The sequence below is a fragment of the Vibrio sp. J2-3(2022) genome, from assembly GCF_021725735.1.
Lineage (GTDB): Bacteria > Pseudomonadota > Gammaproteobacteria > Enterobacterales > Vibrionaceae > Vibrio > Vibrio diabolicus.
In genome coordinates this window covers 922,745-980,415 of the sequence record NZ_JAKKCK010000001.1, presented here as the reverse complement: position 1 = coordinate 980,415, position 57,671 = coordinate 922,745, and the positions used below count along the sequence as shown (strand labels likewise).

47 protein-coding genes and 6 tRNA genes (1 of these 53 cut by a window edge) are annotated in these 57,671 nt (G+C 43.4%); 31 read left to right on the top strand and 22 right to left on the bottom strand.

The genetic code is table 11. The features are described 5' to 3' along the window. Window positions 1-22 precede the first annotated feature (22 nt). The 6 genes from L3V27_RS04225 to L3V27_RS04200 all read left to right on the top strand — a co-directional run bounded on the left by L3V27_RS04225 (window position 23) and on the right by L3V27_RS04200 (window position 8,052). Window positions 23-502: a type VI secretion system tube protein Hcp gene (locus tag L3V27_RS04225; protein WP_005375967.1), complete on the top strand. Its 480-nt coding sequence runs from the start codon at window positions 23-25 to the stop codon at window positions 500-502. Between the two features lie 48 nt (window positions 503-550). Further along, entirely contained in the window at window positions 551-2,386 is a 1,836-nt protein-coding gene (tssI, locus tag L3V27_RS04220) for a type VI secretion system tip protein TssI/VgrG (protein WP_237311094.1), read from the top strand. 11 nt (window positions 2,387-2,397) lie between these two features. Then, window positions 2,398-2,688, top strand: a complete 291-nt coding sequence (locus L3V27_RS04215; protein WP_005375969.1) for a PAAR domain-containing protein — start codon at window positions 2,398-2,400, stop codon at window positions 2,686-2,688. After that, window positions 2,689-3,528, top strand: coding sequence for an NAD/NADP transhydrogenase subunit beta (locus L3V27_RS04210; protein WP_167427554.1), 840 nt, complete (start codon window positions 2,689-2,691; stop codon window positions 3,526-3,528). Between the two features lie 324 nt (window positions 3,529-3,852). Continuing rightward, entirely contained in the window at window positions 3,853-4,986 is a 1,134-nt protein-coding gene (locus tag L3V27_RS04205; RefSeq protein ID WP_237311093.1) for an exonuclease SbcCD subunit D, read from the top strand. A 9-nt stretch (window positions 4,987-4,995) separates the two neighbouring features. Then, entirely contained in the window at window positions 4,996-8,052 is a 3,057-nt protein-coding gene (locus tag L3V27_RS04200; RefSeq protein WP_237311091.1) for an SMC family ATPase, read from the top strand. A gap of 56 nt (window positions 8,053-8,108) precedes the next feature. Here the strand turns inward: L3V27_RS04200 and L3V27_RS04195 are convergent, their stop codons facing one another. Continuing rightward, window positions 8,109-8,489 carry a cystatin domain-containing protein gene (locus L3V27_RS04195; RefSeq protein ID WP_005396397.1) on the bottom strand — a complete coding sequence of 127 codons (381 nt, stop codon included), beginning with the start codon at window positions 8,487-8,489 and terminating at the stop codon, window positions 8,109-8,111. A 314-nt stretch (window positions 8,490-8,803) separates the two neighbouring features. Here L3V27_RS04195 and L3V27_RS04190 point away from each other — a divergent pair, with 314 nt between their 5' ends. After that, a complete protein-coding gene (locus L3V27_RS04190; RefSeq protein WP_104970757.1) occupies window positions 8,804-9,337 on the top strand; it encodes a lipocalin family protein in 534 nt (177 codons plus the stop codon). Between the two features lie 198 nt (window positions 9,338-9,535). Here L3V27_RS04190 and L3V27_RS04185 read toward each other — a convergent pair whose 3' ends face one another. The 5 genes from L3V27_RS04185 to L3V27_RS04165 form a co-directional block, all read right to left on the bottom strand. Then, complete coding sequence (locus tag L3V27_RS04185) at window positions 9,536-10,531, bottom strand: succinylglutamate desuccinylase/aspartoacylase family protein (RefSeq protein WP_046875374.1); 996 nt, start codon at window positions 10,529-10,531, stop codon at window positions 9,536-9,538. Window positions 10,532-10,639: 108 nt separating this feature from the next. Next, entirely contained in the window at window positions 10,640-12,172 is a 1,533-nt protein-coding gene (gene yfcC, locus L3V27_RS04180) for a putative basic amino acid antiporter YfcC (protein ID WP_080936787.1), read from the bottom strand. 203 nt (window positions 12,173-12,375) lie between these two features. Then, a complete protein-coding gene (locus tag L3V27_RS04175) occupies window positions 12,376-12,696 on the bottom strand; it encodes a cytochrome c (RefSeq protein ID WP_005396401.1) in 321 nt (106 codons plus the stop codon). Window positions 12,697-12,775: 79 nt separating this feature from the next. After that, window positions 12,776-13,780 carry a low-specificity L-threonine aldolase gene (gene ltaE / locus L3V27_RS04170; protein ID WP_237311089.1) on the bottom strand — a complete coding sequence of 335 codons (1,005 nt, stop codon included), beginning with the start codon at window positions 13,778-13,780 and terminating at the stop codon, window positions 12,776-12,778. Between the two features lie 22 nt (window positions 13,781-13,802). Next, window positions 13,803-14,318: an NUDIX hydrolase gene (locus tag L3V27_RS04165; RefSeq protein ID WP_237311088.1), complete on the bottom strand. Its 516-nt coding sequence runs from the start codon at window positions 14,316-14,318 to the stop codon at window positions 13,803-13,805. Between the two features lie 268 nt (window positions 14,319-14,586). Between L3V27_RS04165 and L3V27_RS04160 the strand changes: the two genes are divergently transcribed. From L3V27_RS04160 to dld, 6 genes are all read left to right on the top strand, one after another. Beyond that, entirely contained in the window at window positions 14,587-16,248 is a 1,662-nt protein-coding gene (locus L3V27_RS04160; RefSeq protein ID WP_005396405.1) for an ATPase RavA domain-containing protein, read from the top strand. A 9-nt stretch (window positions 16,249-16,257) separates the two neighbouring features. Beyond that, the gene (viaA, locus tag L3V27_RS04155; RefSeq protein WP_237311087.1) at window positions 16,258-17,712 is read left to right on the top strand and encodes an ATPase RavA stimulator ViaA; all 1,455 of its coding nucleotides are present in this window, start codon (window positions 16,258-16,260) and stop codon (window positions 17,710-17,712) included. Window positions 17,713-17,918: 206 nt separating this feature from the next. Further along, window positions 17,919-17,992 (top strand) — tRNA-Cys (locus L3V27_RS04150). 37 nt (window positions 17,993-18,029) lie between these two features. Next, window positions 18,030-18,105, top strand: a tRNA-Gly gene (locus L3V27_RS04145). Between the two features lie 236 nt (window positions 18,106-18,341). Further along, entirely contained in the window at window positions 18,342-19,244 is a 903-nt protein-coding gene (locus L3V27_RS04140; RefSeq protein WP_237311086.1) for a LysR family transcriptional regulator, read from the top strand. A gap of 384 nt (window positions 19,245-19,628) precedes the next feature. Beyond that, a complete protein-coding gene (gene dld / locus L3V27_RS04135; protein ID WP_237311085.1) occupies window positions 19,629-21,335 on the top strand; it encodes a D-lactate dehydrogenase in 1,707 nt (568 codons plus the stop codon). Window positions 21,336-21,475: 140 nt separating this feature from the next. On the opposite strand, the gene L3V27_RS04130 is transcribed toward dld, so the two are convergent. From L3V27_RS04130 to L3V27_RS04115, 4 genes are all read right to left on the bottom strand, one after another. Further along, window positions 21,476-21,784, bottom strand: coding sequence for an AzlD domain-containing protein (locus L3V27_RS04130; RefSeq protein ID WP_124007969.1), 309 nt, complete (start codon window positions 21,782-21,784; stop codon window positions 21,476-21,478). Continuing rightward, on the bottom strand, window positions 21,781-22,512 hold the full coding sequence (locus L3V27_RS04125; RefSeq protein ID WP_012842210.1) for an AzlC family ABC transporter permease: 732 nt from the start codon (window positions 22,510-22,512) through the stop codon (window positions 21,781-21,783). The genes L3V27_RS04130 and L3V27_RS04125 overlap by 4 nt, the downstream gene beginning before the upstream one ends. A gap of 316 nt (window positions 22,513-22,828) precedes the next feature. Then, on the bottom strand, window positions 22,829-24,058 hold the full coding sequence (gene alr / locus L3V27_RS04120) for an alanine racemase (protein ID WP_237311084.1): 1,230 nt from the start codon (window positions 24,056-24,058) through the stop codon (window positions 22,829-22,831). Between the two features lie 189 nt (window positions 24,059-24,247). Further along, window positions 24,248-25,879 carry a methyl-accepting chemotaxis protein gene (locus tag L3V27_RS04115; RefSeq protein WP_012842212.1) on the bottom strand — a complete coding sequence of 544 codons (1,632 nt, stop codon included), beginning with the start codon at window positions 25,877-25,879 and terminating at the stop codon, window positions 24,248-24,250. Window positions 25,880-26,431: 552 nt separating this feature from the next. Here L3V27_RS04115 and L3V27_RS04110 point away from each other — a divergent pair. The 4 genes from L3V27_RS04110 to L3V27_RS04095 all read left to right on the top strand — a co-directional run bounded on the left by L3V27_RS04110 (window position 26,432) and on the right by L3V27_RS04095 (window position 28,845). After that, window positions 26,432-26,518 (top strand) — tRNA-Leu (locus tag L3V27_RS04110). Window positions 26,519-26,555: 37 nt separating this feature from the next. After that, a tRNA-Cys gene (locus L3V27_RS04105) sits at window positions 26,556-26,629 on the top strand. 307 nt (window positions 26,630-26,936) lie between these two features. Next, window positions 26,937-28,460, top strand: a complete 1,524-nt coding sequence (gene amyS / locus L3V27_RS04100) for an alpha-amylase (RefSeq protein ID WP_237311083.1) — start codon at window positions 26,937-26,939, stop codon at window positions 28,458-28,460. Window positions 28,461-28,590: 130 nt separating this feature from the next. Continuing rightward, window positions 28,591-28,845, top strand: coding sequence for a hypothetical protein (locus L3V27_RS04095; RefSeq protein ID WP_012842214.1), 255 nt, complete (start codon window positions 28,591-28,593; stop codon window positions 28,843-28,845). Window positions 28,846-28,919: 74 nt separating this feature from the next. Here L3V27_RS04095 and L3V27_RS04090 read toward each other — a convergent pair whose 3' ends face one another. Next, complete coding sequence (locus L3V27_RS04090) at window positions 28,920-29,708, bottom strand: lipase (RefSeq protein ID WP_237311082.1); 789 nt, start codon at window positions 29,706-29,708, stop codon at window positions 28,920-28,922. Between the two features lie 68 nt (window positions 29,709-29,776). After that, window positions 29,777-30,706, bottom strand: a complete 930-nt coding sequence (locus L3V27_RS04085) for a CHAD domain-containing protein (RefSeq protein ID WP_237311081.1) — start codon at window positions 30,704-30,706, stop codon at window positions 29,777-29,779. A 301-nt stretch (window positions 30,707-31,007) separates the two neighbouring features. Here L3V27_RS04085 and L3V27_RS04080 point away from each other — a divergent pair. The 3 genes from L3V27_RS04080 (at window position 31,008) to L3V27_RS04070 (ending at window position 33,869) form a co-directional block, all read left to right on the top strand. Next, window positions 31,008-31,094: transfer RNA gene (locus L3V27_RS04080), tRNA-Leu, on the top strand. Window positions 31,095-31,130: 36 nt separating this feature from the next. Beyond that, window positions 31,131-31,204: transfer RNA gene (locus tag L3V27_RS04075), tRNA-Cys, on the top strand. Window positions 31,205-32,186: 982 nt separating this feature from the next. Beyond that, entirely contained in the window at window positions 32,187-33,869 is a 1,683-nt protein-coding gene (locus tag L3V27_RS04070) for an Ig-like domain-containing protein (RefSeq protein ID WP_170902689.1), read from the top strand. Window positions 33,870-33,941: 72 nt separating this feature from the next. Here L3V27_RS04070 and L3V27_RS04065 read toward each other — a convergent pair whose 3' ends face one another. Further along, on the bottom strand, window positions 33,942-35,228 hold the full coding sequence (locus L3V27_RS04065; protein WP_237311080.1) for a DUF11 domain-containing protein: 1,287 nt from the start codon (window positions 35,226-35,228) through the stop codon (window positions 33,942-33,944). A gap of 680 nt (window positions 35,229-35,908) precedes the next feature. On the opposite strand from L3V27_RS04065, the gene L3V27_RS04060 reads away from it, so the two are divergent. Further along, on the top strand, window positions 35,909-37,504 hold the full coding sequence (locus L3V27_RS04060; RefSeq protein ID WP_237311078.1) for a DUF11 domain-containing protein: 1,596 nt from the start codon (window positions 35,909-35,911) through the stop codon (window positions 37,502-37,504). Between the two features lie 63 nt (window positions 37,505-37,567). Here the strand turns inward: L3V27_RS04060 and L3V27_RS04055 are convergent, their stop codons facing one another. From L3V27_RS04055 to rnk, 3 genes are all read right to left on the bottom strand, one after another. Then, window positions 37,568-39,352, bottom strand: a complete 1,785-nt coding sequence (locus L3V27_RS04055; protein WP_237311076.1) for an Ig-like domain-containing protein — start codon at window positions 39,350-39,352, stop codon at window positions 37,568-37,570. A 479-nt stretch (window positions 39,353-39,831) separates the two neighbouring features. After that, window positions 39,832-40,785: a sensor domain-containing diguanylate cyclase gene (locus L3V27_RS04050; RefSeq protein ID WP_237311557.1), complete on the bottom strand. Its 954-nt coding sequence runs from the start codon at window positions 40,783-40,785 to the stop codon at window positions 39,832-39,834. 238 nt (window positions 40,786-41,023) lie between these two features. After that, entirely contained in the window at window positions 41,024-41,431 is a 408-nt protein-coding gene (gene rnk, locus L3V27_RS04045; RefSeq protein WP_005394604.1) for a nucleoside diphosphate kinase regulator, read from the bottom strand. A 529-nt stretch (window positions 41,432-41,960) separates the two neighbouring features. Here rnk and nirB point away from each other — a divergent pair. From nirB to cobA, 4 genes are all read left to right on the top strand, one after another. Further along, complete coding sequence (nirB, locus tag L3V27_RS04040) at window positions 41,961-44,525, top strand: nitrite reductase large subunit NirB (RefSeq protein WP_237308620.1); 2,565 nt, start codon at window positions 41,961-41,963, stop codon at window positions 44,523-44,525. 13 nt (window positions 44,526-44,538) lie between these two features. Further along, on the top strand, window positions 44,539-44,862 hold the full coding sequence (gene nirD, locus L3V27_RS04035; protein WP_046875391.1) for a nitrite reductase small subunit NirD: 324 nt from the start codon (window positions 44,539-44,541) through the stop codon (window positions 44,860-44,862). A 196-nt stretch (window positions 44,863-45,058) separates the two neighbouring features. Next, the gene (locus L3V27_RS04030) at window positions 45,059-45,910 is read left to right on the top strand and encodes a formate/nitrite transporter family protein (RefSeq protein WP_065646042.1); all 852 of its coding nucleotides are present in this window, start codon (window positions 45,059-45,061) and stop codon (window positions 45,908-45,910) included. A 172-nt stretch (window positions 45,911-46,082) separates the two neighbouring features. Continuing rightward, the gene (gene cobA / locus L3V27_RS04025) at window positions 46,083-46,841 is read left to right on the top strand and encodes a uroporphyrinogen-III C-methyltransferase (RefSeq protein WP_237311074.1); all 759 of its coding nucleotides are present in this window, start codon (window positions 46,083-46,085) and stop codon (window positions 46,839-46,841) included. Window positions 46,842-46,854: 13 nt separating this feature from the next. Here the strand turns inward: cobA and L3V27_RS04020 are convergent, their stop codons facing one another. Beyond that, window positions 46,855-47,295 (bottom strand): DUF4174 domain-containing protein, encoded by a 441-nt coding sequence (locus tag L3V27_RS04020; RefSeq protein WP_012842228.1) that lies wholly within the window; start codon window positions 47,293-47,295, stop codon window positions 46,855-46,857. 117 nt (window positions 47,296-47,412) lie between these two features. Here L3V27_RS04020 and L3V27_RS04015 point away from each other — a divergent pair, with 117 nt between their 5' ends. After that, the gene (locus L3V27_RS04015; protein ID WP_005394594.1) at window positions 47,413-47,901 is read left to right on the top strand and encodes an NYN domain-containing protein; all 489 of its coding nucleotides are present in this window, start codon (window positions 47,413-47,415) and stop codon (window positions 47,899-47,901) included. Between the two features lie 88 nt (window positions 47,902-47,989). Here the strand turns inward: L3V27_RS04015 and L3V27_RS04010 are convergent, their stop codons facing one another. Further along, window positions 47,990-49,321, bottom strand: coding sequence for an anaerobic C4-dicarboxylate transporter (locus L3V27_RS04010; RefSeq protein WP_005394592.1), 1,332 nt, complete (start codon window positions 49,319-49,321; stop codon window positions 47,990-47,992). Window positions 49,322-49,741: 420 nt separating this feature from the next. Here L3V27_RS04010 and L3V27_RS04005 point away from each other — a divergent pair, with 420 nt between their 5' ends. Both L3V27_RS04005 and L3V27_RS04000 read left to right on the top strand, forming a co-directional pair. Further along, window positions 49,742-50,479, top strand: a complete 738-nt coding sequence (locus L3V27_RS04005) for a siderophore ferric iron reductase (protein ID WP_203347404.1) — start codon at window positions 49,742-49,744, stop codon at window positions 50,477-50,479. An 89-nt stretch (window positions 50,480-50,568) separates the two neighbouring features. Beyond that, a complete protein-coding gene (locus L3V27_RS04000; protein WP_237311072.1) occupies window positions 50,569-52,740 on the top strand; it encodes a TonB-dependent receptor in 2,172 nt (723 codons plus the stop codon). Between the two features lie 53 nt (window positions 52,741-52,793). Here the strand turns inward: L3V27_RS04000 and L3V27_RS03995 are convergent, their stop codons facing one another. Continuing rightward, window positions 52,794-52,985 carry a DUF2986 domain-containing protein gene (locus L3V27_RS03995; protein ID WP_012842232.1) on the bottom strand — a complete coding sequence of 64 codons (192 nt, stop codon included), beginning with the start codon at window positions 52,983-52,985 and terminating at the stop codon, window positions 52,794-52,796. A 136-nt stretch (window positions 52,986-53,121) separates the two neighbouring features. Here L3V27_RS03995 and L3V27_RS03990 point away from each other — a divergent pair, with 136 nt between their 5' ends. Together L3V27_RS03990 and L3V27_RS03985 are read left to right on the top strand one after the other, a co-directional pair. Beyond that, window positions 53,122-53,631, top strand: a complete 510-nt coding sequence (locus L3V27_RS03990; RefSeq protein ID WP_237311070.1) for a GNAT family N-acetyltransferase — start codon at window positions 53,122-53,124, stop codon at window positions 53,629-53,631. Window positions 53,632-53,644: 13 nt separating this feature from the next. Continuing rightward, a complete protein-coding gene (locus tag L3V27_RS03985; RefSeq protein ID WP_005394584.1) occupies window positions 53,645-54,034 on the top strand; it encodes a nitrous oxide-stimulated promoter family protein in 390 nt (129 codons plus the stop codon). A 48-nt stretch (window positions 54,035-54,082) separates the two neighbouring features. Here L3V27_RS03985 and L3V27_RS03980 read toward each other — a convergent pair whose 3' ends face one another. Together L3V27_RS03980 and trxC are read right to left on the bottom strand one after the other, a co-directional pair. Then, the gene (locus L3V27_RS03980) at window positions 54,083-55,243 is read right to left on the bottom strand and encodes an MFS transporter (protein ID WP_012842235.1); all 1,161 of its coding nucleotides are present in this window, start codon (window positions 55,241-55,243) and stop codon (window positions 54,083-54,085) included. A 176-nt stretch (window positions 55,244-55,419) separates the two neighbouring features. Beyond that, on the bottom strand, window positions 55,420-55,854 hold the full coding sequence (gene trxC / locus L3V27_RS03975) for a thioredoxin TrxC (RefSeq protein WP_005394579.1): 435 nt from the start codon (window positions 55,852-55,854) through the stop codon (window positions 55,420-55,422). 162 nt (window positions 55,855-56,016) lie between these two features. Here trxC and L3V27_RS03970 point away from each other — a divergent pair, with 162 nt between their 5' ends. After that, window positions 56,017-57,111: a ketoacyl-ACP synthase III gene (locus L3V27_RS03970; protein WP_005394577.1), complete on the top strand. Its 1,095-nt coding sequence runs from the start codon at window positions 56,017-56,019 to the stop codon at window positions 57,109-57,111. Window positions 57,112-57,197: 86 nt separating this feature from the next. Here L3V27_RS03970 and L3V27_RS03965 read toward each other — a convergent pair whose 3' ends face one another. Then, a protein-coding gene (locus tag L3V27_RS03965; RefSeq protein WP_237311068.1) for a DUF1501 domain-containing protein crosses the window boundary here: on the bottom strand, window positions 57,198-57,671 show its 3' end. Its footprint extends 852 nt past the window's final position; 474 of the gene's 1,326 nt are visible here — the last part of the coding sequence; its start codon lies beyond the right edge, outside the window; it ends in the stop codon at window positions 57,198-57,200.

Sequence of the window (57,671 nt, the reverse complement as noted above, 5' to 3'; positions counted from 1 at the left end):
AATAATGCTATAGGAGATTAGCATGCAGTCTAATACGTATCTTAAATACGCAGATATTAAGGGTGAGGCAACTGCCGAGCAATATAAGGATTTGATTACACTACTATCTGTAGATTGGAGTGTAGGTCGTGAGATCTCATCATACACTGGTACAGCGATGGACCGTGAAGCGAGCGCTACTCGTCTATATGATTTGACTATCACTAAACTTCAAGACCGTTCTTCTCCTGACTTATTTAAAGAAGCGACAATTGGTAAAGGTAAACCTGCGGTTTTCCATATTACTAAGCAAGGTGAGAAAGTTGAAGAAATCATGAAGATCGAACTGACTGATGCGATGATTTCTAACTACTCAGTTTCTATCCAGGATGATCGTCCAGTTGAAACCATCACTATTTCTTACACTGAAATGATGATGACAGTGACTCCTACTGACGATAAAAACAACACTTCTGCGCCATTGGTATACGGCTACAGCGGTGTTAAAGGTCAACAAATGTAATTTTTATGCGGGGGAATATTCCCCCGCATTTTTTGAAAGAAGTATTTAATGAAAAGAGCAACTCAAGATAACAATTTCATCCGAATTTCCTCTCCATTCGGAAAAGATGCCATCATACTAAACTCATTTGAGTATAGAGAAGAGATCTCAGAACTTTTTTCATTGCGTGCTAAAGCTTACTTTAATGATCAACGAAGTGAGTTAAACGAAATAATTGGTAAAGAAGTAACAATTACCCTTGAAAATAGTGAGGATGTTTCTTCAAAACCTCGTTATATACATGGTTATGTATCTGCTGCAAGATTAGAAGGGCAACGAGTTTCTAATACTCATAATGGTGAGAATTATAAAAATATAGAGTTATTAATAGAGCCTAAATTACGTTTCGCCGATTATAGAAAAAATTGCAGAATATTTCAGCATAAAGATATAAAAGAAATTATCTCCGAAGTACTCTCGGAGCATAGTGTCGCCTTTAGTTTTGAGTTAACTAAGTCGTACCCTAAATACACATACAAAGTGCAATATGAAGAGTCAGACCTTGAATTTGTCCGACGCTTATTGTCAGAAGAAGGGCTATCGTTCTGTTTCACACACACTAAGTCTGTCCACACGCTTAAGATTTTTGATGACATCAGTTTCTATAAGCCGGGTACAGAGTTTTTAGTCGATTTTGATACAGGTACGGCTAAGTCTAGCCATATTTCTTCTTGGCATGAAACCCAAGTTTTGACGACTAAAGCAAGCCAAAAGTCTGGCTATAACATGCTTAAGCCTTCGTCTAATCCTAAAAATACTGCCAAGGGTGAAAGTGATTTTTTTACCGTGCCTGAAAGCGAGTATTTTGAATACATGGGTGAAACGGAAAGTGATGATCAATACGCACTTAGAAACACGCACGCTATAGAAGCACTACAGCAAAACGCATATCTGTGTCGTGGCGAGGCAACGTGTCGAACGTTCAGTGTGGGAAAGTGCTTTAAGTTTAAAAAGCATGAAGATAAGTCTCGAGTCGGCAAAGAATACGTACTGTCCGCCGTTTTTTTATCTGCGGCTGTTTATAATCAGACTGGTCAAGGTGGCACTGCTGCGCAAGGTGTTAAAGTATCATTTAGTTGTGTTGACTCAAAAACAATCCTTCGCCCTTCTGTGAACTATCCGAAACCTCAGATGAAAGGTTTGCAAACCGCAGTGGTAACGGGAAACAAAGATGGCGAAATTTACATAGACAAACACGGTCGTATTAAAGTTCAGTTTCACTGGGATCGTGCTGGCAAATACGATGTAAACAGTTCATGTTGGATTCGTGTTGCGCAAAATATCGCGGGTAACGGATGGGGCTCGGTGTTTCATCCTAGAGTAGGACATGAGGTCATCGTCGAGTTTGTCAATGGCGATCCTGACCAGCCAATTGTTACGGGGTCACTGTACAATGGTAGTCAACTCCCTCCCTACACGTTACCAGAGCAAAGCTCTCAAAGTGGTTATAAATCGCGTTCTGTACAAAAAGGCACATCTAATTTTAATGAGTTGCGCTTTGATGACAAACCCGGTGAAGAACACATCTATCTTCATGCCGAAAAACTTTTCCAAATGCTAGTTGAAGACTGTGTTGATATTGCCGTTGAAAACAGTAAAACCGAAAAAGTGACGAATGATGTCAATCAAGAGGTTGGCAAGAATGCGACCTTGAAAGTAGGTAAAAACTTTTCTAATGAAACGGGTGAAGTGTTGTCTTTTAATGCAGGAAAGAGTATCGAGATCAAAGTCGGTGGCGCTTCGATTCAGATGTCTAGTTCCGGAGAAATCAACATCAAAGGCAATAAAATATCTATTAACGGCTCTGCTATCGCTCTTAAAGCTGGGCAAATTTCATTGAACTAAGGTGATTTAAAGTGGGTAAACCAGCCGCAATATTGGGCAGCTTTCATCTTTGTCCTAAAAAAACAGGAAAAATTCCTCATGTAGGTGGCCCGGTCGTAGTTGGCTCGCCAAACGTGACAATTGGCGGCATTCCAGCGGCTAGGCAGGGAGATAAGCTTATCTGTATAGGTCCTCCGGATAGCATCTCAGCAGGCTCTTCTAGCGTTACAATCAACGGTAAGCCAGCGGCAAGGGTCGGGGATTCAACGTCTCATGGTGGTAAAATTCTGTCTGGCATGCCTACGGTTTTAATCGGAGGCTAGATGCCACTCGCATTTCAAACTCATCTTCTTGCCATTAATGGCAGGCCATACACTGTTCGTGATATAGCTAACGAATGTTTTAGATTGCCCGCAGAAACACCAAGATCCTATCCTGATCAATCACTGTATGAGCAGATATTAAATCTTGTGCGCTCTAAGCGCGAGATACTGGAGCAAAGTGATATCAAAGGGAATATCTGTGTTCTTTTACCGTCTTCGGTAGATAAAAGCTTGCTTAAGGCATTGATAAACGAGTTTTCTCTTATCCTTGGTAACTCTGCCAATAGAGAAATTTATTTTTATCCTTATGGTCAAGCGGCGTTCTTGATGGCGCTAAATCGGATAAACCGTGAAGTTAACGAAACACAAGCAACTTGGATACTGGCTATAGAAATTGCTCGCGATGCAGAAGAGCATGCCAAATCTCAAAACTCGATCATTTTGACGAAGTGCTTTTTTCAACAGTCCGGCCTTGTTACTGATGATGTTCGAATTGATTTAGATACCAAACAACAAAGCATTGCTGTCGATAAAGTGTTCAAACAACTTGGAGTAGGGTGTGATCACTCACTTAGTGAGTTGCATTTATCCATTGATGGAGATGAGCCTCGATGGTTAAATGCTATGCAACTCTTGTCTCCCTGGGTGACCGATCAAACTCAGTATCAATTTATTGATGTTAAACTAGGAGGGCTGGGCGCATGCGGAGGTGTTTTAAAAGTGTTAATGATTGAGGAGCATCAAAGAAGTAGCCTCAACTCAGACTTCCACGTTTTACAAGCTGATATCGAGCCAGATGGTTATACGGTGGGAGTTCTATACAATTGGCATAACGAGTAGTTCTGGATCTAGTTTGTCCCTTCTAAACGTTGGCTTTTAATGGTTTAAATGTGACGGTTATGTTTACTCGAGACCATCACTTAATGTTGCTTAAAAGGTGTTTATACAACGTTCTTCTCGCTTTCCGGTGAAATAGTGAACCATAGAACATAAACTACATGAAAAGCTGTTCGACTCAAGATATCCTAACCCAAATTAAATAAATTGAGCTTTGGTTTGTGCCAGATTCAGCCAGTCACGTAATACTCTGATGTTTACACGGCTGAAATTCGGATTCTTGCAGGAGCAAACCTTGCTTAAAGATTTGGCGGAAAGTGAATTCGAATGAAGTTTATCCACACCTCAGATTGGCATCTTGGTCGACAATTCCACAATGTATCACTACTCGAAGATCAACAAGCAGTACTCGAACAACTGATTAACTATATTGAACACAACCCCGTCGATGCCGTTGTAGTGGCGGGAGATATTTATGACCGTTCGGTGCCACCAACGGTTGCAATAGAACTGCTAAATCGAGTCGTGAAGCGTATTTGTACTGAACTGAAAACACCGATGATATTGATATCTGGCAACCATGATGGTGCAGAACGATTAGGTTTTGGCTCAGAGCAAATGAAAAATGCAGGCCTTCATATTGTTAGTAACTTTGAAGATATGCTAACTCCCATCATCATAAAAACGGACTCTGCGGGTGAGGTAGCGTTTTATGGCATGCCTTATAACGACCCTGAACAGGTCAGATTTGCCTACAAAACCTCGGTATCAACTCATGATGAGGCACATCAACTGCTTGTAGAGCAAATAAGAGAGCATTTCATTTCAGAGCAAAGGCGTGTTCTCGTTAGCCACTGTTTTGTTGATGGTGCTATTGAGTCTGACTCTGAACGACCACTATCTATTGGTGGCTCTGATCGCGTAAGTCATGAGCATTTCTTAGATTTCGACTACGTCGCACTTGGTCATTTACATCAGCCTCAGAAGAAAGGCGCAGAGCATATCCGTTATTCTGGTTCACTTATGAAGTATAGTTTTGGTGAACAGAACCAGAAGAAAGGCTTCACGTTAGTCGAACTAGACAAGAAAGGATTTGTCTCTGCTAAACATATTGAGCTAATTGCCCCTCATGAAATGCGCATTGTTGAGGGAGAGCTAGATAAAGTCATAGAGCAGGGCAAGACTGACCCTAAAAATGAAGATTATTTGTTCGTTCGTTTGATGGATAAACATGCGATTTTAAATCCAATGGAAAAGCTTCGTTCGGTGTATCCAAACGTTTTACATCTTGAGAAACCGGGTATGTTAATTGGGGTAGAGCAGGAAATGGCGCAAGCAAAGTTGGCCCGAAGCGAAATTGATATGTTCCGAGACTTTTTTATTGAGGCACAAGATAGTCAATTATCCCAAGAGCAAGAACAAGCCGTTACTGACATTATTAAGCAATTATCACAGCAATAGGGACCAAAGATGAAACCAATTAAACTTACCATGCAAGCCTTTGGTCCGTTTGCAAAAACCGAAGTCATTGACTTTGAAAAGCTTGGCCGTAACCCTCTGTTTTTGATTAATGGTCCTACAGGCTCAGGTAAAACGTCGATCTTAGATGCCATTTGCTTTGCCCTTTACGGTGAAACTACCGGTAATGAGCGGCAAGGCATCCAGATGCGATGTGACTTATCGGCGCAAGACTTACCAACCGAAGTCGTTCTAGAATTTTCGTTACATGGCAAACAATACCGAGTTGTGCGATCTCCAGAGCAGGAAGCGCCCAAAGCGCGTGGTGAAGGGATGACGGTAAAAAAGCACACTGCGGCTCTTTATGAACTCGGCGAGACCGAAAAGCTCATCACTAGCAAGACGACTCAAGTTAAAACAGAAGTGAGCAATATTATTGGTTTGAATGAAACGCAATTTCGCCAAGTAATGGTATTGCCTCAAGGAAAATTCCGGGAGCTGTTGCTTGCTAGTTCTAAAGAGCGCGAAGAAATTTTTGGTCAGCTCTTTCAAACGGACATATATAAAAAAATTGAGTACGCGCTCAAAGATAAAGCGAGCGCAATCAGTAAAGCGAAAGATGAATTTGATAATCAAATTCGAGGCGCTTTACAAGTTGCAGGAGTGAGTTCAGAGCAGGAATTATTACACCAGCTCGAACAAGCAACTGAGCAGCTAGAGGTCGATAGAAAGAAAGAACAAGCTTCGTTAGATAAGCTAAATATTGCTAAATCTGAATTGCAAAAAGCGGAAACTATTAATGGAGAGTTTTCGAAACGAGAGCAAGCAGAAAACGCACTCAAGCTGCATCTAGAACACTCAGACTCGATAAAAGTTCGTCAACAGCAATTAGAAAATGCTAAAAATGCCAATAAGATAGAATTACCCTACGTCTCATTACAAAATGCAAAAACTCAAACTCAAGAGCTCAGACAAAAAATCGTAGCTTTGAAAGAGAGCCTTGATAAAGCCAATGCTGTTACGAAAGAAAAAGAAAACTTGCAGCAAAGTGCAAAAGAAGCCGCGGCAAAAGTCCCACAGTTAACGCAACTGCAGTATCAACTTGAAAGCATGAAAGACAAGTTGCTTGAAAAAGCCAACTTGGAAAGAAAAATAACGGCAGGTCATCAACAAAAGCAACAATTTGAAGCAACGTTAAAACAGTACATAGAGCTGAAAGACAAGTTGGCGTTTCAGGCGCAACAGGGCCAGAAAGATCTAGAGCAAGCCCGAGTAGATGTTGCGCTTGTTGGCAGCATCGATGCGGAAATAAAACAAAAACAACGACTACTACAGGATCTACAAAAGCTGCATGGTCTTACTTTGGAGCTCTCTAAACTCACGGCGTTAACCGTAAGCAAGCAGCAGTCATTACAGGAGGCCAGTCAGCGCTATATGCAGTGTCAACAAGCCGCTGATACGATAGAGCTTAAGTGGCACAACGCTCAAGCGGCAGTATTAGCGCAGCGACTAAAGGCAGGTGAAGCATGTCCGGTATGTGGCAGCCAAGCGCATCCTAACCCTGCGACGTTTGTTGAAGAAGTCGTTACAAAAGAGCAAGTTCAGGCTGCCAGAGTGAAAGAAAGAGAAGCTCAAACCTCACTGAACCAGCTAAGTAATCAGCAAGAACAACATAACGTTGTCATTATTCAGCATCAGAATCAAATCGACCAGTTGAAAGAAGAGCTTGGTGAGCATGCAGCATCTGAGATCTCGACGGTTCAAACTGAGTTGCAGGCGCTTAATGATCAACTTCTACGTCTACAATCTATTGATATTGAAAAGCTAGAAAAGAACGTTGAACAGCTTAATCAACGCTGCTTAGTGGGTGAAAATAAAATTCATGAGTTGCAGAATCAAATGGCGGCAAATGAATCAACCGTTCAAGCAAACCAAGAACAATTGACTCAATTACAAGCTTCCATTGATCCGAAATACAGTTCCGTTGATGCACTTGAGCGTGACATTTTGCTCACAAAAGAGCAAATTCTGACCTTGAATACAGGTTTAGAAAAGGCGCAAAACGCTTTGCAGCAAGCGGTATTAGCGCAATCGAATGCTGAAAGTCAGTTAGTGACGAACAAGCAGTGGCTATCTGAGTCAGAACAAAAGCTTAGCCAAGCAGAATTAGCGTGGAATGAGGCATTACAGGCGAGTAAATTTGAGGATGAAAGCAGTTATCTAAATAGCAGAGTGACAGATGATGAGCTTCAAGCGTGGCAGAAAGAAATAGACAACTTCAAACAGACACAAACCAAGCTTGAACAAACACTACATGATTTAAACCATGCATTGAAAGCGCTTGAAAGACCGGACTTGGATTCGCTTAACGACAGCTTAACCACTCTGCAGGCGCAGTATATTGAAGTAAGGAATCAGCTCGATACCACGCGCTCAACCTTTGAGCGAATTGAAAAAGTTCGTAAAGATATTGATACGCTGCATGAGAAAAATAGTAAGTTAGAAGAAGAGTACAAAGTGTTTGGTACGTTATACGACGTTGCCAGCGGTAAAACAGGCAGCAGGGTTAGCCTGCATCGCTTTGTTCTTGGTGTACTGTTGGATGATGTGTTGATTCAGGCCTCTCAACGTTTAAGCCTCATGAGTAAAGGGCGCTATATTCTTGCTCGAAAAACAGAGGGCTTCAAAGGCGCTGCGGGTCGCGGCTTAGATTTAATGGTTGAAGATGGTTACACAGGAAAAACACGTGATGTTGCGACACTTTCCGGTGGTGAATCGTTTATGGCAGCGCTTGCTTTGGCGCTTGGCTTGTCGGATGTTGTGCAATCCTATAGTGGTGGTATCCGTTTAGACACTTTATTCATTGATGAGGGGTTCGGTAGTTTAGACCCAGAATCTTTGGATCTCGCGATTCAAACGCTAGTGGATTTACAACAGACTGGACGCATGATCGGTGTTATTTCTCACGTTTCTGAGTTAAAAGAACAAATGGCGCAGAGGATTGATGTTGAACCATCAAGAGTCGGTTCGACAGTATCGGTCAAATCTCAATGTAGCTTCGCTGTCTAATTCAGTTGCTATCACAAAACCCAAAGCCCCTATCTAGGGGCTTTCTTACTTAATCGCTACTGTTCGCAAAAGTGGCCTTCTTTTGGCGATTGGGTAATCGCATACTCACCATCTAGGTTGCGATAAACAACTGTATTCCAAATAGAGCCATCATCCAATTCAAACTCAATGGCATAGTTGACGCCGCTAACGATTTGCGCGTGAACGTTCAGTATTTGTTTGAACGACGCTATTGTGTCCATTCTTTTCAAAACAAAAGCCATTGCCTTTTGTGCATCAGGGGTAGCATTAAACTCATTCCACCCACCTGGCATGTTTCCTTGTGTATTACATACATCTGCCGAGGTTGTTAATTGTGTCGCTTGGCTTGGGTTTTCCTGCTGGCAACCTGCAAGCAATACCAAAAGTGCACAAACTGACACTGTTTTTAATTTCATAACAATAACCTCTGTCTATATCGCGACGTATTATAGGAGGGTGATATGACAGCGTATGTCTATATTGTGCAAAGTTTCTATATGCATACGGTTAAATGCTGACAAAATATACAAGTATGACCAACTTGTAAGTCAAACATAGAACAATATTGTTAGGGAATTGCTGACATAACGAGGTTTTGGTGTTCAGCATGCTATTGATAATGAAGAACTGTGATGTGTAGCTACGTACCTTTGGGACAGTGGTGCGACTTAGTGATCGATTTGCTACCTTCTACAGTAAAATCAATCACTAAATCAAATTTAGGTGTTGTATGAAATCGCTAAAAACATTATTACTTTTATCACTTGTTACTTTATTTGGCTGTACCTCTAAACCTGATGGGGTGGAGCCAGTTAACAATTTTGATTTAGAGCCTTATCTAGGCAAGTGGTATGAAATCGCACGGCTCGATCATTCGTTTGAGCGTGGTCTATCCAACGTTACGGCCGATTATCGGCTTCGCGAGGATGGTGGGGTTAAGGTGACAAACCGCGGATATTCAGAAGAAGATCAACAGTGGTCCGAAGCTGAAGGTAAAGCTTATTTTGTTGAAGACGAAACGGTTGCGCACTTAAAAGTCTCCTTTTTTGGGCCAATCTATTCTTCTTACATTGTGTTTGAGCTAGGTGAAAACTATGACTATGCGTTTGTCTCTGGTTACAACCACGATTACTTGTGGCTATTGTCTAGAACACCCAACGTTGATGAGAAAATCCTGGAGCGTTTTAAGCAGGTTGCTAAAGAGAAAGGTTTCGCGTTAGATGAGCTAATTCTCGTTGATCAAGAGAGTGGACGACAGTTTTAAGTTCATCAATGTGACTTCTAAAATCAACAGAAGCGAAGTTTCTGTCTCGCGGTTTTGAGTTTTGCTTGGAATATTTTTGTTACCTTGTAACCTCATGTGGTCAAAAATATAGCCCCATCATTTGTGATTACTCGTGATGGGGCTTATATAAATTTGAGTGAGCGTCGAAAGGTAGATCTATCGACAAACGGTTATGGTTTACTTAATCAAACGAACGATCAGAGAGCCAGGCGCCCGAATAGATTCCACATTGTGGCTGAGCACTGTACCACTTGTAGGGGCGGTGTAGCGCTCAACTTCAGTGCCAAAGCTGTCGTATTGAATCGCAACCAGTTGGCCTTGCTCGACAAAATCCATCAAACCGACATGAGGTAGTACAAAGCCGCCATGTGTCGCTTTCACACTGACGATCTCGTTTCCTTCCAAGCATGAAGTGATAGGCTCTATCTCACCTTCTACGACGTTATGCTGCTTCAACACATTAAAAATGCCTGATACGGTTCGACTAATGAGTTTTTGCTCTGTGTAGCGCCCCATACCCACTTCAACCGTAATGCTTGGGACACCATGGTTATTCCAAACTGTTTCAAGGACGCCTGCATCTCCGGGATCATTTAAAATCGCATCAGGATTAATGAGACGAGCCATTTCTAATGATTGCTCAATTCGGAAGTCTGCAAACACGTATAGTGGATAGGCCGCACCACTGGTTTGAGTGTGAAGGTCAATGGCTAAATCAGCATTTGGTTTGAGCAGATCATTCCACAATGCATATAAGTAGCGTTGTGCCTCATTGCCGTTTTGGTCACCAGGGAAAAAGCGGTTTAAGTTTGCAGGAGACGCATCCGGGTCTGCGGAATAGAAATCGCGGCTGTGGTTTAGCATACCTGGCATGTTAATGGTTGGAATAATAGTGACAGTACCAGCGACTTCAGTGCCAATGAGTTCTCTAGCGGTCTTCTGCGCTGCTAACACACCATTATATTCATCACCATGAACCCCTGCGGTGATCATGATTTTCTTGCCAGGTTTTTCACCTTTGAATACCAAAACAGGAAGATGTTGCCACTGAGAGATCGCGTTGGTCGCGATGCGGAACCAAAACTTATGCTCACCCGGACCTAGGTCTGCTACATTGAGAGATTGAATCACTTGATGACCTTGAATCATGTCATCGAGAAGTTGTGTTGCCATTAAAGTTACCACTCCAAAACCATAAGCCAATCTAAAACCTTAACGTCGCCATACGAAGAGTATTAATAAGGCGAGAACGTGTCTCGCCTTGTGCCAATTGATTTCGTTTTACGCAAACCCCATTATGTGAGCTGCGATAACGACGACACTCGACAGGGTAAAGAGTAATAGGATAAATCGCCAGCAGAATTTTGCCCAGTCACCCCAGTCGATGCGGCAGACACCAAGTGTTGCCATCAAGGATGCTGAAGTAGGGACGATAACGTTGGTAAAACCATCTCCAAGTTGGAATGACAAAACGGCAACTTGGCGCGTGACACCTGCAATATCCGCCAATGGCGCTAATAAAGGCATCGTCAGTGCCGCTTGTCCAGATCCGGAAGTAACGAAGAAGTTGAAGATAGATTGGAATACATACATTAACCATGCCGCAGCTACGTCAGGAAGCCCACTGATCACGCCGCCAGCACTGTTCAGAATAGAATTCAGTACACTCGCTTCATCGGTCGTACCGCCACCTAGGATAAGTAACACACCTTTCGCACAACCAACCAATAGAGCAGGAGCAAGCATAATAGCCGCCCCCTCTTTAAACGCATCGGCTGCGCAGTTGAGCGTCATACCGTTTAAGCGAAAAATCGTACCGATGATCGCGACAACAAAGCCCATAGTGAAGAATTGAGAAGCGATTTCTGGGATGTACCATGCGTTAGCCACTACGCCCCAAACAACCCATACTGTGGTAGCGATGACCGTAAGAATGACGAGTGTATCTCCGATATTCCAACGAGAATCTTGATTGCCAAGCTCTTGCTGACGGAAGTATTTGTCTGTGCGGTGACTGTAAGAAAGTTCTGGGTTTGACTTCACGCGAGCGGCGTAGATCATGGTGAAGGCGATACCGATTAACGTAAAGCCAGCCCATAACCCCATGCGCACTGTCATGCCGGATAAAACAGGTACTCCCGCAATACCTTGTGCAATAGCAACAGAGAAAGGGTTCATCCAAGATGTTGCGAAACCAATTTGAGTCGCCACGTAGGTCACCATTACCGTAGTGATACCATCGTAACCAAGGCGAACCATAAGCGGCGCGATAATAATCGCAAATGCTACGGCTTCTTCACCCATACCAAATACCGCACCGCCTAGCGAGAACAGCAAAAATAGCACTGGAATGAATAGTGCTTCGTTACCTTTGGTCTTATCGATAAGGCGCAGGATACCGTTGTCGATTGTGCCTGTGCGCATTACAACGCCGAAAGCACCGCCGATAACCAACATGAACATAATCACGCCGATCGCGCTGCCCCATTTAGAGCCAGAAACTAGCCCTTCGAAAGGGAAGTTCATCAGGCCAATGCCACCACCAGAAGCAAACAGGCCAACCTTGTTGTAAACCAATTCACCGTTTTCATCGGTTGCATAAGAGAATGAAGATGGATCAATAACCGTGCGTGTTTTTTCCGCACCATCGACCATATAAGTCACTTGCTGACTGTCAAAATGGCCAGCAGGAATTAAGTAGGTAAGAATCGCAGCGAGAATACCAACAATGAAGATCAAAATGAGGGTATCTGGCATCTGCCATGATTTGGGTGTAGCAACCGAGTCTGCTGGTTGCGCATGTGTGTGAGACATAACTTACTTCACGTTAAATTCAATGAAGCATGAAATATCAATAAACCAGAATAAAAAGTCAATATTAATGGAAATATTGAACTATAAATTCATCAAATATTTGAAGTGAAGTCATTATGATTATTTTACAAGCAAAGCTTGGTTAAATGTTTTGGCTCGGTTCGGGGGCTCACAAGCTCTTGTTGTGAGCCGAGATAAACAAATCATTTGTCTTGCGTCTGTTCTGCATAAAATGCAGCGACATCACGAAGATCCTCATCATTTAACATTCTTAACTGTGCGCCCATCATTTCGGCAAGCGGCCCTTTACGTTCGCCTGCTTGGTAAGACTTCATCGCATCGTATAGATACTGGGCATTTTGACCTGCAAGATTTGGATAGGCATCATTACCTGCGACGCCTGTTGCACCATGACAATAGACGCAGCTAGGGGATTTGATTTTACCTTTATCAGCATCACCAAAAGGCGCGGCATGGCTAGCGGAAGAGAAAATAAGAGAGGTTAGAAGTACAAATCTGAACATGAAGATTGTCTATTCGCTAAAAAGTCATATCGATACAATAAAGCTTCCCCTTAGGGGAAGCTCAATGATCAAAATCAAACTAAAGCAGAGATTTAATGCTTGATAAGAAATTGTCGATATCTTGCGCTGAAATGTCTTTATGAGTCACGAAACGAATGGGGTTTCCAGGTGTTATCGTGATATTTTGTTCCTTTAGTTTCGCAGCGATATTTACTATGTCCACTTGAGGATCAAGCTTCGCGAATACGATATTCGTTTGAACAAATTCAGGGTTGACTGAAAAACCAGGCAGTTCAGCTAAACCTTCCGCTAAGGTTTTTGCGTTGATATGATCTTGTTTTAGCTGTTCCACTTGTTCGGTAAGGGCAAGTTTGCCTGCTGCGGCAAGAATACCCGCTTGACGCATACCACCGCCGACCATCTTTCTTAAGCGACGTGCTTTTGCGATGTACTCTTTGCTACCAAGCAGTAACGAACCAACAGGGGCAGCCAAACCTTTCGACAGACAAATCGTCATTGAATCAAAATACTGACCGATTTCTTTTACCGAAACATCTAAAGCAACCGCTGCATTGAATACTCTTGCGCCGTCGAGATGCATCTTCAAATTGTTCTTATTCACGAAGTCACGAGCTTCTGCTAAGTAAGACAGAGGTAGCACTTTGCCATTAATCGTGTTTTCTAAGCTGAGCAGCTTGGTACGAGCAAAGTGACAATCATCTGGCTTAATCGCCGCTGCCAGTTTATCAAATGGGAGTGTGCCATCTGGGTTATTTTCGACTGGTTGAGGTTGAATTGACCCAAGTACTGCTGCGCCGCCAGCTTCGTACTTGTAGTTATGTGCTTGCTGCCCACACAGATATTCATCTCCGCGTTCACAATGCGCCATTAGGCCGAGCAGATTGGCTTGCGTGCCTGAAGTGGTAAACAAAGCCGCTTCGAATCCTGCAAGCTCTGCGGCAAACTCCTCAAGCTCATTGACCGTAGGGTCATCACCATAAACATCATCCCCAACGGGGGCCTTAAACATGGCCTCTCGCATGGCTTGGGTAGGCTGTGTAACGGTATCTGATCGAAAATCCATGAATGTCTCCTTGGTCAAAGTCCTAAATATATCCGCAAAGGCGCGCTTTGCTTAAACAAGCGATCGTTTTGGCATCGGTAATTGTGCCATCAACAATCTTGTCTTCGAGTTGTTGGAGTGACAAGGTAACAACCTCAATCACTTCATCTTCATCACATTCGTAACGGTTGGTTTGGCTGAGCTTCTCAGCAACAAATAGGTACTGTATCTCATCACAAAATCCGGCAAGGGGAGTGACTTGGCCGAGAGAGGTGAATTTTTCTGCACTATAGCCCGTTTCTTCTTCTAGCTCTCTTTTCGCGCAGCAGAGAGGGTCTTCATTGCCTTCTCTTGTACCAGCAGGAAGCTCCAAAAGCCATTTATTAAGTGAAGGGCGAAATTGATGGACAAGGACTATCTCTCCTTCCGTTGTAATCGGGAGAATCACCGCAGCGCCCGGGTGATGGATTGTGGTGTGCGTAATTGCCTGTCCTGTAGGAAGCATAACCTCTTCTTCAATCAGAGAAATTTGCTTCCATTTATGAATTATTTTGCTCATGCAGTTATTAACCCTAGCTGTTACCGCATTTTGACGTTTTTCGACATTAACCACAAATGGTGGGAAACAAAAGCAAAAAATGTTGCAACACGACGAAAGCGTTTGCACTTTCAGTGAGCTGTATCTCATAAATGGAAACTTTGATTGCTTGCTAAAGAAGGGGGTAAGCATCTGCTATAAGGGGAATTCAACAAAATACATTTGTAACAAAGTTATAACAAGTGTATAAAAATGTTAACGCAATACCAGTTCAGCAGCCGGAGAACGTATGACACAAACCTTATTTGCCTCAAATGCCGAAAAAGCGCTTCTCTCAGAACGCATCAACAAGTTGGCTAAAGCGTTAACGGATGGCGTTTATGAACGCGAACATACCATCAAGCTCTGCCTCCTTGCGGCACTTGCTGGTGAAAGTGTTTTTCTTTTAGGCCCACCTGGCATTGCAAAAAGCTTAATTGCCAAGCGACTTATCCAAGCGTTCGATAATAGCAGTTACTTTGAATACCTGATGACTCGATTCTCAACACCTGAAGAAGTTTTTGGGCCACTGAGTATTCAAGAACTCAAAGATAACGGTCGTTATGTTCGCTTAACTAAAGGGTATTTGCCAACCGCACAAGTCGTATTTTTAGATGAAATCTGGAAGGCGGGCCCCGCCATTCTGAATACATTGCTGACAGTGGTCAATGAGAAAACGTTCAAAAATGGCAGCGATATTGAGCGTGTGCCAATGCGTTTGTTGGTATCGGCTTCCAATGAACTGCCAGATGAAGACAGCGGTTTGGATGCACTCTATGACCGCATGTTGGTGCGCGTGTTTGTGAATCGAATTCAGAATAAACAAAACTTTAAGTCGATGTTGACGGTAGGCACGTCACAAGAGGCACAAGTGCCAGAAGGGCTAGCAATAACAGATGAAGAATATCATCAATGGCAACAGCAGCTCGACAAGCTGACGTTAACCGATAATGCATTCGAGAAGCTTTTCCAGCTTAAAACGATGTTAGAAAGCAAAGTCGAAGCTCAGTTTGGCGATGTCGCTAATACCGACATGTATGTGTCTGACCGCCGCTGGAAGAAAGCCGTGAAATTGCTAAAAGCGAGCGCGTTTTTTAATGGCCGCGATGAAATCAACCCACTTGATCTACTGTTGCTGCAAGATTGTTTATGGAACAGCCCTGAATCGCGAGACGTGGTACGCGAAGTGGTCCAAGAGTTCGCCCTAAAACATGCATTTGACCAACAAGACGCCGAACAGGAAATTGAATACTGTCGCGAGTCTTTGGTCGATGTTCAGCATGAGCTTGAAGATGCCTACCGCATGACGTTAACGTCTGAAGCGGCAACGGGTATTCTGCGCAAAGAAACCATGCGTTTTGATACCTCTAAAGCTAAGACCTACAAAGTTGGCGCAGCCGTTAACTTAGTTAAACTGGTTATTTTGCAAAGCAACATGTCGGTTTCAGAATCAGAGAAAGGCGATAGCCGCTGGGTTTACGTGCCAAAAGATGAACTAGACCGAGTCATCAAAGAAGGACACGGTGATGTGTATGGCTACGTCAATCAAAACACCAACATGTGTCGTTTACGATTTGATGTTGATGCCGCAAATAACCTAGTTATTCGTGATATCGCAAACCGAGGCATCCTGGTGAGCTTAGTGACTCAAGAGGGCTTGGATGTAGAGCTTTACCAAAAGTGGTTAACGCAGAGTGAAAAAGCCGTAAATCAACTCAGTGAAGCAGAGCACCATATGCGCAAGGTAAAAGCGAATTTTCATGATGCGCTTCCGCATAGCTTTGTTGATCCTGAATTACCACGCCTAATGGAGTCGAGTCTGCAGCAGGTCAGTCAGAGACTTGAGTCTATCCAAGCTGAAAGCGAGAAAGTTATCCAACGCTTTAAAAACTTACATCAGTTTTTCTCATAAGGAGACGACATGCTAGGTGCAGACGGACTTAACCTCGCGCTGATGGTAGCCGACTCTGGCATCATCGATAGTGCAGTTAATGATTTAATGGCGCGTTCACAAGTCATGATGATGGCAGAAAACCGAGGCGTTAAATCTTCAGTCAAAGGCCACTTATTAAAGTGGCGAGGCAGTGTTAAAAAACGGATTACCAAGGTATGTGAGACAGAGCGTTTCCAACAAGAGCTGTCTTTATATCAAGAGGTCATTCACTGGGATGAAGAGGCGTTTTTCGAAAACATCGAAGATGTGATTAAAAAGCTTGAGTGGCACTCCGCTTTTTATATGCAGGCTCGCCGAATGATGGAGAAGAACAAGGGGATGAATAATCCCATGTTCCCACATTACTTCTGTGATCAATGGTACCAAAGTCTAGCCGATGCGATTAAGCAAGCGCAAGTAAGCGAGCTTGAGGCCAATAAAGAGAAAGTGCTGAATGACCTGTATCAGCGTATGGAGACCATGCGTAATATGGATAAGGTCACGGAGTCGGGTGATGCTGAAAGTGTAGGGCGCTTATGGGATATGGCATCTGCCAAGTTGAGCAAAACTGACTTAACAGTGATGAAACGCCATGCGGAGTTTCTGAAGAAACATCAAGGCTTGCAAGAAATAGCCGAGCAACTTGGCCGTATGGCGGGGCAAGTGAATGATCCCGAACTTAACCGCGCGCCTACTGAAGAGCTACAAATGATCGAAGAGAAGAGTGATGAAGCGACAGATGATATTGTCGGCATTCACGAAAGCGATGATTTAAATAAGCTACTTCCCAACGAAACGATGTTTTTGGCGTATCCTGAACTCGAAGTCGTGTTCTATAAACACTTAGTCGATAAACGACTTATGAACTACCGTACACAAGGCAAATCGCGCACGTTACGTAAAGTTAAAGCTCACCGACCTGACAACAAAGCGGTAGATATCGAAAAAGGACCGTTTATTGTGTGTGTGGACGCGTCCGGCTCCATGAGCGGGTTTCCTGAGCAATGCGCGAAGGCTATGGCTTATGCTCTGATGCAAATTGCATTAGCGGAGCAACGTGATTGCTATGTCATTATCTTTTCGACGGAACACATTACGTACGAGCTAACCAAACAAGATGGTCTGCGCGAGGCGGCGGACTTTTTAACTTATAGCTTCCATGGTGGTACAGACTTAGAGCCAACTTTGATCAAATCTATCGACTTGATGAGCGGTGATAAGTACAAAAATGCCGATATGGTGGTCATTTCCGACTTTATCGCGCCAAAACAACAAGACGAGTTGCTTGCCAAAGTGGGTGCGCTTAAAGCGAAGAAAAACCGTTTTCACGCGATCAGCCTATCTAAATACGGAAACCCAGCATTAATGTCGATGTTTGATCACACGTGGTCTTATCATCCTAATGTTGTGGGCAGGTTGCTTAAACGGGTCGGTAATTACTAAGTGGCATTGAAATTCTATTGAGTAAAACGTACAGAAAGCTAGATTTATATTGCTTCGTTTTAAGCCGATAAGATCGAACTTTGGTCTAATTGGCTTAAAAGAAATCAAACAAACAGAAAATGAAAGATTTTTGTTTGACTATCTTCTCTCAATCCGTAAAGTAGCCACCAACGCAACGGGGAAGAGCCCTGAAGCGAAGTAAAAAAGGCGCCTTGGCAGAGTGGCTATGCAGCGGATTGCAAATCCGTGGACCTCGGTTCGACTCCGGGAGGCGCCTCCATTATTCTTTTGAGAGTGAATGGCTTTCGAGAATCAATGCGACACTAGCTCAGTTGGTAGAGCGCAACCTTGCCAAGGTTGAGGTCACGAGTTCGAACCTCGTGTGTCGCTCCAAATTATTAAGATATAGCAATTGCGGTATCTCGATGCCAAATGCATCAACTTAAAACCAGCGAAAGCTGGTTTTTTTGTATCTGAATATCGATAAATTTACGCCATCTCAATTTCTTGAACTGTGCGTATAACCCTTGTTTCTGTCGCGAGTTATGCTGTTAAGTATGATCCGATATTTCGCAGATTGACCAATATCCGTTTACAATATCGGTCTACAAAGGATTTGACGAAGAAGCATGAGAAATACCGACGATTACATCATTTTCTATCATCTGATCGAGCAAGGCTCATTCAGTGCTGCTGCAAGACACATGTCATTGACCAAATCGGTTGTCAGTAAACGCATCGCGAAGCTTGAGCAAGAGCTTGGTGTACAGCTTCTTTACCGAACAACGCGAACGTTAACGTTGACGGAGGCAGGGCGAGCGTTCTTTACTCATGCAAAAGCCGTTTATCAAGCGGTGGCAACGGCAGAAGAATCCATTGTGGGGTTGGGTAAGAATTTATCTGGAAACATTAAAGTTTCTGTACCCACTATCTCTGGTGAGTTAATTCTTCCTCAAGTGATCAATGAGTTTAATCAGAAATATCCTGACATCAATATCGACATGGATCTAGATAATCGTTTTGTCGATATCGTGAATGAACGCTTTGATTTGGCCATTCGAACGGGAGTGTTGCCAGATTCTAGCCTGATCGCAAGAAAGCTGGTGGATGCCAATTGGATTGTTTGTGCGTCACCTCAATACCTTGCTAAACATGGCATTCCTAAGCAACCTCAAGCCTTGGATAAGCACAATTGTTTGGTTTATTCCTACCAAGAAAACGGGGCGTGTGAGTGGTCGTTTAAAGAGGGAGACGAGGTGTATCAAATTACAGTCGACGGTAACCTCTGTACCAACAACTCTTCGGTATTGAGAAACGTCGCACTGTTGGGGCAGGGAATCATCTATGTGCCACGTGTCTTGGTTTATGAAGACTTAAAGCAAGGCCGCCTGATTCAACTGTTCAAAGACGAAACCGCCAAATGTTTGGGTATTTATGCAGTGTATCCTTACACTCGTCAACAACCAGAAAAAATCAAGATCTTCATTGATCATCTATACACCAGCTTTCAAAGTCAAAATCATCGATTTTAAGACAATAACTCAACACCAATCGTTATGTTGGTGTTGAGTTATTGTTTCCATCTTCATTTCTAATAATTCTTATAAATTTAGAAGCTTAAGCTTTCTCCTTGTTTTATCACTGATATTGATAACAAGATGCTGCGCACAACTGTTAACAAATGGTTTTGCTATTGTTTCTTTTAAGAAACGGTCTGTTTCTTGCGTTAAATTTTCCGAATGTGAAAGATAAGTGACAGAAAAATAAAAGAATTATTTTGTTTGTTGTCTATTGGTTAAGTGTTGCTCGCCTGCCTGACATAGACTCCGAGAAATGGACTGCTTATAGTGGCTCAAACGCCCATTACCGTCACTAAACGGTGATGTGAGCGAAGTACAATAACTAGAGATACGGATATGGAACAAAAGCAGCTGATTGACGAATTTAAAACTATCGTTGGGGAAGAAAATGTCCTAACCGACGAGGTTAAAACAAAATACTACCGTTCGGGTTTTCGCTCAGGTAGTGGCACTGCGCTTGCTATCGTGTTTCCTAATACTCTTGTAGAACAATGGAAGATCATTAAACAGTGCGTTGAAGCAAACTGCATTATTATTATGCAGGCTGCCAAAACAGGTTTAACAGAAGGCTCAGCTCCAAGTGGTAATGATTATGACCGTGATGTGGTCGTGATCAATATTACCAAAATCAAGAAGATTCACTTATTAGATGGCGGTAAGCAGGCAGTATGCTTGCCTGGTGCAAGTTTGCACTCATTGGAAAAAGAATTGAAGGCGGTGAACCGAGCGCCGCACTCTATCATCGGTTCTTCATCATTAGGTGCCACTGTGGTTGGGGGTATCGCCAATAACTCAGGCGGTGCGTTAGTCAAGCGTGGTCCTGCTTACACGGAGTTGGCGATTTATGCGCAGGTCGATAAGCAAGGCCAGTTACACCTGGTTAATCACCTTGGTATTGAAGGTTTAGGTGAAACGCCAGAAGAAATTCTGACAAACCTGCAAGAAGGAAACTTTGACCCAGCGAAGATCATTCATGACGAGCGAATGGCATCAGACAAAGAATACGATGAACGTGTTCGAGACGTGACTTCTGACATTCCTTCTCGCTTTAATGCCGATGAACGTCGTTTATTTGAAGCCAGTGGCTGCGCTGGTAAATTGGGTGTTTTCGCCGTTCGAGTTGATAGCTACCCAGTACCCGAAAAAGAGCAGGTTTTTTACCTTGGCACCAATGATCCTGCGAAACTGACGAAGCTGCGAAAAGATTTCTTATCTACGTTTGAGAACTTGCCTGAGATGGGAGAATACTTGCATCGAGATATCTTCAACATGGCAGAGAAGTACGGCAAAGACGTCTTTTTATCCATCGACTTGCTAGGCACAGATAAGCTGCCAAAAATGTTTGCACTTAAAGCTAAAGTAGAAAATGTCTTAGAGCGCGTCCCGTTTGTTAGTAAATACCTGCCAGACACCATTTTGTACTACGCGAGTAAGTTGTTCCCACAACATTTACCAGAACGAATGCTGGATTTCCGCGACAAGTATGAGCATCACCTGGTATTAAAAATGAGTGATAGTGGTATTGCTGAGGCGCAAAAATACCTCAATGAAGTTTGGGCTGTTGAAGATGACTGTGATTTCTTCGAGTGTACGCCGGAAGAGGGTAAAAAAGCTTATTTACATCGCTTTGCAGCAGCAGGTGCAGCAATTCGTTACGAGACGATTCACCGAAAAGACGTAGAAGACATCGTTGCACTTGATATCGCTTTGCGACGTAATGATGAAGAGTGGCTAGAAACTTTACCGGAAGAGGTGAGTAAGAACCTTGTTCAAGCGCTCTATTATGGTCACTTTATGTGTTATGTATTCCATCAAGATTACATTTTCAAAAAAGGGACCGACACGAAGTTGATGAAAAAGCTGATGCTAGAACACCTCAATAACCGTGGTGCTAAATACCCAGCAGAACATAATGTGGGTCACTTGTACGAAGCTGAAAATTCGCTGCAGAAGTTTTACCACGAGCTAGATCCAACCAACACCTTTAACCCTGGTATTGGCAAAATGGACAAATATAAGCGCAATTGTAACTGCTGTGCGTAATGTGCTATCTCACCGTGATTAATATCGTTGATCATCGTTAAAATAATGAGCATAAGACAAGCCCTGATGACACTCGTGACATCAGGGCTTCGTGTTTTGGGGCTTTTTATTGATGACTGGTATCGGCGTTGAAACAACGGTTAAAGAGCGCGTACCGCGGCGGCTGCGATGATGCCAGCTGCAATTGCGGGCAGAGGCTTTTTCACGATGAACATGACGACAGCAGTAGAAAAAAGTGCTGCTCTAGCACCGTAATCACCCTCAACCGCTAGTGGGGCTAAAAGGGCAACCAATACGGAACCTGACATCGCAGTGATGAAACGTTGAACCCGCTCGCTAATTGGAATAAATGACATAACATACACTCCGCCCCAGCGGGTTATGAGCGTGACTAACGCCATAGCGATGATGATAAGCAGTGTGCCACCTACGCTCGTTTCGATGTTCATGCTTTTTTCTCCTTCCAACAAGCACCTAAGACTCCACCAGTAATGGCGCCAACCACTACGTGGCTATTCTCTGGTAAATACCAGTACGCCAACATAGAAGAGGCTGCTGCTGTGGCCCAAATCGCAAAGATTCTTAAGTCTTTCGGCCCTGCCACCACCATAGACAGCAGGAAGCATCCCATAACCATATCGAGCCCGAGGCCCACCGGGTCTTTGATTGCGTTACCAAAATAAATGCCGATCCAGGTGCCAACAATCCAAAACGACCACATCGCTAAGCCGCCACCAACAAGCAAGCCAAAACCTGGTTCTTTTCTACCAAATGCATTGAGTGCCATTGCCCAGTTCGCGTCTGATGCTACTAGCATTACACCGTAACGTTTTGTCGGTGGGAGTTGTCGTAACCATGGATAAAGCGTAGCGCCCATCAAGAGGTGACGAGCATTAATAGCAAATACAGTAATAAGCACTGGAATCAGAGGTACTTCTGCTCCCCACATTTCTAGCGTGGCAAATTGTGAAGCACCGGCGAAGACCAGTGTGCTCATCAACATAGTGGGAAATACATCTAGTCCAGTTTGTACGGCGGCAACACCGAATGCGAGGCCAAATATGACCACAAACATGGACAGAGGTAAAAGTTGGGTGAAACCGTTCCACACGTCGACCCGAGTAAATTCGTGCAACTCAGATGAGGAACGCTGAAGATGTTGAGTATTTTCTGTCATAGAGATACCTAGCCAGCAGGCAAAAAGGGCAGTGCCATATGAATGCGTTTGTTATTCTTTTGTAAACTTCATGTTTAACATCAATTGAAAGGGCTTTCAAACACTAAGTGCTATATAAAAAACAAGTATACCTGAACGATTTTCAGATGAAGGGGTTAGAGGATTTGTCACTTGCCAGGGCTCAAGGAAAGTAACGCAACGCAAATAGCAAACTCTGTTCAATTGAGAAGAGCACGGATTGTTACAGATTAGTATATAAGTAGGAAAGCGAGCACGAGGCTCGCTTTTTCGTTCTGTTACGAATAACTGAAAGGGTTTATTTTACGTAGACACGAGGGTTCGCAGTACCCCAAACCGTGTATAGTTCTGGGAAGATGACCTCTGCATGTTTTTCCATTTCTGCTGCCGAAATCGTTTTGCCTTGCTGAGAGCCAAACAGTACAACTTCAGAACCAGGCTCAACATCTTTGATACCTGTAATATCAACCATGGTGGTGTTCATTGAAGCCACACCTGCAACTTTTGCTCGTTGGCCATTGATCAGTACTTCTGCCGTATTGCCCATTTTTCGTGGGTAGCCATCAGAGTAACCAACAGGAATGTTCGCCATTAGGCTTTCTTTGCTCGTTTTGTAGCTGCTGTCGTAACCGACAGTGCTATTTTTTGGCAGGTGGTGAACGGATGCCACGCGTGTTTTGAAAGACACGATAGAAGGGTACTCAGGGTTGGTTGGCAGATCACCGTATAAAACGCCACCAGGACGAACCATATCAAGCTGTGCTTCAGGAACATTAAGTGCAGTGTAAGAGTTTGCCACGTGCAGCAAAATATCTTCGCGTTTTAGGCCCGCTTCTTTAATCAGCCATGCAGAGCTGTTTTTGAACGAAGATAACTTTTGACGAACTTCGTCTGCATTGTAGTTAGGGAAATGAGTCATGATGCCAACAATATTAACGCCAGCTTGTTGAGCGATTTCTAGCGCTTCTTGCTTGCCCGATTTTGTCGTCATATCAACGCCATTACGTCCCATACCACCGTCGTTAAGAGCAAGGTGAACTTTGATTTCTTTATCCGCTTTCTCTGCTAGCTTAGACAGTGCTTTGGCTTTCTCTGCAGTGCCAATCAGCTCTTCAATATTTAAGTCGATTGCAGCTTCGATCTCGCCAATATCCGCCGAGCGTACACGCATAAGTTGACCTTTAAAGCCACTGTCGCGAACGGTCTGTGCTTCGGCGTTACTTGCAATGGCAACGCAAGGAATTTGTTGTTCGATAATAGTCGGCATCAGGCCTGCGATGCCATTACCGTATGCGTCGGCTTTCATCACGGCGCAGATTTTCGTTTTGCCATCCATGTGCGATTTGAACTGCTCAATATTATCGCGGAACTGACCTAAGTTTATTTCCAGCCAAGCGTTAGCGCCTTGAACTTGCTCTGCTTTTACTACAGTGTTGCTAATTTGAAGAGGGGCAGCAGTAGCTTGCATCGCAGGAGCAACGGTTGCAGCAGCGATAGTCAGTGATAGTAAGGTTTTATTTAAGCGCATAAAGTCTCCGTACGCGTTTTTTGTATTGGTTATGTTATTGAGTACTTGGGGAAAGTACCTGACGAAGTAAAACGCTCCAAGTAGTGCTTTGGAGCGTTTTTGAAGATCATGATTCAATATACCTAAGTGATTGCACTCAATTTGTGCAAATCGAGGTTGATTCAATATCAACTAAGGTATCCACTGAGTTTAACTCAGTTTAAAGCGGCTCATTACATCTTTAAGAGAAATTGACAGCTGGCTTAGCTCACGACAAGCTTGTGCGGTTTGCTCTGAGCCCTGTGATACTTCTTGAGATGCCAAGTGTATGTTTTCAATGCTGCGGTTAAGCTCTTCTGCAACAGAGTCTTGCTGGTTACAAGCCGTGGCGATTTGGGTGCCCATGTCTGAGATATCAGAAATCGAGTGTTCAATGTCGCTCATCAGCTGTTTTGATTGAATGCCTTGCTCTGCACATTCTGAGATACTGGTTCTAGAAAGTTCTGTCGCAGATTTCGCGTCTTTTGCAAGCGATTGTAGCTGTTCAATGATCGACGTAATTTCGCTGGTTGAATCTTGCGTACGGCCTGCAAGCGTTCGAACCTCGTCCGCAACCACGGCAAAACCGCGACCAGACTCACCAGCACGCGCAGCTTCAATGGCTGCATTAAGCGCAAGTAGGTTGGTTTGATCGGCAATGTCACGGATAACATCAACAATAACGTTAATTTTATTCGATTGCTGTTCAAGCTCTGCCACAGTATCGCCGGCAGCACCAATTACGTTTGAAACTTCATGAATCGCGTCAACCATGCCTTGCGTTTCACGAACACCATGTTGTGTACGACGGTTTGCTTCGTTAGCTTGGTTCGCTGAATCTTCAGTATTACGTGCAACATCGGCTACTGCTGCTTTCATTTCTGTCATTGCCGTAGCAATGTGTGTGATTTGCAGTTGTTGATCTTTCATACCAGACGCAGAAATATCAGAGATTTGATTCATCTCTTCTACTGCACTGCTTAACTGTGTGACCGCAGCAATCACGTTGTCGATAACTTGGCGCAAGTCATCTTGCATCTTAGTGGTCGCATCTGCCAGCTCACCTAGCTCGTCATTGCCGATGGCTTTACGATCGATGTCGTTTGATAGGTCACCTGTTGCGATGGCATTTGCTTGCTCGACAACAAGTTTTAGTGGGCCACAAATAAGGCGTGTCAACACGTACGTCATGCCTACCATGATAAGCAGAATAATCACGTTGCTTGCAATTGACGAGTTACTCAATCCATTTACAGAAGAAAGAATATGAGTTTTGTTACTGTCCATAGCATTTTTAAGTAGACGGATCAGTTCACCGAGCTCAGAGTCAACCGCTTCGAAAGCAGGTAAAGAGTTCGCCAAAATAGGGTGGGCCTTGCTTTTGTCGTTGGCTAGCATCGCTTCGTTGTACTGATCCATAGTGACCAAGTACTTTTTCCACTGACGCATAAGGCGCTGGTAAGTTTGTTGCTCTTCTCCAGGCCAAATCGTTTCACCGTAAGAATCGAGCTCTTTGCTGATCTTTTCACGTTCGCGAATGTTGCTGGCAATTTTGTTTCTGATTTGGTCTGCGTCTTCATAAGTGTATGTCGCAAACTGAGCACGGCGCCAGCGAGACAAGTGATCTCGGATCGAATCTACTCTTTCCATAGCAGGAAGCGTATCATCGGTATAGTTTAAAAGCTCAGATTTAATGCTTTTGAGCTCTGTAGATAAAAATACGCCAAACGCAATGTTGACGATGGCAATGAGTAAAAACGATAGCGATATCTTTTTCGCTATAGAAAGATTCTTGATAGACATTAGTGATATACCTTGTTTTTCTTATGGTGTGTCGCCAAAGTAAACCACGTCCTTATATGTGATATATGTCCATTAAATTACTGCAACGAGTGTAAGCTATCATTATTTATTGATATTTTCGATAATGAATTGAGCTTTTTTTGAAAATAAAAAATGTCAATGATTTTATAAAGGTACGACCACATTCGATGCAAAGTTATCGGTAACAAAATATGATATTGCGTGTGAAACAGTGCCAAGAGTAGGGGCTCCAATTGTTACAGATGTTACAGAGCTGAAGAGAGTGGTGACTACGATCCGCGTTAGTCAGGCGTTTACAAGCTAAGCAGTTATGGGCATCAACATGTGTGTGACTTAGAGTTGATGAAAGCTAACGAGTGTTTCTTGGCCTAATTGAATGCCAATTGTACCGTCTGGATCGCTTTTTAAGCACTTAAATCAAAAAGATAAAATTTATTGTTGACCAGATAAATTAATCCGTTAAAGTACGCCTCGTTCTCACGGCAAAGGTCGCTGAGACAGATGGTGTCTAACCCATCGCATGATTGCGTTGCCCTGGTGGTGGAATTGGTAGACACAAGGGATTTAAAATCCCTCGGCGTTCGCGCTGTGCCGGTTCAAGTCCGGCCCGGGGCACCATCAAAATCTTTGGTAACAGAGATATAAAAATCAGAAAGGCGCCTTGGCAGAGTGGCTATGCAGCGGATTGCAAATCCGTGGACCTCGGTTCGACTCCGGGAGGCGCCTCCACTATTTCGAAAGCCAGTCTTAAATGACTGGCTTTCTTCGTTTTAAATCCATCAATCTATACTCGTTCACGCTTCCTAAATTCCTCCCATGTTTTGATCACCATTCAATATTTTCAATGCGCTAGTCATTGATTTTATAAATGTTAAATAACTCAATAATTGTATAGGGTGATTGGTGCTAATTTCTCTTCGATTGTAATCCGAACTTTTTGTATCACAGGCAGCAACTTGGCTAGCGTGACCGTTGGCAATGCTTGGTGTGTATGAGCAGAAAAGAGGATTTTAGTCCTTAACGTGAGAGAAAAATAATGAAAACATTTAAATTAAAACGCACTATTTTACCTTTAACCTTGTTGCTAAGTTCATCTGCATTGGCTGCTGAGAATGGCACAATGATGCAGTATTTCCATTGGTATGTGCCTAACGATGGCACACTGTGGACTCAAGTGGAAAATAACGCTCCAACGCTAGCAGAAAACGGATTCACAGCGCTCTGGCTACCACCTGCATACAAAGGAGCGGGTGGCAGTAATGATGTCGGCTACGGCGTTTATGACATGTACGATTTGGGGGAGTTTGATCAAAAAGGATCAGTGCGCACCAAATATGGCACGAAAGATCAGTATCTTAGCGCTATCAATGCCGCTCACAATAACAATATCCAGGTTTATGGTGACGTGGTGTTTAACCACCGTGGTGGTGCAGATGGGAAATCTTGGGTTGATACTAAGCGGGTAGATTGGAACAACCGCAACATTGAACTTGGTGATAAATGGATTGAAGCGTGGGTGGAGTTTGATTTCCCTGGACGCAACGACAAGTACTCTAACTTCCATTGGACTTGGTACCATTTTGATGGCGTGGACTGGGACGATGCAGGTAAAGAAAAAGCCATTTTTAAATTCAAAGGTGAAGGTAAGGCATGGGATTGGGAAGTCAGTTCTGAAAAGGGGAATTACGACTACCTTATGTATGCTGACTTAGACATGGATCATCCTGAAGTTAAACAAGAACTGAAAGATTGGGGTGAGTGGTACATCAACATGACTGGTGTTGATGGCTTTAGAATGGATGCGGTGAAGCACATCAAATACCAATATCTTCAAGAATGGATTGATCACCTACGTTGGAAAACAGGGAAAGAACTATTCACGGTCGGAGAGTACTGGAACTACGATGTGAATCAGCTGCATAACTTTATCACCAAAACTTCTGGCAGCATGTCTCTATTCGACGCACCGTTACATATGAACTTCTACAATGCGTCTAAATCGGGTGGTAGCTACGATATGCGTCAAATCATGGATGGTACGCTGATGAAGGACAATCCAGTCAAAGCGGTAACCTTAGTAGAAAACCATGATACTCAACCTTTGCAGGCGTTGGAGTCGACGGTTGATTGGTGGTTTAAGCCGCTCGCTTACGCGTTTATCTTATTGCGTGAAGAAGGTTATCCATCTGTGTTTTATGCAGATTACTACGGCTCGCAGTACAGTGATAAAGGGCATGACATCAATATGGTCAAAGTGCCTTACATCGAAGAGCTCGTAACACTGCGTAAAGACTATGCGTATGGTAAACAACATTCATATCTCGACCATTGGGATGTAATTGGCTGGACTCGCGAGGGCGATGCAGAACATCCACATTCAATGGCAGTGATCATGAGCGATGGACCAGGTGGCTCGAAGTGGATGTATACGGGCAAGCCAAGTACACGCTATGTCGACAAGTTGGGCACCCGAACTGAAGACATTTGGACAGATGCGAACGGGTGGGCTGAGTTCCCTGTAAATGGTGGATCTGTCTCGGTTTGGGTTAGCGTTGAGTAATCTATTCTTGTGATTTTGATACAGAACAGGCAAATTTTGATGAAACTTTGCAGTGAATCAATACGTTATTTGATATTCATATAACAAATGAGTAACTTATATTTGAGCATTATCTAGAGGAAGATGAAGAATGGAATCTATTGCTGATGTATTGGTTGTGGCTATTGTGTTCGGTGCCATATTTGGGGGCGGGATAATTAAGTTAATTTTGAATCATCGTAAAGAAGTAAGAGCCTTGGAGATATCTGAACGTAATACGATGAGCCAAGAAGAACAAGATAACCTTAACAAGCAAATTGGTGACTTGAAGCGACGCGTTGAAGTGTTAGAGCGCATAGTCACAGATAGCAAATATCAACTTGAAAAAGAAATTGCCTCTCTGTAATTCACTACAAAAACGTAAAGCCGGCTAAGTCCGGCTTTTTAGTGCCTGTACATCATAGTTTTAGGGTACTTAACTCAGCGTTCGTCAAAGAAGTCTTTATCGCGGATGTATTTACTCATAAAGTGATAAGAGAATGGTCGCATTAACCAACTAAATAGAGAACGGCCAAGTCGAATGAACGTTGGCGTATTCTCGTATATTTTCCCGTTATACAACCATAGCATTTTGCCTACATGCCAATAGAGAAAAGGCACTGGCGGCATGAATGTCACGATGTCGATGTCGCAACAAATCCGGTAAGTTTTGTGCCCCAAACGGTAGCGTTTTTTAAAGGCCCAATCTCCAACTGCGGGCTGACCGAAAGTCACAACGCGTTTAATGCTCTTTGGGTATTTTTTCTCTATATAATCGGCAAAAACACTGCCAATCGCGCCACCTGAAGAGTGACCAGTAATGGTGATTCTTTTTCCCCTAAGAATGAGCGGTACAACGATACCTTCGAGGCGCTCGATCACGGTCAACCCCAACCGATCTTCATTTCGGCTCGGTAAACTTTCTTGAAACAGCAGATGATAGAAACCCGCGTGAATGCGGTAATTCAGTCCCAACCTTCGACAGCTTCTCGTCCACATCGCGAAGTTTAACAACCAATCACTGATACTGTGTGAGCCTTTAATCACTACGACCACTTCACTCTGTTTTTTACTCCAGAGCACGCGAATCATAATCTTACCGTGTTCATTTCTAATGACTCGTTGCCCATTAGGATCGAATCCGTATTGAGTTTGTCTGAAGACGCGAGGATAGGCGAGATTACAGAGTACGGCATAGCGCTCATATTGGTATCGTTTTAATGGTTTCACGTTATCTTTCTTTATGGAGCCTAACGACTGACTGTAATTAATGAATATTAAAAATACGTGAACCTAGGTTAGTGCTGGTAGAGACTTTGTGTGTTGGTATCGTGGATGAAAGCCTCAAATTGATCTAAGTGCGTTAAGATGGTCTGGCGCGAAGTATCGTGATGTTCACTAAGCACGTTAAGCAGCTTTTTCAGGGTCTTACGATCTTGTTTATTGAGGTTTACTGCCTCTTTGAGCCGAGTGAAAAATTCAATTTGACTTGAAGTGTCGTTAAAATCACCGAGCTTGTCTTGTAATAGTTTTAATTGTTTCACGTTGTTTTTGTGCTGTGGGGAAGGGTAGAGTGCGGAAAACCCTTCTAACAAATAACGCAGCGCTTTGCACTTTATCCTCATTGAGTGGATCACGCTGTCACGACTTTTGTCCGAGATCTTGCGCCGTGCTTTGTCGACCTTTTTAAATTGTTCGGAGACTTTTTGGTTTGCGAAGAGTAACGAAGGTACGTTGTTATCCACTCGTACGTGCTTTGTACTTCGCAGCAGACTATTCCTGATCAAAGTGCAGTGCGTTGTGTATTCTTTTGTCGCTAGCCAACGCGCAACTTTTGCCTGTTCGTAAGCACGTTCGGATTCTATAAAGCCCAAAAGCTGCTCAAGAGAGGATTTATGGCTTGGGAGCATTTCAATGTATTGGCTTTTGTCCAAGATAAATACGTCCAAATCACGCAGCCTATTTGTTTTCTTCATCATTATTTTTAAATGAGGTTTCAAAATACGCAGTTCAAAAGGAGGTATCAGTTCGCGAAGTAGTACGCATAGTGAGCGTATGCGCCTTAGTGTGACGCGATACTGGTGTGTGTATTCAGGGGCCAAGTCATGGACGATCCCCTGTTCCAGAGAGCGTGCATAATCAAATTCAGTAAGTAAGAAGTGGGGCACTACGAAGTCGAGTTCGGAATCAGTGTGTAGCGGTAATTGAAATGATGACTTTCGAAACATGATGAGCGCTTATTTATCCCCTGCGGTACGAGTTAAGTGTATACCCATACTGTCAATTTGTGCGACTTGTCGATTCCTCGTTGATATGAAGTGATGAAGCAAAGTAAACGAGAGCAAAACAAGCTGATGTTCTTGTGAGCAAAATGATCGCCCTTTGTTCGTTTGAGTTGGCTTTTTAACCATTTGAATAAAAAAGACTAATTTTTTGTTGACCAGATAAATTAATCCGTTAAAGTACGCCTCGTTCTCACGGCAAAGGCCGCTGAGACAGATGGTGTCTAACCCATCGCATGATTGCGTTGCCCTGGTGGTGGAATTGGTAGACACAAGGGATTTAAAATCCCTCGGCGTTCGCGCTGTGCCGGTTCAAGTCCGGCCCGGGGCACCATCAAAATCTTTGGTATCAGAGATACAAAATCAGAAAGGCGCCTTGGCAGAGTGGCTATGCAGCGGATTGCAAATCCGTGGACCTCGGTTCGACTCCGGGAGGCGCCTCCACTATTTCTAAAAACCGGCCTAGTGCCGGTTTTTTACTATCTGGTATTGTCAAACTATTCTAATACACACTTTTTAATTGAATAATTAATTTTTGTACAAATACCAACCTCAATTATCAGTTAATCATTCTTTAACTGGTTTTCCTGAATTGCTATCTATAGCGTCATATTGTCACGTGATTTTAGTTCAATACTGAAAATAAAGTTGCACATATATCCTGCTTGTTTCTCTATATGTCTCTAGTTGATATTGCACTGTATCACTCAGTCTGTCTTTTAATCGAGTATAAAACTAGGTGAGCAAAAAACTTTTCACCACTTTAATTTAACGTAAATTTAACAATTAAAGATGGATAATATTACTCAAGAGTTGTTGAGGTATATTATTCGAATGACTCGTTATTAAGTTAATGAATTTAAAGGTTATAATTTCATGCGATGAAATTGAGGTTGTTTTAGTTCAATTTCTACTTGTTTGATTTTTAATGATTTAAATTGGCTGTAGTGCAAGTGATTTATTAAAGTCATTGTTGAATACAAAGTTTGTTCATATAAAACAATCATAAGGTTATTTTAAGTAACTGACAAAAATGGACAAATTTATTATTACACAAACTTAACCTAAATTACTTATCACTCTGGTTGAATTTTGACCGGTTGCTTTGCTATGATTCCGGCTCTTATATTTTTGGTGGTTATCCTTTTATAACCATGTTGATGTATATAGGAACATATTTGGCTTTATAGGCTAGGGCATTTTATTGCCTAAAATTTATATCATTTTACCCTACCATTTCTGCTTATATTGGCGGGAAGGTGAACTAGTTATTAATTTAAAATTAGGTGAAGCAGTGATAAAAAATATTAAAATAAATAGAACAATCCTAAATAAAGGGTTGTCATTTTTATTAGTAATATTCGCTTGTTTACAGAGCATCCATTACGCCAGTGCAGCAGGAAGTACGACGGGACAGCAAAATACATTGGTTATCCTGCTGAACTTCAAAGAAAACCCAAATGAGCAGCCATTAACTTTGTCAGAGGCAAATAATCTAATCTTTGGCACAGTGAATGACTTCTACCGTGAAAGCTCTTTTGATCAAATGTGGCTGTCTGGGAAAGTCGTAGGTTGGTTTAATTTGCCGTTGTCTAATCAGGTTTGTGATTTTACCGCTGTTCAAGATGCAGCGGATCAAGAAGCCATCGCTGCGGGAGTGAAGCTTGAAGAGTACGATCGTATTGTTTACTTGATGACAAAAACGGCATGTGGTGTCGCTGGATCGGCAACTATTGATGGCATGCCTTCACGCGCGCACATCAATGGTGATTTTTCTCCGATGAATATCGCTCATGAGCTTGGACATAACTTTGGTTTGCATCACTCTCGTGCTCTTGATTGTGGCGAGCATACGCTTTCAGACAACTGTACGTTGCGTGAATACGGTGATACCTATGATGTAATGGGTGGTCCAGACATCGGCTATTTGAATACTTTCCAGCGCGAGCGACTAGGATGGCTAGAGGGAGAGCACGCCTCAAAGACACTGGAAGTTACTCAAAATGGTACTTACTCCATCGCGAATTACGAGACGACTAGTGATCAGCCAGTTACGATAAAAGTACCTCGTGGTACTGATCCTTCTACAGGTGCAAAAAAATGGTTTTACATTGAATACCGCCAGTCTATTGGGTTTGACGACTTTTTAGATGCTCGTTCTTACTCGTTCTATCGTGGGGACGTTACGGATGGCATCATCATTCGAAGCGCTGTAGAAGGCGATGGGCGCAGCAGTAATCTGCTTCACTTTAAAACTGATTCTGAATATCGTGCGGTTTTTGGCCGAAATGACTGGTTTGACCCATCTATGCCGGTCGGTGGTAGCTATACTGACCCAGACTCAGGTGTAACATTGAGTTTGGTGAGTGCAGCGAACGGCATCGCCGAAGTAAGCGTTGTCTTTGACGGCTCTGACAACGGTAATATCGGGACTTGTACTGTTAATGCTCCATCAGTAACTGCGAAAGCTGCAACAAACAACTCGGTTGCAGCCGGCGATGAGGTTCAATATCAGGTCACTATTACTAACAAAGATAGTGCAGATTGTTCAGCGAGCAGTTTTTCTGTGAACGCGTCAGTGCCAATTGGTTGGAAAGCAAGCAGCAATGCAATCACGCTAGCAGCAGGTGAAACCGGACAAGTAATGATATCAGTCGTATCTTCGGTTGACGCTAGTGATAAAGACTATGCTTTGAAGATGATCGTGACGCACGGAGAGGACTCAAGTCTGCAAACCGCAGCATCCGTGAATTACTCTGTAACCACTGAAATCTCACCATCACCAGAGCTCGTTGCTGTTGATGATCAGGTGACTATGTCTTCGAAACAGTCGGTGACTATCGATGTGATGGCAAACGATGTTGTTGGAGAGCAAAACTCTGCAAGCGTGGTTTCTTTTACTAGACCAAGCAAGGGGCGACTAGAGCTGTTATCAGATGGCACCCTGCGTTACACACCTGAGAAGAAATTCAAAAATAACGACAGCTTTACCTATACCATAGGTGATGGTCAAAGCAGCTCGACCGCTCAGGTCTCAGTGAAGTTAGAGTCTTCATCTGGTGGAGATTCTGGCAACTCTGGTAACAATGGGAAAGGTAAGAATAAATAGAACGATATAGTTCGAAAGAAAACGCCTGACGAGTTAACGTCAGGCGTTGTTTTATTAAGTTGTAAGTAGACCTTATTCAGGGCAGCTAACAGGCTCTGGACAAGTTGGACATAGCGTACATTCTGCAGACGCTGTTATCGCTTCTACGACAACATTACCGAAGATAGTTTCACCACTCGCATCCACAGTATCTGTAAACGCTCTGACTTCTTCCCCCGGTAATGGAAGGCCTTCACCATCTCCTGGGATTGGCTCGTAGTTACCAGTAAAGTCGTAACACTCAGCAGGCGCAAGCATACCAACCTGGATTGGATTCGAGTCTTTGTTGTCGATTACGACAATGCCGTCAATGGTGACATTGGAGGTATTACATACACTACCACTGTAATTGACTTGAAGACCGTATTCATTAATACCAGTATCTTCAAATCGATTCACGACGACGACACTACAGTCTTTCTCTAGAGACAATGAACCAGGGATGTTTTGGCTTGGGCATTCCCAATCTGCGTTGTCAGAAACCGCAACACCACCACCAGTTTCAAGTGCTGCGCTTACTTCTGCGTAGTTAGTGATACCGTTTTGGTCAATAATAAACGAACCATTAAACTCTTGCGTTTGTCCGACGGCGAGCATCGCTAAATTGAACACATGGTCACCGGCAGCCATATCGTTGTCAACGGCTGTAGTGTCTGTTGCCACAACATCATACAATGCAAAGTCACCGGTGTTTTCTACAGTGAGTTTATAGTTGTATTTCAAAGTGTTACCATTGACAACATCACCAAATGTACAAGTTTTAGTGATTTTAATGTCTGGTACGCCTGGTGTGTAACAGAATGAAATATGACTTAAGCCATAGTATCTACCATTGTTACCCACAGGTGCATGTAGTAAGGCATCATCTTGATACAATAATCCATCTGTAAAGTAGTTATATAGGTTTCCGTCAGGACCACCTTTTACGAAGATAGCTTGCATAATCACAGGGCTATCACCTTGATCCCAACTGAAGGTTTTTGCCCCAGGTTGCTGATCAATATCCACTTCAAGCATGCCATCACCGAAAGTGCCGTCTGTAACTGGCTCAAGCTTGTATTCTATCAAACCATCGATCCCTGGAAGTAATTGTTGACAGGTGTTATTCCCTTCAACAAATATTGGTTGCACGCCTCGGCTTGAAGGGTCGCCAGCGGATGCGTAAACAATTTGAGAGCTCAGCACTAAGCTAACCGCTATGACCCAAGTAAACAGCTTAAACATGCTGCTGATATTGATCGCTGTAAGTATATTCTGGCTACATAAAGTGGAACAACGGTAACTCTTATTGCCCCACCAAGAGTTAAATATGGTTTTCATAAAACCTCCTTGTGTAAGTGGGCTCGCTACGTCCTTGAGCCCACATACGTGATAGTTTTCTCACAGAGTTAAACTGCGCCAGTTGACTAGCATAGAGTGTTCCACATTTAACCTTTTGTATTTGTTGATTATTTTTTATTTTTGTACAGAGGGGTGAACAGTTTGTTTATATTTTCATAAATGGTTGAGCTAAAACTTATTCGCTAAACGACTGAATATGTTTTAGTTAAATGAGTATTCAATTAGATGTGTAAAGGATGTAACACTATGCAAACAGGTGTTACACATCACCTTCACATTATTGGGAGTAGGTGAGTAAGCGTCTATTTCATATTCATAGTGGACAGTTTCAATACCGTCGCTTTTGCGCATCTGTCACAGGTGTAAACAATAAAGTGTCAATCTGTAACATTATCCTAGAACACGTATATATCTTTGTTATCGTAGGTTTTTTTGTCTCTTTTGTTTTCTTTCTCTTTCTTTAAAATTGAACACTCTGTTCATTCTCTTCGCTGTTGAAAATATTTAGTTTAATAAAATCATAACGTTAAGTAGTGGCATGCTCTATGCGTTATACGAGCTCGAAACGAAAGTTGTATCTCGCTTTCACTCTTTCTTAAAAGGCAATTAATGACATAGGGACCTTCGTCTAGCTTTAGAAGCGTTCTAAGGAGTAGGTTATGAATTCTTGTAAGTCAGGTATCTGGCATACGATGAAGAGCTTTCTTTATGCAATATTTACAAGCTTGCTAATAGGTAGCTCTGCATTTGCAACACCAACAGATGGCGTATTTGAGTTAGAAGCAAATGCTAATGCAATAGATGACTCTGGAGTAGGTGCTCCAGATGACTGGTCAACGCCGCCAAACAGTGGTGGAGCATTAGTATTTAGCTTTGAGAATGACACGGCAACACCGGATACAATATTTACTGGTGGTAATAAAGACATCAAAGACATACCGGAACTTGGTTGGAAGACTGGTACGGTACTTGATAAAGGGGACATTCTTCATGCGTATGCAGCGGCATACAACATTAATAATGACCTTGTACTCACCTTTGGTGCAGACCGTTTTGGTAACAGCGGTGATGCCTTCTTAGGTTTTTGGTTTTATCAAGACTCAGTCAGTACAAACCCAGACGGTACATTCACTGGTCAACATATTGCTGGCGACCTTTTGATTCAGGTGAATTATTTGCAAGGGGCAAATGAGGGGCCAGAAATTTTGGTTCTTGAATGGGACACAACTTGTGCGAAAGCTGATAACAATAATCCACAAGATGGTCAGTGTGCTGCGACAAACTTACGTTTGAAAGTTAAGACAAATGCACTGTGTTCACCAGGCGCGCAAGATGTGTGTGCTTCCACCAATACAACTGACTCACCTGCACCATGGGCGTATACGCCAAAAAGTGGTGTCGAAAATGTCTTCCCTCCAGAAACCTTCTTTGAAGGTGGTGTAAACCTTACTGAACTTCTACAAACAGACACCTGTTTTAGCTCATTTGCAGCCGAAACAAGAGCATCAAGCAGTATTACCGCTCAGTTGAAAGACTTCGTGGTTGGTGACTTTGAGTTGTGTAGTGTTGATATCACCAAAACATGTAATCAAGCGGTCGTGAATGATACAGAAGATGGTTACGTTTACTCATACAGCGGCGACGTGATTAATGATGGTGTCGGTACGCTCTACGATGTTGTTGTAGAGGATTTAGAAGCAGGTACTACACATAGCTTAGGTGCCATTGCTTCAGGTGACAGTGCTTCATACAGCGGCAGTTTTGAAAGTACAAGCAATGGTTTAACTAATACGGTGAAAGTCACAGCAGCTGCGACTCCGGGTGGCCAAGCGACCATTACTGATACCGCAAGTGATCCATGTGAGTCATTGAGCTTGTCTCCAATGATTAGTGTAACGAAATCATGTGAAAGCGGCTTCAAGCTTACTGAAAATGGTATCATTGCTGAAGTGAGCTTCTCGGGAATGGTATGTAACACAACGCCTGGACTTACTTTAGTGAATGTTTCTGTTGTGGATGACTCAGGTACGCCTGAGGATGCTTCTGATGACGTGACAGTAGTGGATAATATCGAACTCGCTTCGGATCAATGTCAGTCTTATACTGGTAGTTATATCCCAACGGCATTTAGCAATGCAGAAACACAATCTTTCCGTGATACTGTGACAGCGGTTGGTTTCTTGAAAATCGATAATACTCAAGCGACGAATGAAGCTTCTGCAGACTGTGATATTTGTCCTGCACCAAGCAACTAATTGACGTCTTGTGAATAAAAAGCCTGGAGTATTCTCCAGGCTTTTTCATATGAATTGCGTGATTTAGTTCGGTTTCCCTTTACCGTTTCCACCACCATTCCCACCAGAAGTCAATTGTAAGGTGATGCTAATCGTCGCGGTTGAAGAAGATTGACCGTCACTGATCGTATAAGTAAATGAATCATTATTCTTAAACTTCTTCGAAGGTGTGTATTCAATGGAGCCATCGCTCAGTACACGGGCGCTGCCTTTGTTTGGCTTAGCGACCGTAATGGCAAGAGAGGTCGATTGTTCAAACGAGTCATTATTTAACTGCTCGATGCGAACGACGGATTTATCACTGATCGTTACGCTATCATTCACCGCTTCAAGTGGTGACGTCGACTCAGACAACACTGTGTAAGATAGCTCGGTTTTGGCTGATTGTTCATTTTCAGCATCTATAACGTCAACGGTTATGCTGTAAGAGTTCGGCTGAGCATCGCTGTTTGACGTAACCATGACCGTCGTTTCTGCACTCATGCCGGAAGGAACCGTCAAGGCGCTTGCGTCATAATTCCATCCGTCAGGAACGCTTAAAGCCGTTGTATAAGTCGCGTCTGCACATTCTGTATTGTTCTGGTTCGTCACTTTAAGATTATACGCTAACGTTTCTCCGGCATTAGCATCAGAACCTGATAGTGGGGTTAGAGAGAGTAGAGGCGATGTCGCAACGCATTGCCCGGATTCACCACCAAATATGACACTGACCTGTGCGTTTTGACCATTAGCACTTTCCAAAGTAATCGACACGCCTGTTTTTGGATCGGTGAACGTTCCACCAATTGGAAGAGCAGGGTCTTCCCAGTCATTACTCCCAAATAATTGTTTGAAAGTGGAGTCAGGCTTCATGTGTAGCAAGCGGCTACTTTTAAGATCACCGTCTGTCGCTAGGCGCACAACCACACCTTCTGTCACATCTTGGCGGTATACGATGTACGAACGGTCACGTAAAAAGCTGTCGTAGCCAAGAGCTTGTCGATATTCAACGTAAAACCATTGGCGCTGACCTGTAATTGGATCGGTACCTCTTGGGATCTTTAAAACTTTTGATGAAGTACTTTCAAAGTCTTCATAGGCATCAATAGAGTAAACACCATCACTAGAAATGATTTGAGCAGGGGAGGTCTGCCACCCTAAGTTTTCCAATTGGAAGGCGCTAAAGTAACCCATGTCGTAGTTACCCATTGTATCGTAGCTATCACCGTACTCTATGACACGGCAATCACCAGCTAACGTACCGTCTTTACAGTCGAGTGCGGAAGCGTGATGCAATCCAAAATTATGTCCTAATTCATGGGCGATAACTCGAGGCTCGAAAACCGCATTTATTGACGCTCTAGAGGGAGTTACTCCTTGACTACCAGAGCCTTCTGATGCACATCCAGTTTTGGTTGTTAAGTAGATAAAACGGTCATAGTTTGATAGTTGATATCCCGCAGTTTCAGCCATTTTGTTGGCTTCCGATGCTACAGCATCATCATCGCAAATTTGGTTTGATATCGGTAAGGTGAATGTTCCAGCAACATCACCAGATAGCCAAAGTTGCCCCTGGGACATTTGCGAATAGAAGTCGCTAACGGTATTAAAAACAACATGATGGGCGTCTTCTTTAGAGATCGGGATCTCTTGAGGGTTTTCTTGGAAATTGACGAGTACAACTAATGTTTTTTGTTCACCACTAGCCACTTGCTCAGCATAAGCCTCTGATGAAAAAGAATATGCTGACACGAGGGTTACAAAGCCTAGAGCTAGCAAGCGTAAATTTGACGCAACAAAGCCCAATTGAGGGAGGATGACCTTCTTCAATTTATATACCTACTTAATATTTTGATATTAAATGAAATTACAAATTCATAATGTTTTAAATAAAATAAATACCGAGCTCTATCCAAATAGAACCAGTAATTATCAAGTGTGCATTATGTTTTATAAAGTTTGTTTTATATTTGTGTGTGTTTATTACTTTTAAACACGAGGCGAGATATTAGCAGAAGGGGTGGTTAAAATTCAACCATGCATTTCGGTTTTTATAAGTTTATGAATTATAATGTTTAACTACTTTTTACTGGTGGTTTTTATAAAAATAATAAGAAATAATATTGTATGCAACAAAAGCAGTTACAAAGACAGTAATAATATTACACCGTGTAGTATGCAACACTCTTAATTGTTTGTTATTTCTTTTGTTTCCTATATAAATGACTTATTAAAAATAAGACGCTATCAATCCCATAGAGAAAATTGTCAAATTAAAGAAATATTAATTTCAAAAAACAAGAGACTTATTATACCTGGATATAGGCAACGCCATTTTTGCCATTTTTCTTTATCTCATACATTGCATGATCGGCTTTTTGATAAACTTCATTAAACTGTTGTTTTCCTTTATCAAATAGACAAACACCGATGCTCATTCCAATCGTTACTTTATTTAAGTCCTGATTTATCGCAGGAATGATGGAACTTAAGAGTCGATCACAAAGTTGAGATATTTCTTCTTGATTTGAATAAGAGCTTAAAACGACAAACTCATCTCCTCCTATGCGTCCGACTTGAGACTTGCTTGGCGCAAGCTCTGTTAAGCTATTGGCGATATTAATGAGGAGAGTATCACCAGTATGATGGCCTAGCTGGTCGTTAACTGCTTTAAAATTATCTATATCAACAAACACTAAGGCAGACTGCTGAGACGGCTTGGTTTGAGGTTGATGATTAAAGTTTTCCTCAATTGCTTTTCTATTTAACAGTCCGGTCAATGGATCACTCGAAGCTAACTTAGCCAGTTGCTGCTCATATCGCTTTTCTTTTGTAATATCGATATGAGTGCCCATCATGCGTAGTGGTTCGCCATCAGAACCATACTCGACGATGCGCCCTCGATCGTAGACCCAACTATCACTGCCGTCTTTATGAATCATGCGATGAACTACCTCATAAAGGTCGGTTTTGCCAGCTAGGTGATCTTCAAATGCACCCACCGCAAGATCATAATCTTCAGGGTGGAGATTGTTTTTCCACGTTTCAACCGTCGCGGTTAACTCATGGGGCTGATAACCTAGCATTTTGCCCCACTGCATATTGAATATCGTCAAAGTACCTGAAGGAATATGCTGCTCCCACAAACACAGTCCATTACTGTCGAGTGCAGCATTCAACTTTTCTTGTAGTCGCGCATTCTTCCGCTTCAGCTCTTCATTTTCTTTTTCTAAGCAGGCAATTCGAGTTAGATATTCTTCCATTTTGCGCATAATTTACGTCGTTTTCGGAGCGACAATATACGAAAAATACTTTGCAATTTCTATGATTGAGCTTGGAGATATAGGTATTGAATATGCGGTAAATAATAAAGAATCGGTGATGTTACTTAAGAGCAGCAAAGTAAATGCTTGGAAAAACAAAGAAGGAAATAGGGGATAAGCGAGGGGCTCTCCTGGTGCAAAGTCATAAATGAGGCCTTTGCACCGGGACTACTGAGGGTTAGCGGTTTAGTGCACCACAACGCTCAGGCTGGTAGGTGATATCGACAATTTCAATTGTCTTCACTTGATTATTTGGCATTGGCCATTCAAGTTTTTGACCAACAGACAAACCGATCAGTGCGCTGCCTACGGGCGCAAAAATGGAAATATCATCACTGCTTTTCAGCTCAGATGGGTAAACCAGTGTCTTTGTCATGGTTCTATCTTCACCTGCAAATTTAAACTCTACAGTTGAGTTCATCGTGACCACATTATCTGGCATTTGTTCTGGCTCAAGAACCGTCGCACGGTCTAGCTCTGCTTCTAGCTCAACAAGCTCCGCCGCGATGTTTGGCATTTTATCCAACAAAGCCGTGATTCGGTTCATATCTAAGCTTGAAATGTAGATAGAATTGTTTTCTGACATTTTATGACTCCCAAATAAAAGGCCGCCTCACAAACATGGGACGGCACTCTATATGTCAATTACGGTATCAATCATATGGATTTTATTCCATATGAACTAAATCAGATTCTAGTCTTTATAGTGCGACTTAGCTAGTAAAAGATTTTTGTTGTGAGACTTGATTTTTCTAAAACTTTCAGTCACTTCAGTTGTTCACCTTTAATAGCCTTGAAACTGCTAGGTTAAAACGAATGCTTTGTTTTTAAACAAAGCAGGGTTTATCGTTAGCGTGGTTTAACTCGACAATCATTGCCATTCTGTAAAAGCCAAAACTGTATAGCCCTTTGTGAGCATGACTGCGGTTATCTCATTTTGTAAAAACTACCAACATCCGTTAATAAATTACCTTTTATTCTTCAATATCAAGATAAAAACGTTCATCTACCCCTTTAGGGTAGTTTGAAATTGTAATTGATTTACATCATGTATTAATTTTCTTTCACAATTAACAATGAGCTCAGTGATAAGAACCTAACCCTTAGGAATTATAATGAGCAAGTTGAAGCTAGTAGTCATCGGTAACGGTATGGTAGGGCACCGTTATATTGAAGACTTAGTCGAGAAAGCTGATATCTCTAATATGGAGATTACCGTTTTCTGTGAAGAACCTCGTGTCGCATACGACCGTGTGCACCTTTCCTCTTACTTTTCTCACCACACTGCAGATGAACTTTCTTTAGTGAAAGAAGGCTTCTACGAGAAACACGGCATCAATATGTTGATCGGTGAACGTGCGATTAACATTAACCGTGAAAACCGCATTGTTTACTCAAGCACTGGTCGTGAAGTTCAATACGACAAGCTGATTCTTGCTACAGGCTCATTCCCATTTGTCCCGCCTATCAAAGGCCACGAAAGCAAAGACTGTTTTGTTTACCGCACGATCGAAGATCTAAAAGCGATTGAAGCGTGTGCGAAAAACAGCAAATCAGGTGTGGTTATCGGTGGTGGTCTACTCGGTCTTGAAGCGGCAGGCGCACTAAAAGCATTGGGTGTAGAAACGCACGTTGTTGAGTTCGCACCAAAGCTGATGGCTGAGCAACTTGACCTTGCTGGTGGTAACCAACTTCGTCAAAAGATCGAGCGTATGGGTGTGAACGTTCATACTAGCAAAAATACGCTTGAGATTGCGCCAGAAGGTAAAAGTGCTCGCAACGTTATGCGTTTTGCTGACGGCACTGAGTTAGAAACAGACTTCATCGTATTTTCAGCGGGTATTCGCCCACAAGACAAACTGGCACGCCAAATGGAGCTAGAACTTGGCCCTCGTGGCGGTGTTGCCATCAACGACCACTGCCAGACTTCAGATGAGAACATCTACGCGATTGGTGAGTGTGCGTCTTGGAATGAAATGTTCTACGGCCTTGTTGCTCCGGGTTACAAGATGGCGACCGTTGCGGTTGATCACCTACTAGGTAACACAGAAAGCAAATTCGAAGGCGCTGATATGTCTGCGAAGCTGAAACTTCTTGGTGTAAAAGTAGGTTCAATCGGTGACGCGAACGGTCGTACTGAAGGTTGTAAGAGTTACGTTTACCAAAACGAAGAGCAAGAAGTTTACAAACGTCTTATCGTTTCTGAAGACAACAAGAAGCTGCTAGGTGCAGTACTCGTGGGTGATACGTCTGACTACGGCGATCTGCTTCAATTGATGTTGAACGAAATCGACCTACCAGAGCATCCAGATGCCTTGATCCTTCCTGCACACGCAGGCGCTGAGAAACCAGCACTAGGTGCAGACGCTCTACCAGAAAGCGCGGTGATCTGTTCATGTTTCGATGTAACCAAAGGCAAGATCGCTCAAGCGGTTGCTGATGGTCATCATACATTGGGCGACATCAAAGCAGTGACTGGCGCAGGTACAGGCTGTGGTGGTTGTATTCCTCTAGTGACGTCTGTTCTAAATGCTGAGCTTGCTAAATCTGGTATCGAAGTGAAGAACGACGTGTGTGAGCACTTTGCTTACTCGCGCCAAGAGCTGTTCCACTTAATCCGTATTGAAGAGATCAAAACGTTTGATGAGCTTCTGGAGAAATACGGTAAAGGTTACGGCTGTGAAGTTTGTAAACCACTGGCTGGTTCTATCTTGGCTTCTTGCTGGGGTGAGCACATTCTTAAGCCACAACTGGTTAAGCTGCACGACACGAACGATAACTTCCTAGGTAACATTCAAAAAGACGGAACTTACTCCGTAATCCCACGTATGGCGGGTGGTGAAGTTACACCTCAAGCACTGGGTGCACTAGCGAACGTTGCTGCAGAATACAACCTATACACCAAAGTAACCGGTGCTCAACGTATTGGTCTGTTCGGTGCTCAAAAAGACGATCTTCCAGAGATCTGGCGCAAGCTTATCGACGCTGGCTTCGAAACAGGTCAAGCGTACGCAAAAGCACTTCGTATGGCGAAGACCTGTGTTGGATCAACGTGGTGTCGTTACGGCGTTCAAGATTCTGTTGGTTTAGGCTCTTATATTGAGAACCGTTACAAAGGCATTCGTACACCTCATAAGATGAAGTTCGGTGTTTCTGGCTGTACTCGTGAGTGTGCGGAAGCACAAGGTAAAGACCTTGGCATCATCGCGACTGACGCAGGTTGGAACATGTACGTATGTGGTAACGGCGGTATGAAACCTCGTCACGCAGACCTACTAGCCAGCGACCTAGATAAAGAAACGCTAATCAAGTACATCGACCGCTTCATGATGTTCTACATCCGTACTGCTGCGCCACTACAACGCACATCCGTTTGGATGGAAAACATGGAAGGTGGCGTTGACTACCTACGCGAAGTGATTGTTGAAGACAAACTTGGCATTAACGCTCAACTAGAAGCAGACGTAGCGAAGCTTGTAGATGAGTACGAATGTGAGTGGACTGCAACCATCAATGACGAATCACAACTGACTCGTTTCGCACACTTCATCAACTCTGACAAGCGCGATGACAATGTTGTGTTTGTTCAAGAGCGCGAACAGCACCGTCCAGCGACCTTCACGGAGAAACATCCTGAAGCGAAAGGCGACATCCTACACGTAGCGATCACTGAAGCATAAGGGAAGGTTGAACATGTCATTTGAAAAGATTTGCCAAATCAACGACATCGTACCGGGCACTGGCGTTTGTGCACTGGTTGATGGTCAGCAAGTTGCAGTATTCCGCCCAACACAAGCAGAAGAAGTGCTGGCGATCAGCAACACAGACCCGTTCTTCCAATCAAACGTGCTTTCTCGCGGTTTGATTTGTGAGCACCAAGGCGAACTTTGGGTAGCAAGCCCACTTAAGAAGCAACGCTTTAACCTGACAACAGGTGCGTGCATGGAAGACGAGCGTTTTAACGTGAAAGCGTACAAAACGCGCGTAACCAACGGTGAAGTAGAAATTTCTGCATAAGCTTGGTTTGCATTCCCTCCTCCTTAAGGGGAGGGAATGCACTGAGTACTTAGATTCAATAGACAAAGGCTTTCCAAGCGTCATCTTAGGGGAACAGGGAAGCGAGATGATGTCGACAGCAGTGGGTGTCAACGGGAAGCCTTTCTCTATTCAATCTTTAACTTTTTAACTTTCAATTTTGAATAAGGACACATTCATGTCTACAGACTTTAAACCTGCTGAATTCGTGCAAACCATGATCAACGTGGGTGAAGCGAAAATTAATACCAGCACTCGAGATCTTCTGCTTCGTGGCACGATGGCAGGCGTTATTCTATCTCTTGCAGTGGTGGTTGCTATTACCGCGATTGTACAAACGGGCATTGGCCTTGTGGGGGCGCTTGTTTTCCCTGTGGGCTTTGTGATTCTCAGTGTGATGGGTTACGACCTTGTCACAGGTGTTTTTGGTCTTGCGCCTTTGGCTAAGTTTGCTAACCGTCCGGGTATCACTTGGGGTCGTATTTTCCGTTGCTGGGGATTGGTAGGTTTGGGTAACCTGATTGGTTCTCTAATTGTGGCTTACCTAGTGGCAATCTCTCTAACCGGTAACTTCTCTCTAGAGCTCAACGCGGTAGCGAAGAAGTTTGTCGCTGTATCGACTGCCCGTAGCCTTGGTTTCGAAAACATGGGCATGGACGGATGGATCACGTGTTTTGTACGCGCTATCTTCTGTAACCTAATGGTGTGCCTAGGCGTGATCGGCAACATGACGGCACGTTCGGTATCTGGTCGTGTAGCGATGATGTGGTTCCCAATCTTCATCTTCTTCGCGCTAGTATTCGAGCACACAGTAGTAAACATGTTCCTATTCCCACTGGGTATGATCTTAGGTGCGGATTTTGGTATCGCGACTTGGTTGAACTTCAACCTTATCCCAACCATCTTAGGTAACATCGTTGGTGGTCTTGTAATGACTTGTCTGCCACTGTATCTAACTCATGCGAAAACAGCGCCTTCTATCTGCGTAGTTGAAGAAGAAGTAAAAGCAGAACCTGCAATCGCAAAATAAACCGCTTTATATGGCCCTATCTTTTGCGGGTGGGGCTATTCAACTCATTTAACTTTCAATAGATATTATATTGATTTAGCTATAAAAAGTAATAACTCCTTGGGGTAGTTTAAACCTTAAGTTAATAACGTGAGTGTTACTCTTTATATCCAAATTTCCGATAGGCGTTGATATGACTACTGCGAACTCATCTTTAAACAGCGGCTTTGTTTCTCTAGTTGGTGCAGGCCCGGGCGATCCAGACTTGCTGACGGTAAAAGGCTTGAAAGCCATTCAAGCGGCTGAAGTTGTGGTGTATGACCGATTGGTGTCGAAAGACATTCTTGAACTGGCTCGAGCATCTGCTGAGATGATCTATGTAGGCAAGAAACTGGACTTTCACTGTGTACCTCAAGATCAAATTAACCAAATCTTGGTACAAAAAGCGCAAGAAGGTAAACGCGTTGTGCGCCTAAAAGGTGGGGACTCATTTATCTTTGGCCGTGGTGGTGAAGAGCTAGAAGAACTAGCCGAATTTGGCATCAAATACGAAGTGGTTCCGGGTATTACGGCGGCGGCGGGCGCGACGGCTTATGCTGGTATTCCATTAACACACCGCGACCATGCACAAAGCGTTCAATTTATCACTGGTCATGTACAAAAAGATGGTCGTGAGATTGAATGGCATTCACTAGCGCAATCCAACAACACACTTGTGTTCTATATGGGGTTGAAGCAAAGCGGCCATATTATGGATAAGCTGATCACTCATGGGTTAGATCCTGAGATGTCATGCGCCATTATTGAAAACGGTACGCGCCCAGAGCAGCGCGTGTTCCAAGGAAAACTGAACGAACTTTCTGAAATGGCTGAGAAGGCGAACAGTCCAGCATTGATCGTCGTTGGCAGCGTGACTCAGTTGCACAACAAACTAGACTGGTTTAGAAAATAAGTTCGTCTAATGGTTAGATTTTGCAGGGGCTGTGACGTCTCTGCATTTCTTGCTTACGCATTGGCATTTGATCAATCAAGTTGTTGATAAATGGCCAATCCGTTTCTGCGCCCCATCGGTATTTCTCTTGGCCATCTTTACCCAGTAAAATTGCGGTATGTGAGCCTTTTTCAATTTCATACAGCTTGGCAAGCATTTTCAAATCAAACTCTTCTTTGAGCCAAGCTGGAGACGTGTAACCTTGTTCTGTAATGACTAATGTGACCACGTCTCTGTCTTCCAACTCGCACTCATTCATGAGTGTTTCTAGTAAGAATTGTTTAACGTATTCATCGTTTTCTGGAGCGAAGTAAAGCACACTCCGATGCGGCCAGTACTTTGAATGTGCTGGATAACCGAATGCTGTCGATGACAAGATACAAGAAAGTAGTATCACTAGTAACTTTCCGCCCATGACAGTTCCCCTAGAAACCCAAATACCGTTTATACGTTAAGTTTAGTGGAATTGGCTCATTGTGCTTTTTTCAAAACTGACTTAGGGTAGGCAGCAAATAAATCAAGCGTAGAAAAGATGAATTCAGAAAGAAAACAAAAGATCGCCATTTTGGTTGATGTACAGAATGTGTATTACACCTGTCGCGAAGCGTATCGCAGTAATTTTGATTACAACCAGTTTTGGTATGTTGCGACGCAAGGGAAAGAGGTGGTGAGTGCTCGTGCTTATGCCATCGCGAGTAACGATCCAAAACAGCGTCAGTTTCATCACATTTTACGCGGTGTTGGGTTCGAGGTAATGCTTAAACCCTATATTCAGCGTCGTGACGGCAGCTCGAAAGGCGACTGGGATGTCGGTATTACTCTTGATGCGATTGAAATTGCCCCTGAAGTTGAGGAAGTGATTCTCGTTTCTGGAGATGGGGACTTTAGTCTGCTAGTGGAACGAATTCAGCAGCGCTTCAATAAAACGGTGACCGTTTATGGTGTGCCTAAGCTAACATCCCAAACTCTGATTGATTGTGCAGATAACTTTGTCGCGATTGATGATGACTTCTTACTGTAATAACTAACGTGACAAAGAAAAGGCGAGTCATTCAGGCTGTACGCTAACGTACAATGACTCGCCTCTAATTTATTGTTGATTTGGCTAATTATGAAGGAATGATCATTTGTCCTAACAAGTAGCCCAGACAGCAAGCACCAATCACACCAATCAAACCTACCGACATAAATGAGTGGTTGAAGTACCACTTACCAATCTTAGTGGTACCTGACGTATCGAAGTTCACTGTCGCGATATCTGAAGGGTAGTTCGGAATAAAGAAGTAACCGTATACCGCAGGCATTAGGCCGATAAGCAGTGCAGGATCCAGACCCAAGCCAAGACCGACAGGCAACATCATACGTGCAGTCGCTGCTTGAGAATTCACTACAACCGACACAATGAACAACGCAAGCGCGAACGTCCAAGGGTAGTTGGTTACCATCTCAACGATGCCAGATTTGAACTGAGGCATTGCGTATTGGAAGTAAGTATCTGACATCCAAGCGATACCGAAGATAGCAATGGCAGCCACCATACCTGATTTGAATACTACGCCGTTTGGTACGTCACGTGGATCAGTTTTGGTTGCAAGCAAAATGATACCGCCGAAGCAGAGCATCATCATTTGAATCACAACGGCCATGCTGATTGGTTTCGCGCCATCTACGATGGTACGAATGTCCGGCCACATCGCGATAACGACGATAACCAAGATAGACGCGATGAACAGCAACACAGAGTTACGAGCACTTGTTGGTAGCACTTCATCAAGAGACGTTGCAGTGGTGTTGAGGATCTTTTCACGCCACACCGGATCTTTTAAACGCTCTTGGTATTCTTCATCGTCTTCCAGTTCTTTACCGCGTTTTAGGCTGTAAAGTGACATCAGCAACGTACCGAATAGCGTCGCTGGAACAGTAACGAGCAAAATAGAAAGCAGAGTGATCTCGTGCTGAATATCAGAGAGTTGTGCCAAGTAGTAAACCACTGCCGCTGAAATTGGAGAGGCCGTAATCGCGATTTGCGAAGCGACGGAAGCGGCTGCCATTGGACGTTCCGGACGAATGCCGTTTTTCAGTGCAACGTCGCCAATGATTGGCATGATGGAGTAAACCGCGTGACCTGTACCGAGCAAGAAGGTCATAAAGTAAGTAACAAAAGGAGCGATCAGGGTGACGCGTTTTGGGTTCTTACGAAGCACACGCTCGGCAACTTGCAGCATGTATTTCAAACCGCCAGCGGCTTCAAGAATGGAAGCACATGTTACCACCGCTAAAATGATCAACATGACGGTGACAGGAGGAGAGGTTGGCGGCATCTTAAAGATGAAGACTTCAATCACCAAACCAATACCAGATACGACCCCAAGGCCTATACCACCATAACGTGAGCCGATATACAGCATCACGAGCAAAAATAGAAACTCAAGATACAACATGTGGATTTCCTTATTCAAAACAGGGGGCTATATAGCCAAATTACTTAATTACATTGTCCCGATATTCAGAAAGAAAATACTTCATGTTGTTCACACTCCTTTGGATAAGAAACAGCAATATTCAATTATTGGCAATAACTCACGCTACACAGGGAAACTGTTAACACAGTTTTATCAGGGTGTTTTTATGCTGTGTATTTTTGCGATCATGTCAGCGCTAAATGCGAAGAGGTTTAAGAGTTTGTTGCTATTCATCGCATACGTAACCAGACCTTACGGGCGCAAAGAGCTTGAAAATAGAGACAGAGACCACAGATGAGAATAGGTTTTTGTTATGTGAATACAAAAGATAATAGTTTGCATTGCGATTAGTGGTTGGGTATAAAGGTGTCAGAATGACTACACCAACAATAAACCATCATGTCTGAGCAATTTTTCCCGCAACTATTTCAAACTTCGAGTGAGATTACGCCTTACCTTCACGGTGATATTGGCGAAATAGGGCAAGAAGTTATTCATATCGAAAATGATATCAATCCGATCATTCAAGGCCTTTACCAACAGTTGTCTGAGGCTCATCCGGAAGCGGGAAAAGCGTATTGGTTGACGAGAACGTGGGATTTGTTGTGTTGGCAGCCTGTTTATGTTGCGTTCATTTCTATTTACGGTTTCCACACGTTGCCAAACATTCGTGAGATGGCGCAGCACCTCAAGCCTTGTTTTGTGTCTGGATATCGATTCGCTGACGAAACACATATACATGGTAAGCCAGAAGAATTAATAAAAGAGGCCGGACGTCAAATTCGAGAGTTGTTCGATTTCTACCAACAAGAAATGAGTCAATGGACGCGCATTCGCCCAGGTTTCACTCATCAATTGATGTCGGATGGGATCATGGCTTGTTTGATTCGTCTTCAACAGCGTTTTCCGCAAATGACCAACACGACATTGCGTGAGCATGCCATCTTGTGGTTACAGGCATTGGGTTTAGATGCCAACAGTAGTCATTCACTTTATGAGACGTCACTGGATCAGCCGCTAAAATTGGTCAGAAAAAGCTGTTGTTTAGTCTATAAGTGTGAAGGCAGAAAGCTTTGTGAAGATTGTCCTCGTTTAGAAAAAAATCGACAGCTTATGAGCAAGCATAATCCTAATTAACATTTGGTTAACTTATGTAACAGTGCTCGATTTGAGAGTGAGAATAAGTATCATTGCATGCTCTTGTTGACAACAAAAAGATAAATACAATGATAAAAAGGACGTTTTCTCTTAATCTCATCGTACTTGCGATGAGCAGTGGATACGCAGTTAGCTCAATAGCTGCGGAAGAACTTCAACAAACATCAACACCAAGTGATGAACAAATGGTGGTCGTGGGCAGTGTGATGCCGAAATCGATCTCTGATATTCCAGGAACGGTTTGGTTTGTAGGGCAAGAGGAAATTGCTCAACAATATCGCGCGGGCAAGACACTTGGTGACATTCTTTCTGCGACCATTCCTTCGCTAGACGTTGGTACGGGTGGTCGAACTAACTACGGCCAGAACCTGCGTGGCAGAGCGATGTTGGTGATGATTGATGGTGTCTCACTGCAGTCTTCTCGCCCAATTAGTCGTCAGCTTGATGCGATTGACCCATTCAACATCGAGCGAATTGAAGTACTATCTGGTGCAACCTCCATTTATGGTGCTGGCGCTACAGGTGGTGTTATCAACATTATCACCAAGAAAGCTTACTCCGATGACTTATCGTTTGAATCGTATGTCAGTGGCACTACAGGTTTTAACAGCAGCGATGACTTTGATTACAAACTAGCTCAGTCTATCTCCGGTGGTAACGATCGAATTGCCGCTAGGGGTTCGGTTGTGTACACCGAAACACAAGGCGCATTTGACGCAAATGGCGACATTGTCACGCCAGATATCTCCCAAGGCTCTCTGCAATACAACTCGACGCTTGATGTAATGGGATCGACAGAGATTCAAATCTCCGAAGCCAGCAAGTTAAACCTTCTCGCACAATACTATGACAGCCAGCAAGATTCGCCATACGGCTTGTACATTGTTAACAATAAATTTGTTGATGTACGAGAGGGATTCGATTCCGATCGTGAACACGGTACAGAGCGAGTTCTCTTAAGCGCGAACTACGCTCACGACAGCGTATTCGGTCATCAACTGATTGGCGAGTTGTCTTACCGAAGTGAAGACCAAACGTTTACTCCTTATTACCAAGGTGCTTCTCAGCAAAAGACAGAGGTTTTTGCTGGACGTTTGGCACTGGCAAAAAACTGGGAATCATTCAACCTTGTTTATGGTGTTGATGCGTATTTAGACCGTTTTGAGAGCAATCAAGCTCTATTCGATCCAAGCATTGCAAACAACTCTGGAAACTTGATTAATAAAACGTACGCCGAAGTTGGTCGTTACCCAGGTGTAGATGTAACGTCTTACGCAATGTTTGTTCAAGGTGACTATCAAATTAATCAAGATTGGTCCGTTCAAGCAGGTTACCGCTATCAATACATGGACAATAAGATTGATGACTTTGTTGCCTATAGCGTACAAAAGAAGATTGCCTCGGGTAAGGGGGTGTCAGCGGATGCGGTACCAGGTGGCAGCTCCGACTACTCTGTAAGTCTGTTTAATTTGGGCACCATTTATCAGATTAATGATGAATCTCAACTTTGGGCAAACTTCTCCCAAGGTTTCGAACTTGCTGACCCTGCGAAGTACTATGGTCAAGGCAGCTATGATGCTGTGGATGCAAACGGTCATTATGCGTTGAACAACAGCATTAATGTGTCTGACTCAAAAATGTCAGGTATTAAAACGGACAGCTATGAGATCGGTTACCGTCTTGATACCAACTCTCTTGCGCTTCAGGCGGCAGGCTATTACTCGCTTTCAGACAACTCCATCAAGTATGATAGAAAAACGTTGTTGATTACGAATGTTGACGACGAGCAGCGTGTTTACGGTGCAGAAGCAAACATCAATTACTGGGTGACCCGCGATATCCTGTTAGGGGCATCAGGACACTACGTAGTTTCTGAGCTGAAAACCGATGGTAAATGGGAAGATTTGAGCGCAGGTAAAGCCAGTACGTCTAAGGCTAATGCATGGGCTGCATACTACCAAGATTCGTACTCGATTCGTCTACAAAGTCAGACGATGTTTGATTACGAAGATGACGCCAACAATAAGTTGGAGGGCTACACCACGTTTGATCTTCTGGGTAATGTAACACTACCTGTTGGGCAGTTAGGCTTTGGTATTCAAAATCTATTTGACGAAGACTACACAACCGCTTGGGGTCAACGTGCGCAGATTCTTTATGCGGCACACTACGATGCAGCAGCTTACGACTACAAAGGAAGAGGTCGCACATTCACACTGAACTACAGTGTTGAATATTAAAGTCAATTCTCTCCGTACAATAAACAAAAAAGCCGCATAAAGCGGCTTTTCTTTTAGGCTTGATCTGTCGGCACTGTGTCTACAACATTTTCCGTGCTTTCCGAGGCTTGGTTTTGCTCTTCAGCTTCCATTTTTGCACGTTCAGCTTTGGAGATATAACGCGGCTTATTGCTCTTATGTAGCTTAGCGTTGTGCTTCTTCTGCTTCGCTTTTAAGATCTGATTGATTTTCTTCTTGCGGTTCATGGTGGTGGTCCTTTAATTTAGCGGGGCAGGATAGTTATTTTTTTATCAAGTTACAACTAAATAAGCCCTTACGTCGGTCGCAAGATTCAAGTACGTTTCTATGTCCAATCATCTCTCGCGTTTTAATGGAGTCCAAATGAAAACACTGATCACTGAACGTTTGATACTACGTCTTGTGAGTGTAGATGATGCACCATTCATATTAGAACTTTATAACCACCCAGACTTTTACCTTTTTGTCGGAGATAAACAAATTCGTACTGAATATGAAGCGGCGCGTTATATAAAAGAAAACATGCTACGCATGCAAAAAGTTAAAGGTGTGAGTTTACTCGTAGTAGAGAAAAAAGACGATGGACAACCGATCGGTATTTGTGGGCTAGTTAAACGTGACACATTGCAACACTACGATCTTGGGTATGGTTTTTTACCTTCTGCTTATGGTTGCGGCTACGGAGTCGAGTCGGCAACCGCGGTGCTGGAATATGCTCGAGAGGGAATGAAACTCGATAAGTTGGCTGCCATCACCAACAATGACAATATTCGTAGTATAAGTTTGCTCAAAAAACTGGGCTTTGAGTTTGAACGAGTTGAGCAGCAATACGATAATGGTCGAACGTTAGAACTTTACACAATGACGTTGTGATTTTTGGAAGCTCATGAGCGATATTTTACTTGGCAAGCTCGCCACTGAATTTAAGACGGTAAAAGCCATGGTAGAGGTTTACTGTCACGATCACCATGGAACAAAAAGTGACTTGTGCTCAGAATGTCGTGAGCTGCTTGAATACGCAGAAGTTCGTCTTGACCGCTGTCCTTATGGAGAGAATAAACCGACGTGTAACAAGTGTCCGATTCACTGTTATAAACCGGATCCGAAAGAGCAAATGCGTTTGGTGATGCGTTACTCTGGCCCCAGAATGCTACTGAAACATCCCATCTTGGCGGTTCGTCATTTACTTCATGAAAAGCGCGCGGTACCGGAAAAACCTGCAGCGAACGCGTCAAACCGTCACAAACGTTTATCTAAACAAAAAAGCGAAGAATAAAAAACGAGGGCGACATGCCCTCGTTTTCGTTGAGTAGAAGTTGCGTGGTTAGAGGCCAGCGGCCATACGCTGCTTAGTTTTGCTCGCTGCAAGTAGCATGTATACGCCAGTCGCAACCAAAGCGGCAAACAAGTAGCCTAGTAAGCCATGTTCTTGGCCCATAAATTTATCAGCCACAACCGGGCCAGCAACAGAGCCAATGCTGTAGCTGAACAGCATGACTTGTGTGGCAGAGACAATAAAGCGCTCATCAAGTCCTTCACAACCTAAGTTGATCGCAATTGGGTACAAGGCAAAAGTAGCGGCACCTAAAAAGAATAATGCAGCAGCTAATACCACGGCTGACGATGAAATAAAGGTCAAACCGATCGAAAAAATACCCAAAATACAGAAGAACGCCATTAGCACTGTGCGGCTCATGTATTTGTTCAATGTGGTCACCATTGGTTGAACCAACATGCCACCTAGGATCACTAGTGCCATCAATGTACCAATGTCTTGATGGTTGATTTTACGGTTAGTTAGCTCAACAGGCATTAATCCGTATATCGCGCCTAAGGTCAAACCTGATACAACACAACCAATAATTGCAGCGTGGTTTAGCTTGGCAATTTGCTTAAATGACAAAGCGGTTGATTCATGGCTGTTTGGTTGTTCACACTCAATAAACATCAGCACCAACATCGCCATTAGGATCAGCGTTGTGATTGCAATGAACGGAACACCGCCACTTACGCCAAGTACACCAATGCCAAATTGGCCTAATGCAGAACCGCCATAAAGCGATAGCATGTACAAGCTCAAACGTTTTGCACGTGATGCTTCGTCGCCAGACATTAGCCAAGATTCAACAATGACAAAAACGCCCGCAACGGCAATACCTGCGATAAAACGAGCAGCAAGCCACACTAACCCATTAGCAAAAACGGGTAGCGTGACAATCGTTAGCGAGAATGCCGCTAAGCAGCCAATAAACGCTTTACGGTGACCAACTTGACGCACGACACGCTCAATAAACATCGCGCCGACCAATAAGCCGCCATAAAAAACACTCGCCAACCAACTCGCATAATCTGCTGAGATGTTGTATTCACCGAGCATGAGAGGGATCAAGCTCATTAAATAGCCCGAAGCCACCGCATAAAGAGACAGTGCGACGACTGGAACTGTAACTCGTGGTGATGCTGCAGGAACGACTGTGTTTTCCACTGTTTTGCGCCTATAAGTTAAATGAAATCTATGGGTTATTCGGCGCGAATATGAGGCTAATAGTTAGGCAAGTAAAATGATTAATTTAAGTCGTTTCGACAAATAATATTTGTTAAATAGATAGGTCGATAAGTTGCATAAAAACGCCAACCTACCAGTGAGGTTGGCGTGGAGAATTACTTATTAAGTGCTTGATTTAACCATTGATCAAACTGACTTTTCGGTAGCGCACCATTGATCATATCAACGCGTTGACCGTTCTTGAAAACCATGATGGTAGGAATGCTTCGAATGCCAAATTGTGCAGCGAGCGCTTGTTGTGCTTCTGTATCAATCTTTACAAAACGAGCCGTTCCTGCTTGTTCATGAGCGACATCCGAGAAAACAGGGGCAAAACCGACGCACGGATTACACCAAGGGGCCCAAAAGTCGACGACAACAGGCGTATCACTTTGTAATAGGGCAGAAAAGTTATCTTGCGTTCCTTCGATAGGCGCGCCATCAAAAAGTGCACTTTTACATTTACCGCAAGTTGCAGACTCTGCAACACGCTCATTAGGGACACGATTCAGACCGCCGCATGAAGGGCAGCGAGTTTTAAACGATGACATGACTTCTTCCTTTATTACGTATTGATGAAAACATGACTTACCAGTCAGCCTCATTATTTGTATACTTATTTTTTAACCTGCCGAAATAACGCAGAGCAGGTTTGTATTTGAGCCTAAGGTTCTAAGAAATTTTATTAAAATACAACAATAAATAGGTCTGCGATGACAAATTACTACGCTGAAATTACAGGTTGGGGGAAATGTGTTCCTCCTGCCGTGCTCTCTAACGATGATCTTAGCACTTTCCTTGATACTTCAGATGAGTGGATTCGTACCCGCACCGGTATCGAAAACCGCCGTATTAGCCATGTAAATACTTCAGACATGGCAACCGTTGCTGCCAAACACGCATTGGCGCGCGCGGGCGTTGACGCAAGCGACGTTGATTTAATCATTGTGGCGACTTGTTCTCCGGATTCACTTATTCCAAACATCGCATCTAAAATACAGCAGAACTTGGGCATTCGTTCTGCGGCGGCCTTTGATTTAAATGCCGCATGTACGGGATTTGTCTACGGCCTTGAAACGGGCACACGTTTGATTCAATCAGGTAACTATCGCAACGCGATCATTATTGGCGCGGAAAGATTGTCTTTCTACATCGATTGGGCCATGCGAGATACCGCTGTTCTATTTGGTGATGGAGCGGGCGCCGTTGTGTTATCAAGAACAGAAAAAGAAACGGGTCTACTGCAATCTCAAATTGGTTGTGACGCTAAAGGTCGCGATATTCTTTCCGTACCAAAGTTTGGTACTTGTATGGACCGTTTTGCGGAAGACAACGGTTACTGGGATTTCAACTTCGTAGGACAAGAAATTTTCAAACGTGCGGTAAAAGGCATGGGGCTAGCTGCGAAAACCGTGCTTAAAGCATCACAGTTAACTACCGACCAAATCGACGTTGTTATTCCCCATCAAGCGAATATTCGTATTATTCAAACCCTATGTGACCTATCTGGGATCCCACACGACAAAGCGTTTGTGAACATCCAAAACTACGGTAATACTTCTGCAGCGACGGTGCCAATTGCATTATGTGAAGCGGTAGAGCAAGGCCGAGTTAACCCAGGTGATAACATGCTTCTTGCTGCATTTGGTGCAGGTTTGACATGGGGTGCGGCAGTATTGAAATGGGGTGACCGCGTAACGCCAATTGGTGAAAGTGATGCGGCTCTGCCTGAATGTGAGCAATCCGCGCTAGAATTACTTGAGCGTGCCATTAAGCTGTGTAACGAGCGCCGTCGCGACGAAGCGTAACGGACACTCAGCGGGAATGATATTGAGAAGGGAGCGTAAATGCTCCCTTTTTCATGACATGTTAAATAAGAGCTTATTAAAGCAGCTTAAGCCATAAAACCAAGGTTTGAATTAGCGAAGTTGCGGATATTCGGGAACACGTATTCCAGTGCCGCGTTATCACTCACACCCATCCACTGCGCGAGGGTTGAGCCCACTTGATCAGCTGCAATTTGGGGTATGAGTCGACCTTGAGAATAGTCATCGTTTCCGCCCAATACTAGTTCAGGCCATATGCCGATAGGTCGCTGACCATTCACCGCGCCCCCAATCAATAGTTGATGACCACCCCAACCGTGATCGGTGCCGTTACCGTTGCTTGTCATCCGTCGACCAAAGTCAGACATTGTAAAAGAAGTGACTTGCTTGTTTAGCCCCAACCGCGCAATCGCGCGATACATTGCTAAGAGGTTAGTTGCTAGATCTTCGAGTAGTACGGAGTGTCGAACTAATTGAGAATCGTGTAGGTCGTAGCCAGAGTGTTTAACGAAGAAGACTTGTCGTTGCTGCTTTAACACATC

What these genes read in the sequence shown, in the direction of transcription:
- nirD (WP_046875391.1), top strand. Translation starts at nt 44,539, where the DNA reads ATGTCATTTGAAAAGATTTGCCAAATCAACGACATCGTACCGGGCACT.
- L3V27_RS04060 (WP_237311078.1), top strand. Translation starts at nt 35,909, where the DNA reads ATGAATTCTTGTAAGTCAGGTATCTGGCATACGATGAAGAGCTTTCTT.
- L3V27_RS04095 (WP_012842214.1), top strand. Translation starts at nt 28,591, where the DNA reads ATGGAATCTATTGCTGATGTATTGGTTGTGGCTATTGTGTTCGGTGCC.
- L3V27_RS04225 (WP_005375967.1), top strand. Translation starts at nt 23, where the DNA reads ATGCAGTCTAATACGTATCTTAAATACGCAGATATTAAGGGTGAGGCA.
- L3V27_RS04015 (WP_005394594.1), top strand. Translation starts at nt 47,413, where the DNA reads ATGAATTCAGAAAGAAAACAAAAGATCGCCATTTTGGTTGATGTACAG.
- yfcC (WP_080936787.1), bottom strand. Translation starts at nt 12,172, where the DNA reads ATGTCTCACACACATGCGCAACCAGCAGACTCGGTTGCTACACCCAAA.
- L3V27_RS03995 (WP_012842232.1), bottom strand. Translation starts at nt 52,985, where the DNA reads ATGAACCGCAAGAAGAAAATCAATCAGATCTTAAAAGCGAAGCAGAAG.
- L3V27_RS04115 (WP_012842212.1), bottom strand. Translation starts at nt 25,879, where the DNA reads ATGTCTATCAAGAATCTTTCTATAGCGAAAAAGATATCGCTATCGTTT.
- ltaE (WP_237311089.1), bottom strand. Translation starts at nt 13,780, where the DNA reads ATGGATTTTCGATCAGATACCGTTACACAGCCTACCCAAGCCATGCGA.
- L3V27_RS04190 (WP_104970757.1), top strand. Translation starts at nt 8,804, where the DNA reads ATGAAATCGCTAAAAACATTATTACTTTTATCACTTGTTACTTTATTT.
- L3V27_RS04085 (WP_237311081.1), bottom strand. Translation starts at nt 30,706, where the DNA reads ATGTTTCGAAAGTCATCATTTCAATTACCGCTACACACTGATTCCGAA.
- L3V27_RS04200 (WP_237311091.1), top strand. Translation starts at nt 4,996, where the DNA reads ATGAAACCAATTAAACTTACCATGCAAGCCTTTGGTCCGTTTGCAAAA.
- L3V27_RS04140 (WP_237311086.1), top strand. Translation starts at nt 18,342, where the DNA reads ATGAGAAATACCGACGATTACATCATTTTCTATCATCTGATCGAGCAA.
- L3V27_RS04130 (WP_124007969.1), bottom strand. Translation starts at nt 21,784, where the DNA reads ATGAACATCGAAACGAGCGTAGGTGGCACACTGCTTATCATCATCGCT.
- L3V27_RS04185 (WP_046875374.1), bottom strand. Translation starts at nt 10,531, where the DNA reads ATGGCAACACAACTTCTCGATGACATGATTCAAGGTCATCAAGTGATT.
- L3V27_RS04005 (WP_203347404.1), top strand. Translation starts at nt 49,742, where the DNA reads ATGTCTGAGCAATTTTTCCCGCAACTATTTCAAACTTCGAGTGAGATT.
- tssI (WP_237311094.1), top strand. Translation starts at nt 551, where the DNA reads ATGAAAAGAGCAACTCAAGATAACAATTTCATCCGAATTTCCTCTCCA.
- L3V27_RS04010 (WP_005394592.1), bottom strand. Translation starts at nt 49,321, where the DNA reads ATGTTGTATCTTGAGTTTCTATTTTTGCTCGTGATGCTGTATATCGGC.
- L3V27_RS04000 (WP_237311072.1), top strand. Translation starts at nt 50,569, where the DNA reads ATGATAAAAAGGACGTTTTCTCTTAATCTCATCGTACTTGCGATGAGC.
- nirB (WP_237308620.1), top strand. Translation starts at nt 41,961, where the DNA reads ATGAGCAAGTTGAAGCTAGTAGTCATCGGTAACGGTATGGTAGGGCAC.
- dld (WP_237311085.1), top strand. Translation starts at nt 19,629, where the DNA reads ATGGAACAAAAGCAGCTGATTGACGAATTTAAAACTATCGTTGGGGAA.
- L3V27_RS04195 (WP_005396397.1), bottom strand. Translation starts at nt 8,489, where the DNA reads ATGAAATTAAAAACAGTGTCAGTTTGTGCACTTTTGGTATTGCTTGCA.
- cobA (WP_237311074.1), top strand. Translation starts at nt 46,083, where the DNA reads ATGACTACTGCGAACTCATCTTTAAACAGCGGCTTTGTTTCTCTAGTT.
- L3V27_RS04160 (WP_005396405.1), top strand. Translation starts at nt 14,587, where the DNA reads ATGACACAAACCTTATTTGCCTCAAATGCCGAAAAAGCGCTTCTCTCA.
- L3V27_RS04125 (WP_012842210.1), bottom strand. Translation starts at nt 22,512, where the DNA reads ATGACAGAAAATACTCAACATCTTCAGCGTTCCTCATCTGAGTTGCAC.
- L3V27_RS04065 (WP_237311080.1), bottom strand. Translation starts at nt 35,228, where the DNA reads ATGAAAACCATATTTAACTCTTGGTGGGGCAATAAGAGTTACCGTTGT.
- rnk (WP_005394604.1), bottom strand. Translation starts at nt 41,431, where the DNA reads ATGTCAGAAAACAATTCTATCTACATTTCAAGCTTAGATATGAACCGA.
- L3V27_RS03985 (WP_005394584.1), top strand. Translation starts at nt 53,645, where the DNA reads ATGAGCGATATTTTACTTGGCAAGCTCGCCACTGAATTTAAGACGGTA.
- amyS (WP_237311083.1), top strand. Translation starts at nt 26,937, where the DNA reads ATGAAAACATTTAAATTAAAACGCACTATTTTACCTTTAACCTTGTTG.
- L3V27_RS04020 (WP_012842228.1), bottom strand. Translation starts at nt 47,295, where the DNA reads ATGGGCGGAAAGTTACTAGTGATACTACTTTCTTGTATCTTGTCATCG.
- L3V27_RS03970 (WP_005394577.1), top strand. Translation starts at nt 56,017, where the DNA reads ATGACAAATTACTACGCTGAAATTACAGGTTGGGGGAAATGTGTTCCT.
- L3V27_RS03990 (WP_237311070.1), top strand. Translation starts at nt 53,122, where the DNA reads ATGAAAACACTGATCACTGAACGTTTGATACTACGTCTTGTGAGTGTA.
- alr (WP_237311084.1), bottom strand. Translation starts at nt 24,058, where the DNA reads ATGCGCTTAAATAAAACCTTACTATCACTGACTATCGCTGCTGCAACC.
- viaA (WP_237311087.1), top strand. Translation starts at nt 16,258, where the DNA reads ATGCTAGGTGCAGACGGACTTAACCTCGCGCTGATGGTAGCCGACTCT.
- L3V27_RS04205 (WP_237311093.1), top strand. Translation starts at nt 3,853, where the DNA reads ATGAAGTTTATCCACACCTCAGATTGGCATCTTGGTCGACAATTCCAC.
- L3V27_RS04210 (WP_167427554.1), top strand. Translation starts at nt 2,689, where the DNA reads ATGCCACTCGCATTTCAAACTCATCTTCTTGCCATTAATGGCAGGCCA.
- L3V27_RS04165 (WP_237311088.1), bottom strand. Translation starts at nt 14,318, where the DNA reads ATGAGCAAAATAATTCATAAATGGAAGCAAATTTCTCTGATTGAAGAA.
- trxC (WP_005394579.1), bottom strand. Translation starts at nt 55,854, where the DNA reads ATGTCATCGTTTAAAACTCGCTGCCCTTCATGCGGCGGTCTGAATCGT.
- L3V27_RS04050 (WP_237311557.1), bottom strand. Translation starts at nt 40,785, where the DNA reads ATGGAAGAATATCTAACTCGAATTGCCTGCTTAGAAAAAGAAAATGAA.
- L3V27_RS04175 (WP_005396401.1), bottom strand. Translation starts at nt 12,696, where the DNA reads ATGTTCAGATTTGTACTTCTAACCTCTCTTATTTTCTCTTCCGCTAGC.
- L3V27_RS04030 (WP_065646042.1), top strand. Translation starts at nt 45,059, where the DNA reads ATGTCTACAGACTTTAAACCTGCTGAATTCGTGCAAACCATGATCAAC.